Annotated in this window: 56 protein-coding genes and 1 pseudogene (2 of these 57 cut by a window edge); 22 read left to right on the forward strand and 35 right to left on the reverse strand. The window is 66.9% G+C overall.

Going from position 1 to position 57,196, the window contains the following annotated elements; genetic code table 11:
* The 4 genes from EXR94_08745 to EXR94_08760 all read right to left on the reverse strand — a co-directional run.
* Positions 1-266: the 5' portion of an RNA polymerase sigma factor RpoD/SigA gene (locus EXR94_08745; protein MSR02810.1), read on the reverse strand. It extends 628 nt beyond the left edge of the window; the window shows 266 of its 894 coding nt (coding positions 1-266); it begins with the start codon at positions 264-266; its stop codon lies beyond the left edge, outside the window.
* Positions 267-516: 250 nt separating this feature from the next.
* Entirely contained in the window at positions 517-1,629 is a 1,113-nt protein-coding gene (gene aroB, locus EXR94_08750; GenBank protein ID MSR02811.1) for a 3-dehydroquinate synthase, read from the reverse strand.
* Positions 1,623-2,168, reverse strand: coding sequence for a cob(I)yrinic acid a,c-diamide adenosyltransferase (locus EXR94_08755; GenBank protein ID MSR02812.1), 546 nt, complete (start codon positions 2,166-2,168; stop codon positions 1,623-1,625). Before EXR94_08755 ends, aroB begins: the two co-directional genes overlap by 7 nt.
* Positions 2,165-3,250 (reverse strand): hypothetical protein, encoded by a 1,086-nt coding sequence (locus EXR94_08760; GenBank protein MSR02813.1) that lies wholly within the window; start codon positions 3,248-3,250, stop codon positions 2,165-2,167. The genes EXR94_08755 and EXR94_08760 overlap by 4 nt, the downstream gene beginning before the upstream one ends.
* Positions 3,251-3,372: 122 nt before the next feature.
* On the opposite strand from EXR94_08760, the gene EXR94_08765 reads away from it, so the two are divergent.
* The 9 genes from EXR94_08765 to EXR94_08805 are packed head-to-tail and all read left to right on the forward strand — an operon-like array spanning position 3,373 to position 16,884.
* Complete coding sequence (locus EXR94_08765; GenBank protein MSR02814.1) at positions 3,373-5,538, forward strand: hypothetical protein; 2,166 nt, start codon at positions 3,373-3,375, stop codon at positions 5,536-5,538.
* Positions 5,539-9,993 (forward strand): translocation/assembly module TamB, encoded by a 4,455-nt coding sequence (locus EXR94_08770; protein ID MSR02815.1) that lies wholly within the window; start codon positions 5,539-5,541, stop codon positions 9,991-9,993.
* Position 9,994: 1 nt separating this feature from the next.
* A complete protein-coding gene (locus tag EXR94_08775; protein ID MSR02816.1) occupies positions 9,995-10,897 on the forward strand; it encodes a hypothetical protein in 903 nt (300 codons plus the stop codon).
* Positions 10,898-10,928: 31 nt separating this feature from the next.
* The gene (locus EXR94_08780) at positions 10,929-12,269 is read left to right on the forward strand and encodes a sigma-54-dependent Fis family transcriptional regulator (protein ID MSR02817.1); all 1,341 of its coding nucleotides are present in this window, start codon (positions 10,929-10,931) and stop codon (positions 12,267-12,269) included.
* Positions 12,266-13,174 carry an HAD family hydrolase gene (locus EXR94_08785; protein MSR02818.1) on the forward strand — a complete coding sequence of 303 codons (909 nt, stop codon included), beginning with the start codon at positions 12,266-12,268 and terminating at the stop codon, positions 13,172-13,174. The genes EXR94_08780 and EXR94_08785 overlap by 4 nt, the downstream gene beginning before the upstream one ends.
* Positions 13,175-13,768, forward strand: a complete 594-nt coding sequence (locus EXR94_08790; GenBank protein MSR02819.1) for a hypothetical protein — start codon at positions 13,175-13,177, stop codon at positions 13,766-13,768.
* Complete coding sequence (locus EXR94_08795; GenBank protein MSR02820.1) at positions 13,765-14,457, forward strand: hypothetical protein; 693 nt, start codon at positions 13,765-13,767, stop codon at positions 14,455-14,457. Before EXR94_08790 ends, EXR94_08795 begins: the two co-directional genes overlap by 4 nt.
* On the forward strand, positions 14,448-14,831 hold the full coding sequence (gene acpS / locus EXR94_08800; protein ID MSR02821.1) for a holo-[acyl-carrier-protein] synthase: 384 nt from the start codon (positions 14,448-14,450) through the stop codon (positions 14,829-14,831). Before EXR94_08795 ends, acpS begins: the two co-directional genes overlap by 10 nt.
* 40 nt (positions 14,832-14,871) lie before the next feature.
* Entirely contained in the window at positions 14,872-16,884 is a 2,013-nt protein-coding gene (locus tag EXR94_08805) for a c-type cytochrome (GenBank protein MSR02822.1), read from the forward strand.
* Here the strand turns inward: EXR94_08805 and EXR94_08810 are convergent.
* Genes EXR94_08810 through EXR94_08900 form a run of 19 tightly spaced genes read right to left on the reverse strand, consistent with a single transcriptional unit; the run spans position 16,802 to position 31,106 of the window.
* Positions 16,802-17,638 (reverse strand): prolipoprotein diacylglyceryl transferase, encoded by an 837-nt coding sequence (locus tag EXR94_08810; GenBank protein MSR02823.1) that lies wholly within the window; start codon positions 17,636-17,638, stop codon positions 16,802-16,804. The two genes, EXR94_08805 and EXR94_08810, sit on opposite strands and share 83 nt — an antisense overlap.
* Positions 17,635-18,672 carry a tRNA (adenosine(37)-N6)-threonylcarbamoyltransferase complex transferase subunit TsaD gene (gene tsaD / locus EXR94_08815; GenBank protein ID MSR02824.1) on the reverse strand — a complete coding sequence of 346 codons (1,038 nt, stop codon included), beginning with the start codon at positions 18,670-18,672 and terminating at the stop codon, positions 17,635-17,637. The genes EXR94_08810 and tsaD overlap by 4 nt, the downstream gene beginning before the upstream one ends.
* 4 nt (positions 18,673-18,676) lie before the next feature.
* Positions 18,677-19,252: a TlpA family protein disulfide reductase gene (locus tag EXR94_08820; protein ID MSR02825.1), complete on the reverse strand. Its 576-nt coding sequence runs from the start codon at positions 19,250-19,252 to the stop codon at positions 18,677-18,679.
* Positions 19,253-19,303: 51 nt separating this feature from the next.
* Complete coding sequence (gene rpe, locus EXR94_08825; GenBank protein ID MSR02826.1) at positions 19,304-19,978, reverse strand: ribulose-phosphate 3-epimerase; 675 nt, start codon at positions 19,976-19,978, stop codon at positions 19,304-19,306.
* Positions 19,978-20,742 (reverse strand): PASTA domain-containing protein, encoded by a 765-nt coding sequence (locus tag EXR94_08830; protein ID MSR02827.1) that lies wholly within the window; start codon positions 20,740-20,742, stop codon positions 19,978-19,980. The genes rpe and EXR94_08830 overlap by 1 nt, the downstream gene beginning before the upstream one ends.
* Positions 20,742-22,058: a hypothetical protein gene (locus EXR94_08835; GenBank protein MSR02828.1), complete on the reverse strand. Its 1,317-nt coding sequence runs from the start codon at positions 22,056-22,058 to the stop codon at positions 20,742-20,744. The genes EXR94_08830 and EXR94_08835 overlap by 1 nt, the downstream gene beginning before the upstream one ends.
* Positions 22,055-22,672, reverse strand: a complete 618-nt coding sequence (locus tag EXR94_08840; GenBank protein ID MSR02829.1) for a thiamine phosphate synthase — start codon at positions 22,670-22,672, stop codon at positions 22,055-22,057. Before EXR94_08840 ends, EXR94_08835 begins: the two co-directional genes overlap by 4 nt.
* On the reverse strand, positions 22,669-23,592 hold the full coding sequence (locus tag EXR94_08845; protein ID MSR02830.1) for a methionyl-tRNA formyltransferase: 924 nt from the start codon (positions 23,590-23,592) through the stop codon (positions 22,669-22,671). Before EXR94_08845 ends, EXR94_08840 begins: the two co-directional genes overlap by 4 nt.
* The gene (gene def / locus EXR94_08850) at positions 23,592-24,125 is read right to left on the reverse strand and encodes a peptide deformylase (GenBank protein MSR02831.1); all 534 of its coding nucleotides are present in this window, start codon (positions 24,123-24,125) and stop codon (positions 23,592-23,594) included. Before def ends, EXR94_08845 begins: the two co-directional genes overlap by 1 nt.
* 1 nt (position 24,126) lies before the next feature.
* Complete coding sequence (gene yajC, locus EXR94_08855; protein MSR02832.1) at positions 24,127-24,459, reverse strand: preprotein translocase subunit YajC; 333 nt, start codon at positions 24,457-24,459, stop codon at positions 24,127-24,129.
* Complete coding sequence (locus tag EXR94_08860; GenBank protein ID MSR02833.1) at positions 24,456-25,586, reverse strand: tRNA guanosine(34) transglycosylase Tgt; 1,131 nt, start codon at positions 25,584-25,586, stop codon at positions 24,456-24,458. The genes yajC and EXR94_08860 overlap by 4 nt, the downstream gene beginning before the upstream one ends.
* A gap of 2 nt (positions 25,587-25,588) precedes the next feature.
* Positions 25,589-26,623, reverse strand: a complete 1,035-nt coding sequence (queA, locus tag EXR94_08865; protein MSR02834.1) for a tRNA preQ1(34) S-adenosylmethionine ribosyltransferase-isomerase QueA — start codon at positions 26,621-26,623, stop codon at positions 25,589-25,591.
* Positions 26,616-27,638 (reverse strand): Holliday junction branch migration DNA helicase RuvB, encoded by a 1,023-nt coding sequence (ruvB, locus tag EXR94_08870; GenBank protein ID MSR02835.1) that lies wholly within the window; start codon positions 27,636-27,638, stop codon positions 26,616-26,618. The genes queA and ruvB overlap by 8 nt, the downstream gene beginning before the upstream one ends.
* 7 nt (positions 27,639-27,645) lie before the next feature.
* A complete protein-coding gene (locus EXR94_08875) occupies positions 27,646-27,834 on the reverse strand; it encodes a hypothetical protein (GenBank protein ID MSR02836.1) in 189 nt (62 codons plus the stop codon).
* A gap of 1 nt (position 27,835) precedes the next feature.
* Positions 27,836-28,567: a Holliday junction branch migration protein RuvA gene (gene ruvA, locus EXR94_08880; protein ID MSR02837.1), complete on the reverse strand. Its 732-nt coding sequence runs from the start codon at positions 28,565-28,567 to the stop codon at positions 27,836-27,838.
* Positions 28,435-28,929, reverse strand: coding sequence for a crossover junction endodeoxyribonuclease RuvC (ruvC, locus tag EXR94_08885; GenBank protein MSR02838.1), 495 nt, complete (start codon positions 28,927-28,929; stop codon positions 28,435-28,437). Before ruvC ends, ruvA begins: the two co-directional genes overlap by 133 nt.
* Positions 28,926-29,675: a YebC/PmpR family DNA-binding transcriptional regulator gene (locus EXR94_08890; protein MSR02839.1), complete on the reverse strand. Its 750-nt coding sequence runs from the start codon at positions 29,673-29,675 to the stop codon at positions 28,926-28,928. Before EXR94_08890 ends, ruvC begins: the two co-directional genes overlap by 4 nt.
* A gap of 60 nt (positions 29,676-29,735) precedes the next feature.
* A complete protein-coding gene (locus EXR94_08895; protein MSR02840.1) occupies positions 29,736-30,095 on the reverse strand; it encodes a hypothetical protein in 360 nt (119 codons plus the stop codon).
* Between the two features lie 3 nt (positions 30,096-30,098).
* Positions 30,099-31,106 carry a glycosyltransferase family 9 protein gene (locus EXR94_08900; protein MSR02841.1) on the reverse strand — a complete coding sequence of 336 codons (1,008 nt, stop codon included), beginning with the start codon at positions 31,104-31,106 and terminating at the stop codon, positions 30,099-30,101.
* 37 nt (positions 31,107-31,143) lie between these two features.
* Between EXR94_08900 and EXR94_08905 the strand changes: the two genes are divergently transcribed.
* Genes EXR94_08905 through EXR94_08930 form a run of 6 tightly spaced genes read left to right on the forward strand, consistent with a single transcriptional unit; the run spans position 31,144 to position 37,831 of the window.
* Complete coding sequence (locus EXR94_08905) at positions 31,144-32,961, forward strand: ABC transporter ATP-binding protein (protein MSR02842.1); 1,818 nt, start codon at positions 31,144-31,146, stop codon at positions 32,959-32,961.
* A complete protein-coding gene (locus tag EXR94_08910) occupies positions 32,958-33,968 on the forward strand; it encodes a hypothetical protein (protein ID MSR02843.1) in 1,011 nt (336 codons plus the stop codon). The genes EXR94_08905 and EXR94_08910 overlap by 4 nt, the downstream gene beginning before the upstream one ends.
* Positions 33,968-34,915 (forward strand): hypothetical protein, encoded by a 948-nt coding sequence (locus tag EXR94_08915; protein MSR02844.1) that lies wholly within the window; start codon positions 33,968-33,970, stop codon positions 34,913-34,915. Before EXR94_08910 ends, EXR94_08915 begins: the two co-directional genes overlap by 1 nt.
* On the forward strand, positions 34,912-35,772 hold the full coding sequence (locus EXR94_08920) for a hypothetical protein (protein MSR02845.1): 861 nt from the start codon (positions 34,912-34,914) through the stop codon (positions 35,770-35,772). The genes EXR94_08915 and EXR94_08920 overlap by 4 nt, the downstream gene beginning before the upstream one ends.
* Positions 35,769-36,659: a hypothetical protein gene (locus EXR94_08925; GenBank protein ID MSR02846.1), complete on the forward strand. Its 891-nt coding sequence runs from the start codon at positions 35,769-35,771 to the stop codon at positions 36,657-36,659. The genes EXR94_08920 and EXR94_08925 overlap by 4 nt, the downstream gene beginning before the upstream one ends.
* The gene (locus tag EXR94_08930; protein MSR02847.1) at positions 36,656-37,831 is read left to right on the forward strand and encodes a glycosyltransferase family 1 protein; all 1,176 of its coding nucleotides are present in this window, start codon (positions 36,656-36,658) and stop codon (positions 37,829-37,831) included. The genes EXR94_08925 and EXR94_08930 overlap by 4 nt, the downstream gene beginning before the upstream one ends.
* Here EXR94_08930 and EXR94_08935 read toward each other — a convergent pair.
* From EXR94_08935 to EXR94_08945, 3 genes are read right to left on the reverse strand one after another with little or no spacing between them, the layout of a single operon-like run.
* The gene (locus tag EXR94_08935) at positions 37,812-38,207 is read right to left on the reverse strand and encodes a ferredoxin (GenBank protein ID MSR02848.1); all 396 of its coding nucleotides are present in this window, start codon (positions 38,205-38,207) and stop codon (positions 37,812-37,814) included. The genes EXR94_08930 and EXR94_08935 overlap by 20 nt on opposite strands.
* A gap of 26 nt (positions 38,208-38,233) precedes the next feature.
* Positions 38,234-38,608: a hypothetical protein gene (locus EXR94_08940; protein ID MSR02849.1), complete on the reverse strand. Its 375-nt coding sequence runs from the start codon at positions 38,606-38,608 to the stop codon at positions 38,234-38,236.
* Positions 38,609-38,620: 12 nt separating this feature from the next.
* Positions 38,621-38,830, reverse strand: coding sequence for a hypothetical protein (locus EXR94_08945; protein MSR02850.1), 210 nt, complete (start codon positions 38,828-38,830; stop codon positions 38,621-38,623).
* 19 nt (positions 38,831-38,849) lie between these two features.
* Here EXR94_08945 and EXR94_08950 point away from each other — a divergent pair, with 19 nt between their 5' ends.
* The gene (locus EXR94_08950) at positions 38,850-40,019 is read left to right on the forward strand and encodes an aminotransferase class V-fold PLP-dependent enzyme (protein MSR02851.1); all 1,170 of its coding nucleotides are present in this window, start codon (positions 38,850-38,852) and stop codon (positions 40,017-40,019) included.
* A gap of 19 nt (positions 40,020-40,038) precedes the next feature.
* Positions 40,039-41,673, forward strand: a pseudogene (locus EXR94_08955) (DUF853 family protein).
* On the opposite strand, the gene EXR94_08960 reads toward EXR94_08955, so the two are convergent.
* A complete protein-coding gene (locus EXR94_08960) occupies positions 41,534-42,817 on the reverse strand; it encodes a tyrosine--tRNA ligase (GenBank protein MSR02852.1) in 1,284 nt (427 codons plus the stop codon). The pseudogene EXR94_08955 and the gene EXR94_08960 sit on opposite strands and share 140 nt — an antisense overlap.
* A 78-nt stretch (positions 42,818-42,895) precedes the next feature.
* On the opposite strand from EXR94_08960, the gene EXR94_08965 reads away from it, so the two are divergent.
* From EXR94_08965 to EXR94_08975, 3 genes are read left to right on the forward strand one after another with little or no spacing between them, the layout of a single operon-like run.
* A complete protein-coding gene (locus tag EXR94_08965; GenBank protein MSR02853.1) occupies positions 42,896-45,019 on the forward strand; it encodes a PBP1A family penicillin-binding protein in 2,124 nt (707 codons plus the stop codon).
* Complete coding sequence (locus EXR94_08970; GenBank protein MSR02854.1) at positions 44,872-46,299, forward strand: hypothetical protein; 1,428 nt, start codon at positions 44,872-44,874, stop codon at positions 46,297-46,299. Before EXR94_08965 ends, EXR94_08970 begins: the two co-directional genes overlap by 148 nt.
* Before the next feature lie 50 nt (positions 46,300-46,349).
* Positions 46,350-46,904, forward strand: coding sequence for an HNH endonuclease (locus EXR94_08975; protein ID MSR02855.1), 555 nt, complete (start codon positions 46,350-46,352; stop codon positions 46,902-46,904).
* A 24-nt stretch (positions 46,905-46,928) separates the two neighbouring features.
* Here EXR94_08975 and EXR94_08980 read toward each other — a convergent pair whose 3' ends face one another.
* From EXR94_08980 to EXR94_09000, 5 genes are all read right to left on the reverse strand, one after another.
* Positions 46,929-47,579 (reverse strand): hypothetical protein, encoded by a 651-nt coding sequence (locus tag EXR94_08980; protein MSR02856.1) that lies wholly within the window; start codon positions 47,577-47,579, stop codon positions 46,929-46,931.
* Positions 47,579-49,360 (reverse strand): hypothetical protein, encoded by a 1,782-nt coding sequence (locus EXR94_08985; protein ID MSR02857.1) that lies wholly within the window; start codon positions 49,358-49,360, stop codon positions 47,579-47,581. Before EXR94_08985 ends, EXR94_08980 begins: the two co-directional genes overlap by 1 nt.
* On the reverse strand, positions 49,357-50,736 hold the full coding sequence (locus EXR94_08990; GenBank protein MSR02858.1) for a sigma-54-dependent Fis family transcriptional regulator: 1,380 nt from the start codon (positions 50,734-50,736) through the stop codon (positions 49,357-49,359). Before EXR94_08990 ends, EXR94_08985 begins: the two co-directional genes overlap by 4 nt.
* Positions 50,733-51,995 (reverse strand): HAMP domain-containing histidine kinase, encoded by a 1,263-nt coding sequence (locus EXR94_08995; protein MSR02859.1) that lies wholly within the window; start codon positions 51,993-51,995, stop codon positions 50,733-50,735. Before EXR94_08995 ends, EXR94_08990 begins: the two co-directional genes overlap by 4 nt.
* Positions 51,996-52,123: 128 nt before the next feature.
* Positions 52,124-52,288: a PEP-CTERM sorting domain-containing protein gene (locus EXR94_09000; protein ID MSR02860.1), complete on the reverse strand. Its 165-nt coding sequence runs from the start codon at positions 52,286-52,288 to the stop codon at positions 52,124-52,126.
* A gap of 173 nt (positions 52,289-52,461) precedes the next feature.
* Here EXR94_09000 and EXR94_09005 point away from each other — a divergent pair, with 173 nt between their 5' ends.
* Positions 52,462-54,144, forward strand: a complete 1,683-nt coding sequence (locus tag EXR94_09005) for an NYN domain-containing protein (protein ID MSR02861.1) — start codon at positions 52,462-52,464, stop codon at positions 54,142-54,144.
* Positions 54,141-54,695: a DNA-3-methyladenine glycosylase gene (locus EXR94_09010; GenBank protein ID MSR02862.1), complete on the forward strand. Its 555-nt coding sequence runs from the start codon at positions 54,141-54,143 to the stop codon at positions 54,693-54,695. The genes EXR94_09005 and EXR94_09010 overlap by 4 nt, the downstream gene beginning before the upstream one ends.
* Before the next feature lie 60 nt (positions 54,696-54,755).
* On the opposite strand, the gene EXR94_09015 is transcribed toward EXR94_09010, so the two are convergent.
* The 3 genes from EXR94_09015 to EXR94_09025 form a co-directional block, all read right to left on the reverse strand.
* Entirely contained in the window at positions 54,756-55,418 is a 663-nt protein-coding gene (locus EXR94_09015; protein MSR02863.1) for a hypothetical protein, read from the reverse strand.
* Positions 55,419-55,712: 294 nt separating this feature from the next.
* Positions 55,713-56,912 (reverse strand): glycine C-acetyltransferase, encoded by a 1,200-nt coding sequence (locus EXR94_09020; protein ID MSR02864.1) that lies wholly within the window; start codon positions 56,910-56,912, stop codon positions 55,713-55,715.
* Positions 56,909-57,196, reverse strand: partial view of an L-threonine 3-dehydrogenase gene (locus EXR94_09025; protein ID MSR02865.1) — the end only. Its footprint extends 756 nt past the window's final position; 288 of the gene's 1,044 nt are visible here — the last part of the coding sequence; the start codon falls outside the window, past its right edge — the gene reads right to left on this strand; the stop codon is at positions 56,909-56,911. Before EXR94_09025 ends, EXR94_09020 begins: the two co-directional genes overlap by 4 nt.

The following is a 57,196-nucleotide window of genomic DNA, read 5'->3' on the forward strand; positions in this document are numbered from 1 at the left end:
TCGTTGCCGATGGCGACGAGTTCGCCGAGGTCGAGTCCGTGTCCCTGGAACCGCTTTACATAGGAAATGACGAACCGGAGATTGGCGGTGACCAGCCGATCCATCGCCTCGGGGTCGCCTTTTTGGGCCCGTTTGGCGATTCGAATTTCTTCTTTCGGATCGGTGATCATCGGCAACTTACGGATGTCCAAGAGGTACTGATCGAATGAACTGCCGGGAGCCGCCCGACCCGCTAGACGCGGGCGGCGTTCACGCTGGATACGCATTCTACCTCGACCTCGAGTGACGTTCTTCGTTTGTGTTCGTTGGGTGCTCGCGTCAGCGAGCGGAGGGTGTTGGTCATGACAACCAACGGCAACAATCTAGGAAACTGTTAGACTGGGAGTCAATAGCGTTAGGCCGTCAACATCGCGACTTCGTTAGGCGACAACGACTTGCAGCGTTTGTCTACGTCAAGTGGAAAACCGAGACAGCGCCAATGTGGACATGGCCGGTAACCGGAGCCCGGTCAACGAGTTACGGTGTTGGCGGTGTGGATGGCGTGTGGATATTGGCCGGCGCCATGGCGTCGCGATGACTGCCTAACGCTCGCCTAACGATGTCGTCGGAGACTTCAGTGGTCCACTCGGATTCCTGGGCCAGGACCCCCGGCGCCCGGGGAAGCGCCAGACGGAACGAGCCATGCCGGGCCTTCTTGTCCCGACGCATGGCGTCGAGCAACTGGTCGTCCTGCCCGGGGTCGGGGAGGCCGAGGGGCACCCCGGCCCGGGCCAGCCGGTCGGCCAGGTCGGGGGCCAGGGATTCCGGCGCCAGGCCGCACCAGGCGGCGATCCTCGCCTCGATGATCAAGCCCAATCCGACCGCGTCGCCGTGGGGCAGGCGATAGCCGGCGAGCCACTCGAGGGCATGCCCGACGGTGTGGCCGGCGTTCAGAATGGCCCGCCGGCCGTGCTCATGCTCGTCGGTGGCGACGATGGCGGCCTTGATCTCGACGCTCCGGCGGACCAGCTGTCCGATGACGGCGGGATCGCGGGCCAGCAGATCCGCGAGGTGGCGATCGATCCAGCCCCAATACTCGGCGTCCGCGACCAGCCCGTGCTTGATCGCCTCCACGACGCCGCCCCGGAGGTGGGTCGAGCGGAGGGTGCGGACCGCGACCGGATCGATCAAGACGCCGGCGGGCGGATGGAAGGCGCCGACCAGGTTCTTGCCGTGGTGGGTATTGAGGCCGGTCTTCCCTCCAACCGACGCGTCGACCATGGCGAGCAGTGAGGTCGGGACTTGGAGGTAGGGAATCCCGCGGTGGAAGGTGGCGGCCACGAACCCGGTCAGGTCACCCACCACCCCGCCACCCACGGCGACGAGGCCGGCATCGCGGCCGAAGCCCAAGTCCAGGAGTTGGTCGGTCAGGTCGCTCCACCGGCGCCGACTTTTCGACCCTTCGCCGGGCGGGACGACCAGGACCGGGGCCTTGAGGTCGTGGGCGATCACCCGCGCCACGTTGCGGTCCGTGATGATCGCAAGGTGTCGCCCCGGGAGGCGTTCGGCCGCGAAGGCCGCGAGGCGTCCCAAGCCGCCGGGTTCGATGACCACCGGGTAGCTCCCGGTGGCGTGGCGGATCGTCACCACGTGACGTCGCCACGCCCTTCCCGGTGGTTGGCCAGCCGGGCCAAGGTAAACAACAGGTCGCTGAGCCGGTTCAGATACATCACGAACAGCTCCGGCACCGCGACGGTGTCACTCAGCGCGACGAGGTGCCGCTCCGCCCGGCGGCAAACCGTCCGGGCCACATGGAGCGCGGCGGCCTTGGGGGTGCCGGCGGGGAGCACGAACGCGCGGAGCGGCGGCAGTTCCTGGTCGGCCTGGTCCATGATCGTTTCGAACTCGGTGACCCGGTCCGGTGACAACTGCGCCTTCTCCAACGCGGCCCGGACCTTTTCCGGGTCGGGGGTGGCGAGATGGCCCCCGATCGAAAAGAGGTCGCGTTGCACCGTGGCGAACAGCTCGTCAAAGAACGCCTCGGGTTGATGGGCTCGGACCACGCCGATGAATGAGTTGAGTTCATCGATATCGCCATAGGCCGCGACGCGGGGGTGGTGCTTCGGCACCCGGCCGCCGCCAAACAAGCCGGTCGTGCCTTCGTCGCCGGTACGGGTGTAGATCTTCATGGCCGCTTCGTGGTCGGGTTGCCCATAGTATAGACGACTCGTCGTCGGGAGGTGCAGCGACCGAGATCGCCAATGGCAACGACGACACTGTCGATCCCCCGGGTCATCGTTCGGCCGCCCAGGGTGTGGTGGTTGGCCTGGACGCTGAACGTCCGACAGGGATCCTGGCTGGGTCGCTCCCGTTCGAGGTACCCGGACAGCGAATTGACTGGTCCGATGCTCCCGGTTTTGGCGCGGACCCGGCCCTCGAGTGGGCCCTGGCGAAACCGATTGCGGAGCGTGCCGGTCATCCCGCTTTGGGGCAATCCGGCGGCGAAGGCCTCGAACTCCGGGTGGCGGCGCATGAAGGCAAGCAGCCGGGCAAAGACCAGCGGCGAGATCGCGTTCTTGGCGGAAAGTCCGGATCCGTCGTGGATCATGATCTGGGTCGAACCGAGACCCACCTCGTCGATCAAGAACCGGCGCTCGACGGCGATGCCCTCTTGCCAGGATCCGCCCAGTCCGAACTGGCGGCCCAGTTGCTTGTTCAACATCTCGGCGATCCAATTCTGACTGACATTGAGGATCGGGAAGACCCAATCGGCCACCGGCCGAGAGACGATCTCGGCGAGGTCGGGCGAACCGCGGAGTGATGTCGGCTGGCCGTCGGTGGTCGGTTCGAGGGTGACCGTCACCACATTCTCATTGAAGCCGAGTCCCGAGACCGGTGCGCCGTAGTCCCAGACGATGTCGTCGTTTTCCCAGGTTGGGTGCACCAGGATTGGCTCGAAGGCGCTTCCATCCCCGACGATGGCCCCGGCAATCCGATTGATGCCCCGGGACCTGAGCGCGGCCGCCACGGGCCGGAGCCTGGCGGTCACGACGAGCTTGGTGTTGCTGGCCGGCATGAACAGGCGGTCGGCGTTCCGCCCGAAGACCAGGCGGCCCGCCGGATCGAGCATCGCGATGCCCCAGTGGTGGCGGTCGAGGGGGGCCTGGTCGAGGGCCATCGTTAGGCGGGCTTTGGCGTTTTGCCCCCCCGCTGAGTCGGCCCACCACCCCGCCGCGGCCAGGAACGACCAAACGGCTCGGCGTAGTGTCATGGAGCTGGTCACCTCATAGGATGGGCCGATCACGGGTCCTTGACGAGCGGCAAAAATAGCTGCCGGGACCGACCTTGCCGAGTGGTGGTGGCGTAACGTCAACAGGCTACTACATTTAGACCGTGGAATCAACTCGACGAATAGGAGTGGCTACGGTCGGCTCGGCTCGGCATGTGTTGCGGAATTGGGCAGTGAGGCTCGGGGGACTTCGAGTCGGTTTGATCCTGCCCGCAATCTTGATCGCCGGCGGGATCGGCTCGGCGGCTGCCCAGGAATCCGGGCGGCTGATCCGCCGGCTCACGTTTGAGGGGAATCAATCGATCGCGACGCTCGCGCTCGAGGCCGCGATTTCCACCACGAAGTCGAGTTGGTTCGTGCGGTCGGGGGTGGTTCGCTGGCTTGGTCTGGGCGAAAAGCGGTATTTGAACGAGCGGGAGTTCCGGACCGATGCGGCCAGGATTCGGCTCTTCTACCAATTGAGCGGGTTTCTGGATGCCCGGGTCGACACCGTCGTCGTGCGGATCCCCGGCGAGGCCCATATCACGTTTCGGATTACCGAGGGGGAACCGGTTCGGGTCCGGAGCTTCGTGGTGGCCGGCCTGGATTCGCTTGAAGACCGCGGCCGGTTGGTCGAGGATTTGCCGCTCCGAGTCGGGGCCCCCTACAACCGGTACTTGGTCGTGGCGACGGCCGACACGATTCAGAACCGACTCTGGAATCGTGGGTATCCCACGGCGTCGGTGCTGGTCGGAAAGCGGGCCGTTGACCGGGCCGCGCGGACGGCCGATCTGGAGCTGTTTGCGGATCTGGGTCTGCCGGCGACGATTGGGTCGATTCGAATCCAAGGGACGGTCGCCGTCGACTCGTCGTTCGTGCGGTCGCTGCTGGCGACCCGGACCGGGCGCCCGTTTCGCTATCTCGATCTCTATCGAAGCCAGCTCAACCTGTATCAGTCGGGACTGTTCCGATATGCGACCGTCGGGAATGACACCACGCTCTTCACCCTCGGCGACCCGACCGTGCCACTGACGGTCCAGGTCCAGGAAGGCCTCCTCCACCGGGCCCGTTCCGGGCTGGGCGTCGGAAGCAACGACTGTGTCCGGGCCAATGCTGGGTGGACGGCGCGGAACGTCGGGGGCCGGGGCCGTCAGATCGACATCGCCGGCGAGGTGTCGAAGATCGGGGTGTCGGCCACGCCGTTTCGTTCGACGATTTGTCGCGGGCTCGAGGACGACACCCTCGGATCGCGGAAAATGAACTACGGACTGTCGGTCTCGTTGCGCCGGCCGGTCTTCCTCTCGCCCTCGAATGCCCTGACGGGCACCTTGTTCGCCGAGCGGCGGTCGGAAACCCTGGTGTATCGCCGGGAGGAGATCGGTACCAGCGTGACGTTTTCGCGGGACGCGGGTTTCGGATTTCCGGTCTCGCTGACCTACCGCCTCGGGTACGGAACGACGCAGGCCGGGGCGGTCAGCTTTTGCGCGTTTTTTCTGGCGTGCCGGTCGGACGACGTGAAGCAGCTCCGGGACCGGCGGTTCGCGGCCATGCTGACCGGCACGGCCAGCCGCCAACGGGTCAACAACGTGCTCGACCCGACCCGCGGGTCCGTGGTCAGCTTCGAAGCGACCTTCAGCTCGCCGCTGATCGGGTCAACCCGCTTCTCGGAGTTTACCAGATTGGTGGCCGAAGCGTCCTGGTACCGGCCGTTAGGCAGCTCCGTGGTGCTGGCCGCCAGGGTCAAGGGCGGGCTGATCTTCTCGCCGCAGCTCCGCTTGGCGGCGGGCGCGGCCAACTTCGTACCGCCGGAGCAGCGATTCTATGCCGGTGGCGCCAACGATGTCCGCGGGTATGACCGCAACGAGCTCGGACCGGTGGTGTACGTCACCCCCGTCGGCAACGTCGGGCCGGGCGGCGCCGTCACGACCGCGGACTCCGTCCAGGTCGCGCCCATCGGCGGCAACACGCTGGTGCTCGGGAACCTCGAGCTTCGGTTGCCCTCGCCGTTCTTGAACGGCCGGCTCCGCTGGGTTGCCTTCGTCGACGGGGGAGGGGTCTGGGAGCGGGGCAGCACCTTGGGGGCCGGCGTGCGGGTCACCCCGGGCGCGGGGGTTCGCTTCACCACCCCGCTCGGGCCGATGCGACTCGACGTGGCCTACAACGGATCGGCCCTCCCCGAGGGCGCGTTGTATTCGGTCCAGGATGAGGTTCTCACCCTGGTGCGAAGTGACTATCGCAAGGCCGCGGGCCGAAAGCTCAACTTCCAGGTGTCGGTTGGGCAGGCGTTCTAGATGAGACGCGTCGTGGCGCGTTCGGTCTACGTGGTGCTCTTGGCGCTGGTGGCGTCCGCGCTTGGCACGGTGACGGCCATGATGCGGACCCCACCGGGCCGGGACCTGTTGGCCCGGCTTCTGTCGGAGGAGTCCAACCGTCTGGTGCGAGGGTCGATCACGATTGGGCGGATCCGCGGCGACTTTGTCTCGACCCTCACGCTCGATTCGGTGGTAATTCGCGACACCACCGGCGCGCTGCTCGCCGACGTCGGCCAACTCGACCTCCGGTTTCGGCTCGCCAACCTGCTGAGCAAGCGGTTCTTGTTCGACGCGGTCCGGGCCGTGGCGCCACGGCTCGAGGTTACCAAGCATCGCGGCGGCCGGATGAACTACCAAGAAATTCTGAAGCTCGACGAGGGTCCGCCGGGCACCGGCCCCGGCACCCTGCTTCAGCTCGACCGGTTGGAGATCGTGGACGGACAGCTGACGATCCGGACCCCGTGGAATCCAGATGGCCGATTGACGACTGACACCCAGCGCGACTCGGCGTTGGCGGCGGAGCGGGCCCGTCCGGGACGGACCATCGAGGCGGGCGCGTTGCCGACCGACAGCTTGATGCTGGTCCGAGTGGTCAGTCGGCTTCACGGCCGGTTTCCATCGATGCGGATTTCCTCTCCGGACCGCCGCCCGTTTTCCACCACTATCGACTCGTTGGCGGCGGCGGTCAGCGATCCGGGCCTCACGATTCGTGACCTGAAGGGGGAGGTCACCCAGGGGGGAGACAGCCTGCTGTTCCGGTTGAACCGGGCGGCGTTGCCCGCCACGGTGGTCAGCGGGTCCGGCCGGCTCGATTGGCCGGCCGACACGGTGCTTTACCAATTTGCGCTCTCGGCAACCGCCGTTGACTTGGCCGATCTCCGCTGGGTTTCGCCGGAATTTCCGGCGCTTGCCGGGGTCGGGCAAGTCACGGCCAATTCGCTGGCCGGGAGCCGGACCGAGTACGATATCACCGGGCTCGACCTCCGGGGCGGCGGTAGTCGGGTCCGCGGTGATATGGTGGCCATCCTGGACAGCTATCGGGGGCTCGGGTTCCGGGGGCTCTCGCTCTTGTTGCAGAATTTCGATTTGGAAACCGTTCGGCCGTACCTCGACACCCTGCCGTTCGCCGGGCGGATCGCGGGTCCACTTAGGGCCGCCGGATTCTTCGACCGGATGTCGGTCGAGGCGGACTGGCAGTTCGCGGACGGCCGGGTCGAGGGGGGCGCGTCGAACCGGGTGGCGTTCGCGGGCGATCTGAGCTTCGGCGGGGCGGAGGGGATTTTTTTCCACAAGATGGCGCTCCGGCGGTCGGACTTTGATCTCCGGACGGTGCGGATGGTGACGCCCGCGGTTCGGCTGGACGGGCGATTGGTGCTCGACGGGTCGCTGGCGGGGCCGTGGCGGAATGTGGTATTCGACGGCCGGGTCGAGCACCAGGACGGCGATCGTCCGATGAGCGCCCTGACTGGTCGCACTCGGCTCGACACCCGCGGCGCCCTGCTCGGTGTCGACGCCGTCCTCACGGTCGACACGCTGGCCTTCGACGGGATTCGCCGAAGCTTTCCAACCACCCCGATGCGAGGCTCGGTTCGGGGCTCGGTGCGCTTGGCGGGATTCATGGATTCGGTGAGGATCGAGGCTGATGTGGCCGGCGCGATCGGGCACTACCGGGTGACCGGGGAGGCGGGCCTCCTCCCCCCCCGATGGGAAGCCCGGGGCCTCCGGATCGATTTCACGAATGCCGACGTGGCGATGGTGGGCGGCCGGGGACCGTCGACCCGGCTGACCGGCCGGCTTGATCTCTCGGGGCGGATCGACAGTCTGGTGGCGCCGGAGGCTGGCCTTGCACTCCGGCTTCAGGCGGGGCGGATCGCGGATCTTGCCATCGATTCGGGTTCGATGCGGCTCTCGATCCACGACAGCCTGCTGACCGTCGACACCGCGGCCGTGCATTGGTTGGGCGGCGGGTTTTTCAGCCGGGGCACCCTGGGCTGGTTCGAGCCCCATCGGGGGATCCTGTCGGTGGAGGCCGTGGCGTTGAGCCTGGCGCCGTTTGATTCGCTGCTGGCCTCCCTCGCCAGCCTCGCCCGGGGCCAGATCAGCGAGGAGGATCTGCTGAGCGGCCGGGGGCGATTCGGCGCCACGGTGACCGGATCGCTGGACCGTTTCGTGGTGAAGGGATCGGCACGGGTCGACTCGGTCGGGTGGTTCGACTCCCGGCTCCGGCTCGGGAGCGGCACCCTCACGGCAGAGGGCGGCCGGCTCGATTCGCTGCGCTTCAGGACCGCGTTCACGATCGACACGGTGGTCCGGGGCCGGTTGGTGTTCGACGACCTCGGCGTTTTGGCGGACGGGTCGCCGACGGACTTTCGCTGGACGGTCGGTGGCGGTGGCCGGGGCGGGAGCCGCCTGACGGCTTCGGGGGGATGGTCCGATCCGGTGAAGGGGCCCCGGGTCTTCAAGGTCGACTCCTTGGCCGTTGCGGTCGGGGGACGACGATGGGTGCTCGAACGCCCGACGGCGGTGGTGCTCGATTCGGTGGCCATTACCGATAGCGTCGTGCTCGCGACCGATGATGGGTCGGGATTGATCGAGTTGTCGGGGAGCCTGCCGGGCCGAGGCCAGGGCCGGGCCGAGATTCGGGCGCTGGGTGTGGCGTTAGGCGATCTGTATGCGCTGGCCCAGCGCGACACGACCGGCCTCCGGGGGCTGGTCGCGATCGATGCGAGGATTTCGGGCACCCAGAAGGCTCCGACATTCCGGGGGTCGGCGACGGTGACCGGACCGGTCGTCGGCGACGTGGTGGCCCCGTTGGTGCGGACCGTGTTCAACTACGAAGACCGGGTGCTGCAAGCCAACCTTACGTTCTGGCGGACCGGCCGGCCGGTTCTCGACGTCGACGCGGTGCTGCCCCTCGACTTGGCCCTCGCCGCGGTGTCCCGACGTCAGTTGGCAGGGCCGATCGCGATCCGCGGTCGGGCCGACAGCGTCGACCTTGGGGTGATCGAGGCCTTTACCCCGAATCTCCGGAAGGTGCTCGGAACGCTGGCGGTCGACGCGACCGTGGGCGGGACCTGGGATGCCCCCCGGCTCGGGGGGTATCTCCGGGTCCGTGATGGTGCCGCTTATGTGCCAGGACTCCGGGTCACCTACGGCCCGATCAATGGCCGGATCCGGATGTCGGGTGACTCGCTGATTGCCGACTCGATCGTAGTCCGGAGCGGCTTCGGATCGGCCACCATCGGCGGGGGTATGCGGCTCGAACGGTTGACCCATCCGGTGCTCGGTCTCACGCTGTCCGCCGCTGACTTCGACCTGATCGATGTGCCCGATTACCTGACCCTCCGAGCCACCGGCGATGTGGCCCTCGCCGGCCCGATCGAACGGCCGGTCATGACCGGGAGCGCCCGGGCGACGTCGACGGTGCTCTATTTTTCCGATCTCATCACCAAGGACATCGTCAACCTGGAAGATCCGGCCAATGCCGATCTGGTCGACACCACCGCCCTCCGGGCCCAGAATATCCGGGCTCAGTTTCAAAGCCGGTTTCTCGATTCCCTGGCGATCCGGGACCTTCGGTTCCGGATCGGTCAGGACGTCTGGCTTCGGTCGAACGAGGCCAACATCCAACTTGAAGGCCAGGTCACGGTTAACAAAGAGCGGCGCCAAAGCCGTCGGAGCGAGTATCGGATCAGCGGCCAGTTAACGACCCCAAGGGGGGCGTACACGCTCAAGCTCGGGCCGGTGTTCCGCACCTTCACCGTGGACCGGGGGACGGTCCAGTACTTCAACACCTCGGATTTGAACGCCCAACTCGATGTGTCAGCGCAGTACGTCGTGCGGACCGGGGCGGGAGGCGGGCAAGACGAATATCCGGTTATTGCCAGGATTACCGGCACGTTGCTGGTGCCCAGGCTCAATCTGGCGAGCGAACCCGGCCGGGCGCCGATGTCGGAGCGAGACCTCCTGTCGCTGCTGGTGACCGGAAGCAACTCGAGTGGCTTTCTGGCCCGGAGCGGGGAAGTGTTCAACCCCCAGTTGCTCGCCTCATTGGCCTCGTCCGCCTTTCTCTCGGAGATCGAGCGGGCGTTGATTTCGTCGCCGAATGCCGCCTTTGACCTGATCGAAATCCGTCCGGGCGTGGCCCAGGGTAACACGCTGTTCTCAAACGGCGGGAGCGTGACCCAGCTTTCGTTAGGTCGGCAGTTGGGGCGTCGGTTGTTTGCCACGCTCAACTTGGGCGGCTGCCTCCAGCGGTTCGAGTTCGCCCGTCAGTATTTTGGGGCGACCATCGAGTATCGCCTCCACCCCTCACTCAAGTTCCAGATCGCGGCAGAGCCGGTGCAATCATGCTTGGCTCAATCGGCGACGCCGCTGACCCGGTCCAACCGGTACCAGTTCGGTGCGGACCTCAAATGGGATCGGGATTACTGACATGGCGCGCGCCGTGCTGATCTCCAACCCGGTTGCCTCCCGGACCACGATGGAGCTTGCCGATACGGTGCGGCGGACCTTCCGGGCCGGGGGCTGGGGTGTCGACTGGCTCGTGACCCGCGGCCCCGTCGATGCGCGGCGGTTCGCCGAGGCGGCGGTCGAGTCGGGGGCGGACGCGGTGGCGGTGCTCGGTGGCGACGGGACCACCATGCAGGCGGCCGCCGGTTTGGTGGGGACCGGGGTCCCGTTAGGCTTGGTGCCTGGGGGGACCGGCAATGTGCTCGCCGGCAATCTTCGGATTCCGGCCGGCCCGATCCAGGCCACCGAACTGATTCTCCGGGGCCGACGCCGGCTGATCGATCTCGGTCGGATCGACCGGCCCGACGGGATCCACTACTTCGGTGTGGCGTGCGGGGCGGGTGCCGATGCCCGGATCATGGGCGGTACCCCGCCGGACATCAAACGGACGCTCGGCATCGGGGGCTACTTCAATACCGTCATGGAGCAACTTCCCGCGATTCGGTCGGTTCCGTTTCGGATCACGATCGACGGTGAAACAACCGAAAGCCGGGCGGCGGTGGTGCTGGTGCTCAATTGCGGCGAGATCATCCCCCCGTTCATCCGGGTCAGCCGGACGGCGGCGCCGGATGACGGTTGGTTCGACGTGCTCGCCTTCGAGATGGATTCGCCGTGGCAGGGGGTCCGCGGGTTGCTCCGCGTGCTCGCCAACGTGGCGCTCGACACCGGGGAGACTGGGTTTCTCAGCTACGGCCGGGGCCGCGAAGTGACGATCGATGCCGATGCGGCCGAGCCGGTACAGTTCGATGGCGACGTCGCCGGCGTGACGCCGGTTACCGCCATCATGCAGGCCAATGCGATTTACGTGATGACGCCCGAATCATGACCAGGTTACGCATTCCTACCCAGGTGAGACGATGACCGACTCGATTTTGCTGGTGCACGACGACCCCTCCGTCCTTCGCGCGATCGGGGCCCGGTTCGAAGAAACCGGCCACGAGGTCATTCGTGAGTTGTCGATCGAAGCCGGCGTCGCAACCCTGGCCCGGCTGACTCCCGATGCCGTGTTGCTCTCGATGAGTCTCGGGGCCGTTCCCGGCGCCATTGGATCGCTCGGGGCCGACGAGGCTCCCGTCGTCCTCTTTGGCGACGGCCCCGATCCCGCGGTGGCCGCCCAGCTGATCGAGGCCGGTGCGTGCCAGGTGGTCGACACCAGAGCCAACCCCGGCGTGCTGCTCAAGGTGGCGTCCGCCGTGGCGCGGACCACCCGAAATCGGCGGGTGACCCGAACGATGATGGAACGATCAGCCCCCGCCCACGGGCTCGATTCGCTGGGGACCTCGGCGGGGATGAAGCAGCTGGCCCATCAGATTTCCCTCCTGGCCCAAAGCGACCGGACCACGCTGATGCTCACCGGCGAGTCGGGCGTCGGGAAAGCGTGGGCCGCGCGGCTGATCCACGACCTGGGCTCCCGAGCCGGCAAGCCGTTTCTTGAAGTCCGGTGCAGCGGGGCGAATCCCGCGTACCTCGAGTCCCTGTTGTTCGGCCATGAGCGGGGCGCTTTCGTGGAGGCCACCGGACGCCGCCGCGGGTTGCTGGAGATTGCCGATGGGGGCACCCTTCTGCTCCGCGAGATTGGCGACCTCCCGGCGGAAATCCAGCCGAAACTCCTCCGGGTCCTCGAAACCAGAACCTTCCGGCGCCTGGGCGGCAACGACGACATCAGCGTCGATACCCGACTGATCGTGACGACCCGCCGGAATCTGTCCGCGGATGTCGAGGCCCACCGATTTCGGGAAGATCTCTTCTACCGCTTGAGTGTGATGCCGTTGGCGCTGCCGCCCGTCCGGGACCGGAGTCAGGAAGACCGGCTCGGCCTGGTGACGCTGATGCATGAGGATCTCAAGACCCTGATGCCCGATGGGCCCCAGGCGCTCGTGGTCGACGCCCACGAACGGTGTCTGGCTTACTCCTGGCCCGGCAACCTCCGCGAAATGCAGAACGTGCTCGAGCGGGCCATGCTGGTGGCCAAGGGGCAGGTGACCATCAACGTCGAGCACCTGCCGGGAGAGTTCCGGGCCCGAACCGGACTCGGCGACCGCCGTCACACGCCGATGACGCTGGAGGCCCTCGAGCACCAGCATATTGACCGGACCCTTCGGTATCACGGAGCCAACCGGACCCGCGCTGCGAAGGAGTTGGGAATTTCCCGGGCCACCTTGATCAACAAGATCAAGCTCTACCAAATCGTCGACTGAGGAGGCCGCATGCCGGGAGAGAAGAAGACCCCGACCGATTCGATGACCTGCCGGGCCTGCGGCCGGGACGAGCGGGCGTCGGAGGGATATCCCTGCGACGGCTGCGGCACGTTCATCTGCCTCATCTGCATGTTCCGCGGTGTCGTCCGGTGCACCGAGTGCCAGCAGGCCGAAGGCCAGGCCCCCGCGGAGCCCGCGTGACCCGCCGATTGGTGCTGTTCGATATCGACGGAACGTTGCTGTTGTCGGGCGGAGCCGGCCGCCGGGCGATCCTGGCCGCGGTTGCGGACGACGCCGGGATTGGGCCGGAACAAGTGGACCAAGTCCGGTTTGACGGCAAGACCGACCCCCAGATCGTCACCGAGCTGTTCGAGGCGGCCGGCCATCCGGAGCGGCCGGATCCCGCCCGGATCGGGCGGGTCCTCGACCGGTATCTCAGCTACCTCGAGCAGGACTTGGCCCAATTCGCGGGCCGGTCCACCGTCATGCCGGGGGTCGGACCCCTGCTCCAGTCGTTAGTTGATGACGATCGCATCGTCCTCGGGCTGCTGACCGGTAATGTGACCCGGGGCGCGATGCTCAAGCTCCAGGCGGTCAAGATCCAAACCGAGCAGTTCCAAGTCGGAGCCTACGGTTCTGACCACCATATCCGGGCCGAGCTCCCGGCCATTGCGGTCGACCGGGCCAGGGCGATCTTCGGGCGGCGTCCCAAGGGCGAGGAGATCGTCATCATCGGTGATACCCCGGCCGACGTGACGTGCGGCCGGGGCGTGGGTGCCCGATCGATCGGGGTGGCGACCGGGAGCTTTTCGACCGATCATCTCGCGGGGGCCGGGGCCGACCACGTCTTGGTCGACCTCTCCGATACCGCGGCCGTCCACGCGACCATTCTCGGGACCCGCTGAATGCTGGAGCGGGAACTGAAAGCCGTGGTCGCCGACCCGGAAGTGATCAAGGCCAGGCTCACCGCCGCCGGTGCGTTGGTCCAGTTCCGAGGACAGATGGCCGATCGCCGGTTCGACCGGGCCGATGAATTAGCCGCGCGAGATGAGGTGCTTCGAGTTCGCGAGTATCGAGGCACGGACGGGTCGATCGACATTCAAGTGGCCTGGAAGGGACCGACCACCGTCGAGGCCGGCTATAAAATCCGCGACGAGCACGAGTTCGGGGTCGTCGGCGCGGAGGGCCTGGCCAGGGTTATGGCGGCGCTCGGATATCGGCCGGTCCATGCGATCGACCGGTACGTCGAGTGCTACGGTGTGGCCGAGGCCGTCGTCCGGCTGGAGTGGTACCCCCGGATGGATGTGCTGATGGAGGTCGAAGGCCCCGCCGGGGCCATCGAGCAGGCCGTCGCGCTGTTGGGTGTGGCCCGGGAGGCGTATCACACCGATGCGTTGGCGGCGTTCGTCGGCCGCTATGAGATCCGGACCGGTCAGCGTGCGGCGGTGTCGCTCGCGGAACTCGGCCCCGACCGGCCGAGTTGGGAAGCGCTCCGGTGATCGCCGAGATACCCGAGATTGGCCCTTATCTTGGCCGGCTCGCGGATGCGGTCCGGCGATTCTCCGATCCCGGCGTCGGGCTTGACGCGGTTCGACTTCAGTTGGTGACCGATCTCTTCGAGCGAACCCAATCGGCCCGGGAGTTCTTGCTGACGGGCGATGAGGGGGGCGGGCGTGCCGCGCTCGACCGGGGTGCCTGGCTCGAACTGTGGCGGCGGGCGGCCCACCAAGCCGCTTCGAACACGAGTGCTCTCATTGCCGGGCGGATCTCGGCGGCGGGAAAACGATCTGGCTATCCCGCCCGCCGCCTAACGTCGTTGCTTCCGACGGAGGAAACCCGGCGGATCCTGGTGGCGAAGGTCGAAGCGGCGGGGATTCCGCTCGAGAGCCGGTTGGCTCGCGGGTTTCCCGCCGGCTCTGGCTGGTGGGATGCAGTTCGCCGGGCCGTCGTGGCGTTGGAGGATTCCTGGGAGGATCTCGAAATGGTGATCCAGGCCGAGCTGGCCGCCGCGGAACCGGTGGTGGAGCGAGTCGGGCAGTGGAAGCCGTCGCCGGCCCCGTGGTTCATTGCCCTTGCGGTTGGGCTGGTCGTCTCGGGGTGGTTCGGTCTGGTGCTTGGGGGGTACCTGCCCAGACCGGAGTGGCTTGACCCCGTGAACGATTGGTTCTGGAGCCTGCCATGGCCGTGATTGGGCTGGGTGTTGACGTCGTGGACATTGCCCGCGCGGAGGCGATGCTGGTCGCTCACCGGAAGCGGGTGATTGAGCGCTTGCTGACCGCCGATGAGATTGCATACGTCACCAGCATGCCTCATCCGCCCCGCCATCTGGCGGTGCGGCTGGCCGCCAAGGAGGCGGTGTATAAGGCCTTGCAGTCGCTGCCGAATTCGCGGGCGATCGGGTGGCGGGAGATCGAGGTGGTGCGGGGTGAATACGGTCGCCCAACCATTCGATTGCATGGCCTGGCGGCCCGGGTCGCGGGTGAACGGGTGGGTGCCAAGATCCATGTCTCACTGACCCACTCCGATCTTTCCGCCGTGGCGACGGCGATTCTCGAAGACTGACTCCTTCCAATTCCGAGCCCGGCGCTCTAGTTTAGGGCCGATGCAGCGGAACTACTTGAAACTCATTCTCATCCTAGCGGCCGCGGCCGGGACATTGATTCCCGATCCGGCCGCTTCGCAGGCTCCCCGACCGGATTCGGCCCAAGTTCTTCGAAGGGTGGCCACCACCGCCCGCCTCGCCGCCGAAGAGTATGGACTCGGTGTCCGCGGCGGCGTGGTTGTTCTGGCGCCCGAAGTTGATGAAGCCAAGTTGTTTCTCGCGGAAGCCCGCAAAGCCGCCGGATTACTCCCGGCAGGCCATTCGGTCCCGACCGTCGAGGCTCTGGCCAGGATCATTGCGCAAGTTGAGCAGACGGGATCGCCGGACTCGGTCCAGCGTGACGTGGAAGCGCTCGTGCAGGGGCTCGCTCGGGCGATGCAGGTGACGATTGACGAAGTGCCGGCCGCGGCGCCTTCGCTGGCCCGCGGCGAGTCGATCTACCGGCGGCAGTGCGCCGCTTGTCACGGTCTGACCGGCGGCGCCGACGGCCCATCGGCTCTTGGTCTGAGCCCGCCGCCAAGCCGGCTGGCCGATTCAGTGTTTTTCCACGAGGCCAGCCCGCTCGATTTCTACCGGCGGATCACGATCGGGGTGGCCGGAACGGCCATGGCCAGCTTCGAATCCTCGTTGTCGGTGGCGGACCGCTGGGCGGTGGCCCTGTACGCCAGCACCCTCCGATTGCCGCCGGCTCGGGGGTCGGTGCCGGCCGGTCTGGCCGGCTTTTCGAAAACCGCCGTCCTTGGCGATGCCGCCCTGCTCGACTCCCTCGGCAGCACCTCGCTGGCTCGCGTCGCGGCCATTCGAGCGGTCGCGGACGGATCCGCCGTGCGGGACGTCGGGTCGGTGTTCGCGACCGTCCGGGCCCGGATCGACTCAGTGTTCGAGTTGGCGACGTCCGGCCAGCCCGACGCGGCCCAAAGCGCCGCCATTGGGGCCTACATGGCCTTCGAGGCACTTGAGCGCGAGCTCCGAATCAAAGATCCTGCATTGGTGGCCCGGGCCGAGCGGGCGTTTGCCGCGCTCCGCGAGCCGGCGGATCGGGCCACCCAGGCGGCGGTGCGCGAGGAACTGATTCGGGTTCTCGACCGGTCGGAACGGACCCTCGGGACGTCGTTGACCCCGATCTCGCTCTTCATCCAGTCTTTCCTCATTCTGATCCGCGAGGGTCTCGAAGCCATCCTGGTCATTGGCGCCTTGATTGCCTTCTTGGGGAAGGTCGGCGCTAGTGACCGACGCCGGCATATCCACCTTGGTGTGGTGGCGGCCCTGGTGCTCAGCGTCGTCACGGCGGTGGTGATCGAGACCATCTTCCGGATCAAGCCGGCCCAGCAAGAGGCGCTCGAAGGCCTGACGATGGTCATCGCGACGGTCATGCTGTTCTCCGTGAGCTATTGGTTGCTGTCGAAAATGGAGGTGGCCAAGTGGAATCAGTTCGTGAGGAGCAAGCTGTCGGCGGCGCTGACGAAGCGCTCGATGTTTGCCCTGGCCTCGGTGGCCTTCTTGGCGGTGTACCGGGAGGGTTTCGAAACGGTGCTGTTCTATAAAGCCCTGGCGGTCTCCGGCGGGACCAGTGAGACGGCGGCTCCGATCGTGCTCGGCTTCCTGGTGGCGGCGGCGGTCCTCGGTGCGGTGTACGTCGCGATCAATCGGTTCGGGGTTCGGCTACCACTCCGGCCGTTCTTCGGCGTCACCAGCGGACTGTTGTACGTCATGGCTTTCATCTTTGCCGGCACCGCGGTGGCAGAGTTGCAAGAGGGCGGCTTCCTCAGCTTGACGCCAATCGACTGGATGTTCCGGGCCCCGACCTTCGGGATCTATCCGACCATCGAGTCGTTGGTAGCCCAAGGAGTCCTGGTAGTGTTGGCCGGGACGGCGTTGGTGTGGACGTTCATCATCGCGCCCCGCCGGGAGATTCCGGCGGGGCTGCCCGCTACGACGGCGCCTTCGTCAGATAGGCGCCCGGGGCGGGGTTCGCGGCGCGGGCGAGCCGGTTCACGACCACAAGCCCAGTAATCACGACCAAGAGGCTAGTGGCTTGGGCAATAGTGAACACCCCCAAGACCCGGTCGTCTTTGGCGCGCAGGACCTCCACCAAGAATCGTTCGGTCCCCGCAAACATCAGATAGGCCCCGAACAGCCACCCGAATGGCCGGGTGCCGAGCCGCCAGCGCCATAGCACCATGAACACGCCCAGCATGATCGCGACCTCGTACAACTGGGTCGGATGGACGGCCAGCACGGTGGATGGATCGGTACCGGTGGGCACGGGGATCCCGAACAAATTCGCCAGGTTCCCGGCGGTTGACGGGGGAAGTCCCTGGGGAAACTTGACCGCCCACGGGAGGTCGGTCGGCCGGCCGTAGTCATCGCCCACGACGAAGCAGCCGATCCGCCCGATGGCGTAGGCTCCCGCGAGCGCCGGGGCCGAGAGCTCCGCAGTGATCCGGATCGGGACCCCGCGCCGCCAGCCGTTCAATACCACGGCGGCCAGGCCTCCAAGGAAGCCCCCGTACCACACCAGGCCGCCGCGCGATAACAGGGCACCCATGTCCTGGGTCAGCGCCACGTACCAGAGCTTGGCCCCGAGGACGCCGCCGATGACCGCCGCCACGATCATGTCGGCGCCGTATTCCTCGTTCCACCGGCGCCGCCGAAGCTCCAGGGCAATCAGCCAGCCGCCGACCACGAACCCCAGCATCATCGCGATGCCGAAGCCGGTGATCTCGAAGCTGCCGATCCGAAAGACGAGTGGGTACACCGTAGTCATGAGGAGGTCTTTGCCAGGTGGAGGTCGGCCGGCCGGACCAGGCCCGGCATCGGTTGCCAATCGAAGGGTTCGAGGTCGGGCCCGCTCCGCTCGCCGCGGGCCAAGTGCCACGCCCCGGCGGCCGCGATCATCGCGGCGTTATCGGTGTTGAGTCGGGGCGAGGCGACCACGACCTCGGCGCGGGCGCCGAGCCGGTCCCGAAGCCGAGCGGCCAGGGTCCGGTTGCAGGCGACTCCGCCGACGAGCGTGGCTCGGCGCCTGCCGAGCGCTTCGGTGGCCCGGGCGGTTTTTTCGACCAGGACGTCGATCGCGGCGTCCTGGAATCCCCGCGCCAGGTCGGCTCGGTCATGGTCGAGGTCGGGGCTGGCGCGAACGGCGCGGAGGACGGCCGTCTTGAGTCCGCTGAACGAAAATGCCAATCCGTCCTTGAACAGGGGGCGGGGAAATCGGAACCGGGCCGGGTTGCCGGTGGCGGCCAGTTGTTCGAGGGCGGCGCCGGCGGGGTAGTCCAATCCGAGCAGGGTGCCGACCTTGTCAAACGCTTCGCCGGCGGCGTCGTCGAGCGTCTCGCCCAGCAAATGGTATTCGCCCCAGGCCGGCACATCGATCAGCATGGTATGTCCGCCGCTGACCAGCAGCGCGACAAACGGAGCCTCGAGGGTGGGATCTTCGAGCCAAGGCGCGAAGAGATGCCCTTCGTGGTGGTGGACGCCGATGAGTGGTTTGCCGAGCGACAATGCCAGGCCCTTAGCGTACATCACCCCCACCAGGAGCGCGCCGATCAAGCCGGGGCCGGCGGTCACCGCGATCGCCGTGATGTCCTCCGGGCTCACCCCCGCTTCAGCGAACGCCCGGGCCACCACGGGGTCGATGGTCCGGACGTGGGCCCGGCTGGCGAGTTCCGGGACGACGCCGCCGAACACCCGGTGCACATCCTGGGACAAGATGACCAGGCTGCGGAGCATTGGCCGCCCGCCGTCGATGGCAAGCAGGGCGGCCGAGGTCTCGTCGCAACTGGTCTCGATCCCGAGGATGAGGTCAGCCACCCGGGGCGGGTACCACGGCGGGGGCGGCTGGAGCGAGCGCGATCCCCAGCAATTGGGCAATGGTCTGGCGGCTCGCGTCAGAACTCCACGGATGCTCGCCGATGATCTTCTTGACGATGATGCCGTCTTGGTCGATCAGGAAGCTCTCGGGGAACATGATTGTCTGGAAGGCCTTCTGGACCGAGCCGTCGCCGTCGTGAAGAATGTCGAAGGTCAGCCCGAATTCCTCGGCAAAGGCCAGGACATCTTTGGTGTCGCCTTCGTCGACGCTGACCGCGGCGATCTTGAACCCTTTGGGCCCGAGCTCCTTATAGAGCTGTTCCATGGCCGGCATCTCTTTGCGGCAGGGGACGCACCACGTGGCCCAGAGGTTGACCAGGACGACTTTGCCCCGGTAGACGCCTTGCATCGAAACCGTATCGCCGGTTTTCAGGTTGACCGCCGAAAATCGAGGGGCACTTTGGCCGACCTCGACCGGACGGGGCCGGTTGCCGAATTTCACCAGGGCATAGGCGCCCGCGACGAGGCCCAGCACGATCGCGATGACGAAGGTCCATTGTTTGCGCATGGATCAAGAATACTAGGGAGAGGTGTCGTCCGGTCAGTGCCCCTGGCGATCCTAGGCGATGGTCCTGGGAACGCAGGCCGCCTTGAGCCCCGCTACCGCGGCCGCCGGGTCGGCCGCCCCGAAGACGGCGGTCCCGGCCACGAACATCTCAGAGCCTGCCTGATAGGCGGTGCCGATCGTCTGGGCGGTGATGCCACCGTCGATTTCGATGAGCGCGGAAGAACCGGCCTCATCGAGCATGGCCTTGAGCCGGCGGATCTTGTCAGTGGCGCCGGGCCAGTACCCCTGGCCCCCGAATCCGGGGTTGACCGACATGACCAACACCAAGTCGAGATCGGGAATCACTTCGGCGATCAGGGAGAGCGGGGTGCCGGGGTTGAGCACGAGCCCCGCCTTCATTCCGCGTTCCCGGGCCGCCGCGAGTTGCCGCTGCACGTGGCGAGTCGCCTCCGGGTGGAACGCGAACGTGTGGGCCCCGAGGTCGGCATACTCCGCCAGGTATTTTTCCGGTTCCGTCACCATCAGGTGGACGTCGAGCGGAAGGTCGGTGAGTTTTCGGAGGGCCTTGATGACCGGGCCACCGAACGTCAGGTTCGGGACGAAGTGGCCGTCCATGACGTCGATGTGAATCCAGTCGGCCCCACCGGCTTCGACTTGGCTGATCTGTTCCTTGAGCCGGCCGAGATCGGCGGCCAAGACGGAGGGGGCAATCCGGGCGGGCTTCATCAATTGGTCTCCGCGACGATCAGGTCGATTCGGGTTCGGTGGACGGCGCGGGACCCCGCCGCCGGCAGTTGCTCGAGGACGGAGCCCGGCGGTCCCCGGCGGCCGTCCCCCGTCCGGATCCGGCCCGCCGTAAACCCGGCGGCTTCCAAGCGGCGCTTGGCGTCGTCAGGCCGGAGGCCGACGACGTTAGGCACGTCGAGTTCCGCCGGCCCTTGGCTCACGATCAGGTCAATAGTGCTTCCTGGTTTCTTGGGCGCCCCGGCCGCGGGTCTGGTGTTGACGATGACGTCCGGGTCGGCTCCACCGGGCACGGTGTCGACGCCACCGACTTTGAGGCCGGCGGTGATCAGGACCCGAATGGCGGCCTCGAGCTCAAAATCGGTCAGGTCCGGCACCAGAATCGGCGACGGGCCGGCGCTCTTCGTCAGGGTGACCGTGGTGCCCTGCGGGACCACCAGGTCGGGCGGGGGATCCTGCCACAGCACCGTGCCAGCGGGCGCCTCCGGATCGGCCTCCTCACCCTCGACCTGGACCTTGAAGCCCTGGCCCGACAACGACTGCTCGGCGGCTGCGATCGGAAGCCCGATCAGGCGGGGCACGACATGGTCCTGTTGGAAGATCGGTCCCGGGTACGCGATGCAGGTCGTGAGATACCCGGCCAGTCCCGATCCGAGCAGGACCACCGCCGTCGTCAAGCGCCGCCGCCCCACGATCGTCTTCGGCAAGGGGATTCGAGGTCGTCGAGGCGGGTTCGGCGTCGTCATCACAGGATTCTGCGCAGTCGGGCGGCATAGGCGCCATCCGTTCCGTGCCGTTGGGGCAACACGACCAAATCGCCGTCAGCGTTCAGCAACTCGGCCGGGACATTGGTCGACGGTTCGCGGCGAAACCGGGGGTCGCCATCGAGGAATCGGGCGACCTGGGCTTCGTTCTCCTCGGGCTCCAGCGAACAGGTTGCGAATAATAGTAATCCCCCCGGGGCCACGACTTCGGCGGCCTGGATCAGAAATCGGCCGGCCTGATAGGCCAAGCTCTGTAGAGCCTCGGGCGCGACCCGCCACCGAGCGTCGGGATGACGGGCAAAAGTGCCGGTGCCGAGGCAAGGGACGTCGAGCAAAACCGCCCCAACGGGCCGAATCGGTGGTTTGGTCACGTCGGCCAACAACGCCAGCACGTTGGGTGGCGCCGCCCGCGTCAGATTTTCGGCCAGCCGGCGGACCCTGACTCTCGTCCGGTCGGCCGCGATGACCAGCGACCGTCCGGTTGCGAGCGCAATGGACTTGCCGCCGGGCGCGGCACAGGCGTCGTAGAGAATGGCGCCCGGGTCGGGGGCCAAGAATCGGGTCACCAGCCGCTGAGCCGGGTCCTGGACGACAAAGGCACCGTCAGCGTATCCGGGCATCTCCGCCGGCTTCTTGGCCGAGACGATGAGCCCCGCGTCGAACGGAGCCGGCCGGAACGTGATCCCGGCCGCGGTCAGGCCGGCTTCCACTTGGCTCCGCGACCACCGGGCGGGCTGGATCACCAACTTAGGCCGGGTGTTGTTCCAGGTCAGCAGGCCGGGGGTTTCCTCTGGCCCGAACCGGGCCAGCCATCGCGCCACCAGCCACTCGGGGTGGGAAAACTCGCGGGACAGCATCGCGGCGCCACCCTCGGTTCCCCCCAAGTCAACCCGATCGGCGTGGCCGTCCGCCATTCGGCGGAGCACCGCATTGACGAACCCCGCGACCTTGCGTCCTCCGAACCGCCGGGCCACCCCGACGGTGCTTTGCACGGCGGCATGGGGAGGCACCCGGTCCAAGTGCAGTAGTTGGAATGCGCCGAGGCGAAGGACGTCCAGGGTGTCGGCCTTGACGCTGTCGATGCCCCGTTCGATGCCCCCGGCCAGCGATGAATCGAGGTGGGTTCGGGCCCGGAACACGCCGGCGGCGAGTTCGTGGGCCAACCGGCGGTCGTCGGTGTCGAGGTCTTTGACCGCCCGGCGGAGGGCGACGTCGAAGGGCACGCCGTGCCGGACATCGTGGAGTACCCGCCAGGCGGCAAAGCGAGGTCCGAGTCCGGGCTCGTCGGCTCCGGTCATGCCGCCAACTCGCGGACGAGCTGATCGGCCGCCCGCGCCGGATCAGAGGCCGACCAGAGGGCCGTGGTGGCGGCGATGCCCCACGCGCCGGCCGCTCGGACCGAGCCGACCTGGTCCACGCCAATGCCGCCGCACGCCACCACCGGGATGCCGAGCGTGACGATGTGCCGGAGCCAGTCGAGGCCGAGCCCTCCCCGATCAGGATCGGCCGACGAGGGAAACACCGGGCCGGCGATCAGGAAGTCGGCGCCGCCGGCCACCGCGGCTTCGGCCTCGGTGACGGACCGGACCACGATGCCGATCCGTCCGGCCTGAAAGATCTTCCGGGCACCCGACGCCGCCGGGCCGTCGGCGTCCAACACGAGGCCGTGGGCCCCGGTCGCGGCGCCTAACGCCGGATCGCCGGACGCCAGGAAGGCCGCTTCCGGGGGCCGGACCAAGGCCCGGACCCGAAGCAACAGCGCCATCTGGTGGCTGGTTGGGGTACCAGGGGCCCGAACCACGATGCCGACGGTGGGTCCGGCGGAGGCGATGGCGGCCGCCTTGATCGCGAAATCCTCGGTGCCGACGACGTGATGGTCGGTCAGGGCGAGCAGGCGCGGCAGCGGCCTCATCCGAGCTGGTCGCCGATCGCGAGCGGTCGCCCCCGGAGCCAGTCGAGCGTGTTCATGCGAGGTTTGCCAGCCGGCTGGACGTGGCCGATGGCCACGGCTCCGGTTCCGGCGGCTACGACCAAGTCAGGGCTCAGCCAGAGGACCGTTCCGGGGCGGCCGTTCCCCTTGACGGGTCGTGGCGCGAAGCACTTGAGGTCCCGGCCGGCCAGCGTCGTCCAACTGCCCGGCACGGGGTCGAACGCCCGAATGCCGTTGGCCACGTCATCGGCCGGCTTGGTCCAGTCGATCCGGGCCACCTCGCGGCCGATCTTCGGGGCCAGGGTGACTCGGGTGGGGTCCTGCGGGTGGAAGACGGCGGTCCCCTGGCGGAACCGGTCAATCGCCTCCTGCAGGGCCGCCGCACCTAACGTTGCGAGTCGGGCGGTCAGCTCGCCGCCGGTATCGGTCGGGCCGATCGGGGTTTCCTTGGCCAGCAGGACCGGACCGCTGTCGAGGCCGGCTTCCATCCGCATGATGGTGACGCCGGTGGCCGGGTCGCCGTGGGCGATGGCCCATTGGATCGGGGCCGCCCCGCGCCACCGCGGGAGCAGGCTCGCGTGGACGTTGATCATCCCGAGCCTGGGGATCTCGAGCAACGCCGGCCGGAGCAGGTGCCCGTAGGCCACCACCACGCCGAGGTCGGCGTCGAAGGCGCGGCACTGGTCGAGAAACTCGGGCCCGGTGGGTCGCTCCGGCTGGAGGACCGGAATGCCCGCGGCCAGGGCCCGCACCTTGACCGGCGGCGGCTCAAGCGTCGATCGGGAGCGGCCGCGGGGCCGGTCGGGCTGAGTGACCACGCCCACGACCGTGACCCCAAGACCCAGCAACGTCTCGAGACTCGGGACGGCAAACTCGGGCGTCCCAAAGAACACGATCCGCATTACGCCGGGTCGTCGTCCTCCGGAACGACCTTACGGATCAGGCCGCTGCCCTTGTTGTCTTTTTTCCAGCGGCGGAGGAGGATCTCGCGTTTGAGAATGCTGAGGTGGTCGAAGAACAGGATGCCGTCGAGGTGGTCGATCTCGTGCTGGACCGCGCGGGCCACGTAGCCGTCGAGTTCGCGGCGGTATCCCTGCCCGTGCTCGTCGAGGGCTTCGAGGACGATCCGCTCGGGGCGGGTCACCTCACCGAACACGTCAGGCAGCGAGAGGCAGCCCTCTTCGGCCCGGACCCGGCCTTCGGCACTCACGATGACCGGATTGATCATCGCAAACCGATCGTCTTCGACGCTGACGACCGCCACCCGCTCCGTGATGCCGACCTGGTTGGCCGCGAGGCCAACCCCCTTGGCGGCGTCCATCGTTTCGAACAAATCCGCCACGAACTGCCGGGTCCGGTCGTCGACGGCGCCGAGTTCGGCGCTCCTGGCCCTGAGCGGCGGCGAGCCCAGCAGATGGATGTCCAGCAGCGCCATTTTACTGTGTGGCGGTCGGCGACACTTCGCTGCCGATCTGGACGATTCGCCCCCGTTCGACGATGACTTGGGCGGTGCCGGTTTCGATCGTGATCCGGTTGTCTTTGATGTCTTTGACTTTCCCGATCAGTCCGCCGGCGGTGACGACCTCGTCATTCTTCTTGAGCGACGCCAGGAGCTCGGCGTGCTTCTTCCGGGCTTGGCTCTGGGGCCGGATCAGCAGGAAATAGAAGATCACGAAGAGGAGGGCCAACTGGCCGACCAGGACGATCGTGCCCATGCTGCCGCTGTCCGTCGGGGCCATCAATGCGAAAAGGAACTGCGTCGAAGTCATGCGTCGTCACCTTGGGTGTAGCGCCCGACCCACTCGTGGCGCCATGGAGTAAAGCGGCCTTCCAGGATCGCCGCGCGAGCCAACTCGCCGATCCGGACCAGAAACCGCACATTATGCAGGGACAGCAATCGCAGTCCCAGGATTTCATCCGCCACGAACAGATGACGGAGATACGCCCGCGAGAACCGTTGGCAGGTTTCGCAGTCGCAGTCCGGATCCAACGGACCCGCGGCCATCCGGTTGGTCGCTTTGCGGATGTTGACCCGCCCACTCATGGTCCATGCACTGCCATGGCGGCCGTTCCGGGTGGCGGCAACGCAGTCGAACACATCAACGCCCCGAGCGATTCCCTCGACCAGATCTTCCGGAAATCCAACCCCCATAAGATAACGAGGGCGGTCCCGGGGCAGGCGGGGGCCCAGTTCCTCCAGTACCCGATGCATGACCGGCTTTGGCTCGCCGACCGACAGCCCGCCGATGGCGGTACCGGTCCAGGGCCCCTCCGCCAGGGTGCCCTCGAGCGACCGGAGCCGAAGATCGGCGTAGGTCCCTCCCTGAATGATCGGCCAAAACGTCTGGGCCTCCGAGCCTGCCGCTAACTCCGCGTGGCGGGCCCGGCACCGGGCCAACCACCGAAGCGATCGTTCCATGCCCTCTTCGGCATGGGCGTGGGTCGAGCCACCGGGGACGACGTGATCGAAGGCCATCGCGATGTCAGCGCCGAGGGCCCACTGGATCTCCATGGCTTTCTCAGGCGAGAGGAACCGCCGGCTTCCGTCCACGTGGCTGGTAAATTCGACTCCTTCTTCGGTGATCTTGCGAAGCGTCTCCAGGGAAAACACCTGAAATCCGCCCGAATCTGTCAGCATCGGCTTCCGCCACGTCGTGAACCGGTGGAGCCCGCCGAGCGCCTGGACCACGTCCTCGCCGGGCCGGAGGTGGAGGTGGTAGGTGTTCCCGAGAATGATCTGGGCCCCGGTCCGCTCGACCTCGGCGGGGTGGAGACCCCGGACGACCCCGAGGGTGCCGACCGGCATGAACGCCGGGGTCTGGACCTTGCCGTGGGGCAGGTGGAGGGTGCCGGCCCGGGCGTCGCCGTCGGTATGGGTCAGGTCAAAGTCGAACATGGTCACCGGACCACCATGGCGTCACCGTAGGAGTAGAAGCGATACCGCTGGTCGACCGCGTGCCGGTAGGCCGCCCGGATCTCGGGCCCGCCGCCGAATGCGCTCACCAGCATCAGCAGGGTGGAACGGGGCAGGTGAAAATTCGTGATCAATCGGTCTACCACCTGAAACCGAAACCCCGGGAGAATCAGCAGCGTGGTTTCTTGCGGTCCGACGGCCACGCCGGCTTCGGTGGCTGCCGACTCGAGGGCCCGCACTACCGTGGTGCCGACCGCCCAGATCGCTCCGCCGCTCGCCTGGGTGGCCCGAATCCGATCCGCTAACTCGGCGGAGATGGTAAACGACTCCCGGTGCATCGGGTGGGTGGCCGGGTCGTCGCCCCCCAGCGGGCGAAAGGTCCCCGGTCCGACCTCGAGGTCGAGTTTGCCGATCCCGACGCCATTGGTGGCCAGCTCTGCCAGGATTGCCGGGGTGAAGTGGAGGCCGGCCGTGGGCGCCGCGACGCTCCCGGGCCGTTCGGCATACACGGTTTGGTAGCGGTCATCGTCCGCCTGGGTCGGTTCGCGGGTGATGTAGGGCGGCAGCGGAAGCCGGCCGTACGCGGTCATGGCGGCCTCGGCGGTGATCCCGATGAACCGGACCAGCCGGTTGGGCCCGTCGAGGACTTCGACCGTTTCGATCGCGGCCGTTTCGCCTAACGCTATGCGTTTGCCGGGCTTCAGGGCACTGCCCGGTTTGCCCATGGCAATCCAGCAACCATCGGCCGCCGGGTGGATCAAGAGGACCTCGGCGGGCCGGCCGCTCGGCCGCCATCCGATCAGCCGCGCGTGACGAACTTTGGTCGAGTTGAGGATCAGGAGATCGCCGGCCGGCACCAAGCCGGGCAACTCGGCGAACATCCGGTCGGTGGGGGCGCCGGTGGCCCGGTCGAGGTCGAGGAGTCGGCTGGCCCCTCGGGTCTCGCTCGGGGTCTGGGCGATCAGGTCGGGCGGAAGGTGGTAGTCGAAGTCAGAGACCCTAAAGCCCGGCTCAGTCAAACAGCGGTCCCTGGCTGGCCGGCGGCGTGATGCCGAATCGTTTGTAAGCTTGGGCTGTTGCCACCCGGCCGCGGGAGGTCCGCTCCAGGAAGCCCTGCTGGAGCAGATACGGTTCGTACACTTCCTCCAGCGTTCCGCTGTCCTCGCCGACGGCCGCGCCTAACGTTTGCAGGCCGACCGGGCCCCCGCCGAACTTCTCGATGATGGTGGAAAGAATCCTGGCATCCATGTCGTCGAGGCCGAATTCATCGACGTTGAGCCGCTCCAGCGCGGCGGCGGCCACCGCCGGCGTAATGATGCCGTCGGCCCTGACCTCGGCGTAGTCCCGGACCCGGCGGAGGAGCCGGTTTGCGATCCGGGGCGTGCCCCGGCTTCGCTTGGCGATCTCGAGGGCCCCGGTGGCTTCGGCCGGAATGTTCAGAATCGCAGCGGAGCGGGTCACGATTTGAGCCAATTCGTCGGGACGGTAGAAGTTCAGCCGTTCCACGATGCCGAACCGGGCCCGCATCGGCGGGGTCAGTTGTCCGAACCGGGTGGTGGCGCCGACCAACGTGAACGGCTCGAGGGCCATCGGAATCGTCTGGGCGTTCGGCCCCTCGGCAATCCGGACGTCGACCCGGAAGTCCTCCATGGCGGGGTAGAGAAACTCTTCCAGCACCGGCCGGAGCCGATGGATCTCATCGATGAATAAGATGTCACCTTTAGAGAGACCGGTGAGCATGCCGACGAGGTCGCCGGGCTTTTCGAGGACCGGACCGGAGGTGGTCCGGATCTGGACGCCCATTTCGCGGGCCATCAGCATCGCCAGCGTGGTTTTGCCGAGGCCGGGCGGGCCGAAGAACAGGATGTGGTCGAGGGCGTCCTTCCGGGCCTTGGCCGCGTCGATCGCGATCTGGAGCGACGCCTTGACATGCTCCTGTCCCACGAACTCGTCGAGCCGGGACGGGCGGAGCGCCGCATCGGTGCCGCCCTCCTCGGGCAGCTCGTCCGGGGTAGTCACCTCGACCCGCGTCATCGGGGGACTACTTCGCCTCGGAGTTCCACCGGACCGGCCGGACCGCCGGCCAGATCGCATGCCGGGCGCGGCAGGTGACGCAGCGATCGTCCGCCACCGCGGTGTTCATCGGCACCAGCTTCCGATTGGTGGAGCCGCACTTGGTGCACAGCCACTCCGCCGTTTGCTGGGCTCGCTTCGGTAATGTGGCGATCATGCTATCGTCCTCCCGGCTTGGGTGTCGTCAACTGGTGTAAGGCCCGCTTGATCAACCCGGCGGCATCGCTGTCGGGTCCCTGGACCAGGGCCGCCCGGATCGCTTCGTCGGCCGCCACCGAGGCGTAGCCTAACGCCGCGAGCGCCCGGGTGGCTTCTTCGGCCGCCGACCCTTTCCGGGGGCCGGCATCCACGATGACCTCGGCGAACCGGTCGGACAATTCGAGGACCAGCCGTTCGGCCTTCTTCCGGCCGATGCCCGGGACGGTCGACAGCGCAACAAAGTCCTTGGCCTGGATCGCCCGGACCGTCCGGTCGGGGCCTAAACTCGAGAGCAGGGCCATGGCTAGTTTGGGTCCGAAGCCGCTCGCGCCGAGCAGGCGCTGAAAGATGCCCCGGTCGGCGGCCCGATCGAAGCCGAACAAGGTCCAGGCGTCCTCGCGAATGACCATTTCGATGAACAGCGAGCACCGCTGGCCGGGCGCCGGCAGGCGCTCCAGTACGCCCACCGGCACGGTCACAGCGTAACCCACGCCGCCGTCGGTCTGGATCACGATCGTTTCGCCCGCCCGATCGGAGAGGACGCCGGTGACGGTCGAGATCACCGGGCGGCCCGGGCCCCGCGGCCGGCCAGCAGATGGGTGAGGGCAACCGCGACCCCGTCGGCCGCGTCGGCCGGCGTCGGGGCGGTCTTCAGTCCGAGGAGTTTGGCGACCATGAATCCGACCTGTGATTTCTGCGCGGCACCGCGCCCGACGATGGCCTTCTTGATGCTGGCCGGGGGGTACTCGAACACCGGAATCCCAGCCAGGGCCCCCGCCAGCAGGATGACCCCGCGGGCGTGTCCGAGGACGGCGGTGGTCCGGACATTGGTGCCGTAGAAGATGTCTTCGACGGCAAGCGCCGTTGGTCGGTGGCGGGCGAACAGTTCGGTCAGACCCTCATGAATGGCCAGCAACCGCGCCGGCAGCGGCGTCCGGGCCGGGGTCCGAATCACGCCGCACTCGATCAGCCGCGCGAGCCGACCCGGCTGATCGGCTACCACCACGCCGTAGCCGACGACCGCGGTACCCGGATCGATCCCGAGAACGGTCACGCCCCCGCTTCGGCCAGGGTCCTGGCGTCGATGTCGAAGTTGGCGAACACCTTGGACACGTCGTCTTGGTCTTCGAGCATCTCGACCAACTTGAGCAACCTGACGGCGTCGTCGCCCTCGACCTTCACCGTGTTCCTCGGGACCATGGCGATTTCCGCGGACTCAACGGTATAGCCTCGGGCCTTGAGCGTGTCCTGAACCCCGTGGAGATCGTTCGGGGCCGTTGTGACCACGTATTGCTCGCCTTCGGTGGCGAAATCCTCGGCGCCGGCTTCGAGGGCGGCTTCCAGGGTGGCCTCCTCAGGAGATCGGGCCGCCGTGAGGAAGATCTGTCCCTTCCGATCGAACATCCACGCCACCGAGTTGGTCGCGCCCAGGTTGCCGCCGTTCTTGGCGAAGGCGTGGCGGACCTCGGCGACCGTCCGATTGGCATTGTCGGTCGTGCCTTCGAGGTAGATCGCCGCCCCGCCGGGTCCGTAACCCTCGTACGTCACGTCCTCGTACACCTGCCCCTCGAGTTCGCCGGTGCCCTTCTTGATGGCCCGCTCGATGTTCTCGTTGGGCATGTTGACGGCCCGGCCGGCATCGATGGCGGTTCGGAGCCGTGGGTTCCCGCCGGGGTCGCCCCCGCCGGCCTTGGCGGCCACGGTGATTTCCCGAATGCACTTGGTCCAAACCGATGCCCGCCGGCTGTCGGTCGCGGCCTTCTTATGCTTGATTTGCTTCCACTTGCTGTGGCCAGCCATAGATCGTTCCTCAGGGCATTCCGGGACGCAACTTAGGGGCTTTTCGGTCGCGGCGGGAGGCTACCGGAGGCTCCTGGCGGCCTTCTGGACCAAGTCGGCCGCATCGGTTCCGACGGCTTCTCGAACTGGGCCAACCAATCCGCTCAAGAGCGGCCCCGCCGGCCCGGCCGGCGCGTTCTTCAGCCCCTCGATCATCCGGGCCAGGCCTCGATTGAGGGCCAACGGGAGCGCCAGACTGGAAATTCGCTGCTCTAGCAGGGCCACCCGGCGCCGATAGGCCCGTTCCGCGGTGCCGGTGGCCAAGCCAAGATCTTCCGCCACGTGGACCGCCAGCCAGAGGGCAAACAGGCCGTCTCGACGGGGGCCTCGGGGCGCCGATCTCATCAGGTCGATCAGCCCCCGGGTGGCTGGGGTCAGCATCGATCAGCGGGGCAGGCGGCGGATGGCATCGAATACGTCGTCCGGGGTGATATCCAGCAGGCATCGGTGGTGGCCCAGAGGGCACCCAGGGCCGCCCATGGCGGAACACGGCCGGCAGGGGAGGTCCTGCTCGAGAACCGTGGCCCGCCCGCCGTAGGGGTAGAACCCGAATTGGCGCACCGTCGGGCCGAACAAGGCCACCACCGGAGTCTGGACCGCCGTCGCGAGGTGCATCAGCCCGGTATCGCCGCTGACGGCCCGGTGCGAGAGCTTGAGCAGGGCGGCACTCCCCGGAAAATCAAAGGCCCCCGCCGCATTCACCGCGGACTTGGCCCCCGCGGCCGCCACCTCCTCACCCAGGAGCCGGTCGGCCGGCCCGCCCAAGACCACCACGTCCGAGCCGGTGGTCGTCAGCCGGGTTACCAGGTGCTGCCAGTGCCGGAGCAACCACCGTTTGGTGGCGTGCTGGGCCCCGGGGCACACCGCAATCAACGGCCGATCGATGCCAAGCCCTCGTTGGTTCAGAAACTGTTGGGCAGCGTCCATCGCGTCGCGGCGAACGAAGAACTCGAGCGGATGGCCCACCGGCGAGACGTCGAGGCTCCGAGCTGCATCGAAGTACCGCTCGGCCACCGGACGGTGGTCCCGGTACTGATCCAGTTTGGTCCGAATCAGGAGCGTCCGGGCCAGCCGGTGTTTTGGATACCCTCCCCACGTTCCGCCGACCCACAGTCGAAGCCACCGGGTCCGGAGGCTTCCGTGGAGGTCGAGCAGGTGGCTGTAGCCGCCGCTCTTGATCCGGGTAGCGAGCGCCTTCAACGGCGTTTGGGCATCGTAGCCGATGACCTCCGCGACCCGAGGGTTGTCCGCGAGGAGCGAGGCGAAGACGGTCTTGGTGACGAAGGTGATGGTGGCGTCCGGATGGCGTTCCCGGACAGCCCGAATCAACGGCGTGGTCAAGAGCACGTCGCCCATCGAACTCAATCTGACCATCAAGATGCGGGGCGGCACGAGGGTTGAGAAGATAACGTCCTATTAGGTTTGCTTCATGGATGATCGCGTTGCGCGGCGGCTGTTTGGGGTGGCCCGACCCTACCGGGGACTCTTCGTTCTCGGCATTGTCGCCACCCTGGCCGCCTCGCTGCTCGATGGCTTGACGATCGTGATTCTGATTCCCCTGCTCAAGACGCTCTTCGGGACCGCCGGGGCACTGTTGCAGGCCCCGACCCAGCTCGAAGCCTGGACCGACCGATTCCTGATCCCCCTGACTGGCAGCGGCGATCGGACTTCTCGGGGCACCGGGCTGGTCCTGCTGCTCCTGGCGGGGCTCCTGTTCAAGAACGCCTGCACCTATGCGGCCGGACAGTTGTCCGTCGCCGTGCAGGAAGGGTTGGTCCGGGATCTTCGGGTTCTGCTGTACCGCCATCTGCTCACCCTCGACCTCGGGTTCTTTCAGCGGACCCGCCAAGGTCAGCTGGTGTCCGGTGTGATCGCGGATGCGGACCAATCGAAGCAAGCCGTGACCGCGGCTCTGGTCTCGTTCTTCCAAAACACGGTGATGATCGGGACGTCGTCGGTGATCCTCTCGTTCATCTCCTGGCAGCTCACCCTCCTGACCCTCGCGGCCGCCCCGGTCCTCGTCTTCGGGATCCAGCAGCTGCTTCGCCGGCTTCGGCGCTATGCGGGTGAGTGGGCCGAGGAACGGGGACAGCTGACGTCGACGGTGGCGGAGCGGCTGGGCGCGATCAAGTTGATTCGGGCGTACGGCGCCGAGGAATCCGAAGTCCAGCAATTTGCAACCCAGGCCGACCGGTATCGGAAGCGGCTGATCCGGACCCAGCGCTACTCGACCTTGACGCACCCCGTCACCGAGGTGTTCGGGGGATTGGTCATCGTCCTGATCATTTGGGCCGGGGCCAATCCCGAGGTGGTCGGCGCCACCTTGAGCCCAGAGGTCACGATCGGGTTCTTGGTCGTGGCCCTCAAAATGATGGCGCCGATCAAATCCCTCGCGCAGTTTCCGACCGGCATGGCCATCGCGCTCGCGAGCGCGGAGCGGGTGTTCGGGTGGCTCGACCGGGCCTCGGCCGAAGCGGACCCGCCCGATGCCCGGCCGGCGCGGTTCGAGCGCGAGTTGGCGTTCGACCGAGTCTCCTTCCGGTACGAGCATGAACCGGTCCTTGAGTCGGTCTCGTTCGTCGTCCCGAAGGGCCGGATCGTGGCTATCGTCGGTCCGTCGGGGGCCGGCAAGACGACGCTCCTTGAACTGGTGGCCCGGTTTCACGATCCCGTCGCCGGAGTCGTTTCGCTCGACGGGGTACCGCTCGGCCGGCTCTCCCTTCGCTCGCTCCGAGGGATGATCGGACTCGTCAGTCAGGAAACAGTAGTCCTGAACGATACCGTCCACGCGAATATTGCCTACGGTAAGCCGGCGGCCACCCGCGAGGAGGTCCGCCACGCGGCCCAAGCCGCGAACGCCCTGGAGTTCGTGGACCGGCTACCCCAGGGGTTCGAGACCCTGCTGGGCGAGCGGGGCACCCGGCTGTCGGGCGGGCAACGGCAGCGGATCGCGATTGCCCGAGCCCTGCTCCGGGATCCCCCGATCCTGATTCTCGACGAGGCCACCAGCGCCCTCGACACCGAGTCGGAACGGCTGGTTCAGGAGGCCATTGACCGATTAATGGCCGACCGGACCGTTTTGGTCGTGGCTCACCGCTTGGCAACAATACAGCACGCTGATGAGATTCTAGTCCTGGACGGCGGCCGCATCGTGGAACGCGGCAGCCATGGGGCGCTCCTCGCCCAAGGCGGCTTGTACCGGCGCCTCTATGATCTCCAGTTCCGCCCTGTAGAGGAAATGGCGTGAGCGTTCCGTCTGTCCTCCTGATCGCACCCTTCGACGATGGCGAGAACGCCCATTCGTCGCAACGGGCCCGCGGCTTCGAGCGACTCGGCTGTGATGTGACCACCTTCGATCTTCGTCGCCGGTCGGGGCTCCTTGGCCTCCTGGGCGGGAGCGACCTCCGATCGCGCCTCCTCAAGAGTATCGAGGTAGCCGAAGCCACTTTGGTCTTGGTGGTCGGGGGATACGACATCGACGAAGGGTTGGTCGACTCGATCCGGTCTCAAACCGGGGTCCGGTTGGTCAATTGGTTTCCGGACGATGTGGGCAGGATCTCCGAGATTCTGGCCGTCGCCCGCTCCTATGACCCCATCTTTGTGGCGGGTACCGACGTGGCGGCCGCGTGCGAACGCTCGTTGGGCCGGACCATCGAGGTCCTGCCGCTCGCCGCCGATCCATCGGTGTACCGGCCGCTCCGAACCAAAGACCAGTATCGGGCCAATGTGGTCTTTGCCGGCGGAGCTACGCCGGACCGGGAGAGGTATCTGGCCGAGTTGGTCGAGTTTGGGCTGGCCCTCTGGGGCCCTGGCTGGCGGAATACTGCGCTCCGAGACTATTGCCGGGGCGAACTCCGAACCACCGCGGAATACGTCCGGGCCTACGGCGGCGCATCGGTGGCGGTCAACCTTCACCATGGGTTGGGCTCGAACGGGCTGTCCTACGCGTACTGCAACCAGCGGGTGTTCGAGCTGGCCTCTATGGGCGTCCCTCAAGTCGTCGACGCCCGGGCCGACCTCCCGAAGTATTTCGAGATCGGCAAGGAAATCGTCACGTTCTCCGACGCCGGCGAGCTCAAGTCGAAGGTCGAGGAGCTGCTCCAATCCCCCCCGCAAGCCGAGGAGATCGGGCTCGCGGCCCGGCGCCGGGTGCTGGACCAGCACACCCACATGCATCGAGCCCAGGGGTTGTTGGAATCGATCGGCATGTTGTCGGCCCAGAAGCCGGTCGGTCAGGAGTCGGTCGCCGACTGATGTACACCGGCCTCCGGGTCGTCTTGGTCGCGAAGTTCAACGAGCGCTATCACCGGGCCGGCCCCGCCATTGCCGCGGCCCTGGAATCGTTGGGATGCGACGTCCTGCGGTGCGAGGAACGGACCCGGGGTCTCGATCGTTGGTTGCTCCGCCCGGTGGGTGGTCGTTTGCTCCACGCGGTTCGGGGCCACCGTCCGGACCTGGTGCTGGTCTTCAAAGGGGCCACGGTCGATCCCGAGATCATCGCCGCGATCCGGCCGGCGGCGCCGGTGGCGCGATGGGCCAACTGGTTTCCCGATAGCCCGCACTTGCTCGATCTCTCCCTCCGGATCGGCGCCGGATACGACCATTGCTTCGTCTTCGATACCTCGATGGTGGATCGCCACCGGGCCCTGGGGCGGGCGGCCAGCTATTTGGCCGAAGGGTGTGACCCGGCCTCTCATCGCCCGTTGCCGGATGCCGGCTGGCCCCGGTCGCCGATTGCCTTTGTCGGGACCCACGAACCCGATCGGGCCAAGGCCATCGAGAATTTGCGCGATCTTGGCTTGACCACCTGGGGGCCCGGCTGGCCCAAGGGTCCGCTGTACGGCAATGATTTCATCCGGGCCTTCTCGAACGCCGACGTGGCCCTGAATGTCCACCAGTTTTTTGGAGAGCCCCCCGAGCGGGGCCGCTACGGAACCGGCGCCAACCGGCGGGTCTTCGAATTGGCGGCCATCGGCACGGTGCAGCTCTGCGACGCCAAGGGCGATTTGGCCCGGAACTTCGAGGCCGGTAGCGAGGTGGTCACCTTTCGCGATCCGCGGGAACTGCGGGCCGCCACCGAAGGTCTTCTGGCCGATCCGGTCCGGCGCCAGAGCATCGGGGCCCGGGCCCGGGCTCGGGCGCTCGGGGAACATACCTGGCGGCACCGCCTCGAGGCCTTGTTGGCCACGATGATGCCATGACGATTTCCGGTTTCACGATCGTCCGGAACGCCATCGAATTGGATTTTCCGGTGGTTGAGAGCATTCGGTCGATCCTTCCGCTCTGCGACGAAATGGTCGTCAACGTCGGCCACTCGACCGACGAAACCCTCGCGTTGATCCGTTCGATCGCCGATCCCAAGATCCGGATCCTCGAGACCGAGTGGAACCTGGCCGACGGAAGCTCGGTACTTCGGGACGAAACCCTCCGGGCCATGCGGGCCTGTCGGAACCCGTGGGGCCTCTACGTCCAAGCGGACGAGGTCCTCCACGAGCGGGGTGCCGGGGTGCTTCGGGACGCGATCGTCACGGCGGGACCCACCGTCGAAGGCATCGTGGTGAAGTACCGCCACCTGTTCGGGAACCCGGCCACCGAGGCGGTGAATCGCCGCTGGTATCCCCGCGAGGTCCGGGCCGTCCGTCTCGACCCCGCGTATCAGGTCCACCCGTATCGGGATGCCCAGGGATTCCGGGTCGGCCCGGCCGATCGCCGGGTCCGGGCCCGGCTCGCCGACGCCGAGATGTTTCACTACGGCTATACCCGGAGCGCGGCGGCGCTCCGGGGGCGTCGGACCATCGACCGGTCGCTCTATCCGGAGCGGCCGGACTACGATTTCGACCGAGCGGTGTTGCGATGGTTCCCGGGTATCCGGCCGTTCGTCGGCACCCACCCCGCCGTCGCTCGCGACTGGGTTGAACGGCATACGGTCGATCCTGAACGGCGGATTACCGAGCCGAACTTTCGGTGGGACCACGTTCGGTTCCATATCTCGGACGCAGTCGAACGACTCACCGGCGTCCGGATGTTCGAGTTCCGCAACTATCAGTTGATCAAATGAGGTCGGTCCGGTGGTTCGCACCGAACCGGTACTGCGGTTTGGTGGTTCCGGCGCTCCGCGAGGCCGGGTGGTCGATTGCCACTGAAGGAGAAGACTCGGCCGATCTGGTCGTGGCCATGGACGGGCAGTCCGCCGTCTTGGGTTTCGAGTTTGCCCGTCGCCACCGGTGCCGGTTGCTGCTGGATCTCTGGGACCTGCCGCCCTGGCGCCTCGGCGGGGGCCGCCCCGACGTCGTGTTCGAATGGCGGGGCCGGATCCGCCGGGTGCCCCGAGTTCTCGGCGGGTTTCGCGAGCGGGCCGGGCACTACAGCCGGATCGCCTTCGCGGCCCGGCGGGCCGACGGGGTCTGGGCTCCCTCGATCGCGACGGTGACGGATCTGGCGGGTCGGTTTGGCGTCGAGGCCCGGTCGGTGGCGTACTGCTATGACTCGGCTCGGTTTCGTCCGGTCGATCGGCAGTCCGAGACCCCGCAACGGCGCCTCTCGATCTCCCGCTTGGTGCCTCACAAGAACCACGACGCGGTCATTCGCGCGGCCTCCCGGATGGAGCCCAGGCCGGTCGTGCACCTGATCGGTCAGGGTCCCGAGGCGCCGGCCCTCGTTCGGTTGGCGGCCGAACTCGGCGTCCGGCTCGAAGGTTTTGGCCTGACCCCGATCGAAGGTGTGGCGACCGGCGTGCCGACCGTCGCGTCCGACATTCCACCTCGTCGTGAGCACCTGGGCAACACCGTCCACTATTCCAACCTCGAAGACGAGTTCTCGCTCGTCTCGGCGATTCGGATCGCCATTGAGGTTGGCTCGGTCGATCCGGCGGGCGTGGCGCACCTGACGATTGAGCGGGCCGCGGCCCGGTTCCCGACCCACTTGGCCGAGCTGGTCGGAACGTGACGGACCTCCTCCTGGCCTATGACTTCCCGCCGATCGGTGGCGGAATTGCCCGCTGGATGGCCGAGATTGCCCGCCGGTATCCCACCGGCGGCCTGGTGGTGTCCACCGGCTCGCTGCCCGACGCGGCCGACCGCCAGTTTCCGAACCCGGTTGACCGGATCGCCATCCCATCGGGGCGCCTCCGCACGGTGCCGGGTCTCTGGGCGTGGCGCCGCCGGGTTCGAAGCCTGGTAGCGACCCATGCGGTCGAATTCGTGTGGTGCGGCAATCTCCGGCCCGCCGGCTACGTGGCGGCCCGGACTCGGCAGCGAGACGGCATTCCGTACGGCGTCTTGCTGCACGGGGGCGACCTGCTCCAGCTCCGGGCCAAGTTCGCCCGGTCCGCACTCAAGCGGCATTCCGCCAGGGCCTTGCTCGCCAACGCTTCGGTGCTGGTGGCCAACAGCGGCTGGACCGCCGAACTCGTCGGCGAGGTCATGACGACGCTTGCCCTCGATCCGACCGACCGGGTCAGGGTGGTGCCGTTGGGGAGCGATCCGGCGGTGTTCCGTCCCGGACTCGATTCCGAGACGGCCAGGGCCCGACACCAGATCGAGCCCGGCCGGGTCCGGCTGCTCACGGTAGCCCGGCTCGTTCCCCACAAAGGCATCGATGTCGGCATCGCGGCCGTGGCTGCGCTCCGTGACCGGATTCCCGGACTCACCTATCTCGTGGTTGGGCGGGGCCCGGACCGGTCCCGCCTGGAAGCGCTTGCCCGGTCGTTAGGCGTCGGCCCGATGGTGCAGTTTGCCGCTGGGGTGTCCGATGCCGATCTACCGGCCGTCTACGGAACGGCCGATCTCTATCTGGGCTTGTCTCGGGCCGACGGGCTCGAGGTAGAAGGCTTCGGCATTGCCCTGGCGGATGCCGCGGCGTCCGGCCTGGCCGTCGTGGCGGGGCGGAGCGGTGGAACGGGCGCCGCGGTCCTCGATGGGGAGACTGGGATCCTGGTTGATGCCCGCGATCCCGGTGCGGTGGCCGGCGCGGTGGCCGCGATCCTGGGCGATTCAACCCGCCGTCACCAGCTGGGCGAGGCCGGCCGGCGGTGGGTCGAGCGGGATCGCAACTGGGACCGCGTGGTCCGGGATCTTCAGGCCATCAGTCGATCGGTGGTCACAGCTGGACCGCGGTGATCGCTCCGGTCGGACAGGCCCGGACCACCCGGTCACCCAGTGCCGACCACGATTGGCGGGGCGACGTGACCACCGCCAAGCCATCGGCGCCTCGCCCGAACACGGCGGGCTCGCGGGAATAGCAGATCCCGCAGCCGATGCACGCCTTGGGTTCGATGGCCAGGACCACCTCGCGCTGGGGGTGGACACCGGGCGGCAGTGCTGCCAGGGCGCCCGGCAGCCGATCGAGCGCGGAATTGAGCGCCCGGAACCCTTCGGCAATCAAGTAGGGTGTTCGGTTGAAGGAGAACATCGAAATCCGTTCGACGCGCGGCCGGACCAGCAGGATCGGCGGGTTCTGCCAGTCGCGTAGCAATTCCTCGGTCAGCGTGCTCATCACGATCTCGAGCCCGCGGGCATAGGTCAGGGCAAACCCCTGCCGCCGACGTCCACCGCGATGATCGGGACCGAGCCCGCCGCCAAGGCGGTCCGGATCGGAAGATTCTCGGCGACGGCACCGTCGACGCACACTCGGCCGTCGATCGGCCGCGGGGCCAGAATGCCGGGCAGGGCGCAGGACGCAAAGACCGCGTCGGCTACCCGGACTTTGGTCAGGCCCGGCAGGCCCCACGGAATCTGGACCCCGGAGTTGAGGTCAACGGTGTTGACGACCAAGCGGCGGGGCAGATCCTCGAAGGTTCGATCGCCGACGATCGAATGGATCAAGTGCTCGAGCGGCTCCCGCCGGTAGACGGCCGGTGACAACATCCGCTTGAGCGCCATGTCGAGATGGGCCACCCGGAAGACGTCCTACCGCTTGATGGCCAGGGCCCGATCTTCCATCTCCCGGACCGACATGCCGGACGCCCAAGCCGCCGCGATCAGCGACCCGATGCTGCAGCCGACCACCACTTCTGGGGCGAGGCCCCGTTCCTCGAGGGCTCGGAAGACGCCAACATGGGCAAGCCCCTTCAGGCCGCCGCCGCCCAGAACCAGATTGAATTGAGAACCAGTCGCCATAGTAGGATATTATCGACGAATGACGATCTCCGCGAAACCCAGTCGGTACGACGTTCAGGCGCTCCGGCGGGAAGAGTTCCCCTGGGCCGACGAAACCCTGTACCTGAACCATGCAGGAATCGGTCCGCTCCCCGAGCGGGTCCGGCAAACGCTGGAATCCTACCAGCGTGACCGGGCCGCCGCCTACCGCCTCACCGAGGGCCACCTGTTCCGGGTTCTCGACCGGGCCCGGGAGGTCGCCGCGCGGCTGATCAATGCCACGCCCGCCGAGATCGCGCTCTCGACCAACACCAGCTACGGCATCAACGTGGCCGCGTTGTCGCTCCCGCTCCACCAGGGCGATATCGTGCTGGCGAGCGACGGTGAGTTCCCGGCCAATGTCTTCCCCTGGCGCCAACTCGCCAAGCGGGGGGTGACGCTGGAACTGGTCCCGGTGACGGCCGATGGCTGGCCCGACGAGGCCAGGATCGCCGAGCGGATGCCCGACCCACGGGTCAAGGTCCTGGCGCTCTCGCAGGTCCAATTTCACACCGGATACCACGCCAATCTCCGGACCCTGTCTTCGGTGGCGCGAGCAACCGGAACGTATTTGGTCATCGATGCCATTCAGGCCTTGGGCCAGATTCCGTTTGACGTCCAGGAGACCCCGGTCGACATCCTGGCCTGCGGGGCCCAGAAGTGGCTCCTCTCGCCGTGGGGGTCGGGGTTTACCTACATTCGGAGGGAACTCGTCGAGCAACTCGAGCCCCCGATGGCGGGGTGGACGGCCTTCGACGGCACCGATGACCTCGGCACGCTGACCCACTACCAGGGCGACTGGCGCTCGGACGCCCGCCGGTTCGAGTTGGTCACCCTGCCGTTTCAGGACTTCGTCGGGATGATCGGCTCGGTGGAGTTGCTGCTCGAACTCGGTGTCGATCGGATTCAGAACCACCTGGCCGAGATCAACCGGCCGGTGCTCGAATGGGCCGCCGCCCGCGGGGTTCGGGTCTCGTCGCCCGCGGCCGGTGCCTCGGCGAGCGGCATGGTGTGTCTGGTTCCCCCGGACCCTGCGGCCACGTTCGCCAAGCTGACCGGGGCCGGAGTTGTGGCCTCCCATCGGGAGGGCGCTCTCCGGTTCAGTCCGCATTGCTACAATACGATCGAGGAAATGGCCCGGCTCGCCGAGTTGCTCGATCGGTCCATCTGAACGCTGGAGAATATTCGTCATGGCGACCTTCGACGACATGCTCAAAGAGGGCTACGGGTTTGCCCTCCCCGTCCTCACGTTAGGCGCGGCCATGGAAGGCTCCGCCGTCGTCGCCGAACCCAAGGTGTCGTTCCCGCTATCGATGATGACCCGTCATGGCCTGATCGCCGGGGCGACCGGAACTGGCAAGACCAAGACCCTCCAATTGATGGCCGAGTAGTTATCGGCGCAGGGCGTGCCGGTCTTCGTGGCCGACATCAAGGGCGACCTCGCCGGTATTGCGAGAGAAGGAGTCCCCTCGGCCCGGATCGACGAACGTTTGGCCTCGATCGACGCGGCCTGGGCCCCGCAGGCGATGCCGACCGAATTCGTCAGCTTGACGGGGGTCAACGGCGTTCAACTCCGAGTGACCGTGAGCTCGTTCGGGCCGTTGCTGCTCAGCAAGGTGCTCGACCTGAACGAAACCCAGGCCAGTGTCCTGAGCCTGGTGTTCGAGGCCTGTGACGATCAAGGGCTGCCCCTTCTCGACTTCGCCGACCTCCGCTCCGTCCTCAAGGAGTACGGCGGGATGTCGAACGCCACGGTCGGCGTCCTGCTTCGGAAAATGGTCGAACTCGAGCAACAGGGCGCCGAGAAGTTCTTCGGCGAGCCGGAGTTCGATGTCCGCGACTTGCTCTACGTCACCCCGGCCGGCCGGGGCGGCGTCACCTGCCTCGAATTGTCCGATTGCCATGACAAGCCGGCGTTGTTTTCGACCTTCATGATTTGGTTGATAGCGGAGCTGCACCAGAACCTGCCCGAGGTCGGCGACCTGCCCAAGCCGAAGCTGGTGTTCTTCTTCGATGAAGCCCATCTGCTGTTCCGGGGAGCATCGAAGTAATTCCTCGAGCAGGTCGAGCAGGTCGTCAGGCTGATTCGTTCCAAGGGTGTCGGGATCTTCTTCGTAACGCAGACACCCAAAGACGTCCCGGAAGCGGTCTTGGCCCAACTCTCCAATCGCGTCCAACACGCACTCCGGGCCCACACCCCGGACGACGAGGCGGCCCTCAAGGCCACCATCCGGACCTTTCCGAAAACCAGCTACTACGACCTTCAGGAAACCATTACCTCACTCGGCATCGGCGAGGCGATCGTCACCGGTCTCTCGCCGAAGGGCGTTCCGACGCCCGTAGTGGCGACCCGGATGGTGCCGCCAACGTCGCGGATGGGCCCGCTCTTGCCGGAAGAATTCCGGGCCGAGGAGGCCGAGTCGGATTTGATGCGGGAGTATGGAACCCCGATTGACCGGGAAAGCGCTCACGAAATCCTGGCCCGCCGGCTCGAACTCCCGGAGCCCGTTTCGCGAACCGGAGCAGCCCAGAGCCCCGGCCCGCGCCGGCAAGAGTTGGGCGCAGGCAGCCGGCGGCGCGCTCTTGGGCGCCCTGACCGGCACCATCGGCCGGGAACTCGTCCGCGGCGTGTTCGGTATGCTCGGTGCCAAACGCCCCCGCCGCGCCCGCTGGTAGCCTCCGCGTTCAGCCGAGCGCCGAGCCCCCAGTGCCGAGTGCCAAAAACGCATAACTTCGTTTCCCCTTTTGCAGGGCGACGAAGCGACCGGCCAGTAAGTGTTCGGTCCCGATCAGGACCTCGGGGCCGGAGATCTTCTGACCGTTGATCGAGAACCCCTGGCCCTGGATGCCGCGCCGGGCCTCGCCCTTCGAAGCGGCCAGGCCGGTTTCAACCAAGGCGTCGATCACCGGAATGCCGGCGGCCAGGCGGGCAGGCTCGATGCCGATCGTCGTGACCTCACCGGCGACAATGGCCAACGTCTCGGCGTCGGCATCGGCAAGGGTCCTCCCGCCGAAGAGCAGCTCGCTCGCGGCCATGACCCGGTCGGTCGTGACGGTGCCGTGAACCCGGACCGTGACGTCGCGGGCCAGGAATCGTTGGGCCACCCGCCGGCTTGGGTTAATGGCCTGTTCGGCCATGACCGCGGCAATCTCTTCCAGCGGCACGGTAGTGAAGGTCTTCAGCAACCGCTCGGCGTCGGCATCCTCGGTGTTGAGCCAGAACTGGTAGAACTGATACGGTGAAGTTCGCGCCGGGTCGAGCCAGATGTTGCCGCTCTCGCTCTTGCCGAACTTGGCGCCGCTCGCCGTCGTCAGGAGCGGCAGCACGGCGCCGTGCGCTTGGCCCCCCTGGCGAGAGATCAGCTCGATGCCGGCCGTGATGTTGCCCCATTGATCACTGCCGCCCATTTGCAACTCGCACCCAGCGGTTCGATGCAGATGGTGGAAGTCGTGGGCCTGAACCAGCATGTAGGCGAACTCAGTAAACGAGATCCCGCTGTCCATCCGGCTCTTGACCGAGTCTTTCTGGAGCATGTAGTTGATCGTGAAGTGCTTCCCGGTGTCCCGGAGAAACTCGAGCAAACTCAATCCGACCAGCCAGTCGGCGTTATTCCGGAGGGTGGCGGCGTTGGTGCCGCTGAAATCGAGGAACCGGCCGAGCTGGCCCTGGATGGCCGTCGCATTGGCCGCCACCGTGTCGGCCGAGAGCATCGGGCGCTCGTTGCGCTTGCCGCTCGGATCTCCGACCATGCCGGTGCCGCTGCCGATCAGCGCAATCGGGGTTCCGCCCAGTCGCTGCAGCCAAACCAGGGCCATCACCGGCACCAGGTTCCCAACGTGGAGTGAGTCGGCCGTCGGGTCGAAGCCGACATAGCCGGTGATCGGCCCCTCGGCCAACCGGTTGGCCAGGCCAGGGGTGGCGTCGTGCAGCAGCCCGCGGGCGGCAAGGGTGGTCAGGAGCGTCGTCATTAGGAGGGAAAAACTACTACCTCCGATGCCGTCTGTCTGCCCTTCCGCCGGTCTGGCCTTCGGTCTTACCTTGCCTCCATGGCCCCTCGTCCGTTCAAGAGTCTCTCGCGATGGTGGCACTCCCCGACGATTCGGTACCGGATTCTGCTCGCGATCGGAGCCGGCGTCATGTTTGGCGGCTCGCTCGGGCTCGGCGCCTGGTCCAATGTCTGCGCCCCGGTCGGCTCGTGCCCCTCCATTGCCGGTCTCGAATCGTACGACCCCGAGCAAGCCTCCAAGGTCTATGCCGCCGATGGGCGTCTGGTGACTGATTTTGGACAGACCCGGCGGACGGTCGTTTCCCTCAAACAAATTTCGCCGGCCGTCATCGCAGCCGTGCTGGCCACCGAAGACCGGCGGTTCTATCAACACGGCGGCATCGACTGGTATCGGGTCCTGGGCTCGTTCAAAGCCTTGTTCGCCGGGAAGCGGCTCCAGGGGTTCTCGACGATCACCATGCAGCTCGCGCGGAACCTCTGGCCCGACGAACTCCCGGCCGACATGCGCTCCGGGTTTCTCGGTGTGACCCGGAAGCTCCGCGAGGCGCGGATGGCCCTGGAGATCGAGCGGAACTATCGGAAGGACAAGATCCTCGAGCTCTATCTGAATCAGATTAACCTTGGGAACGGGGCGTACGGGGTCGAAACCGCCGCCTCCCGGTATTTCGGCAAGCCGGCCAAGCAGCTCAACGTGGCCGAAGGCGCCATGCTGGCCGCCATTCCTCGGGCCCCGACCCGCTACAACCCCCGTCGGAACCCGGACTTCGCCGTTCAGCGGCGGAACCTGGTCATCAATCTGTTGCGCGATCAAGGCAAACTGTCGCGGGAGTCGGCCGAAGCCTGGAAAGCCTATCCCCTGGCCCTGTCCTCCCGTTCCGACTTCAACGGCGTCGGCGACTACTTCGTCGAATACGTGAGGCAGTTGCTCCAGGCCCGCTTCGGATCGGAACTCTATCGCTCGGGACTTCGGGTCTACACCACGCTGGATCTGGACATGCAGCAGGCGGCGGAGCGGGCGCTCGAGGCCCAGTTGATCAAGATCGAGGAGGATCCGAAAGCCTACGGCAAGTTTCCGCATCAGACCTTTCGGCAGTATCTCGACCAGCGAGATCCGAACGCCACGGAAGATGATCAAGGGCCGTTCTCACCGTACCTCCAAGGCGCCATCACCACCGTCGAGGTCAAGACCGGCTACCTCCGGGCGTTGGTCGGCGGTCGCGATTTCGCCGACTCGAAATACAACCGTGCCACCCAGGCCGAGCGCCAGGCCGGTTCGACGTTCAAGCCGTTCGTGTATTCGGCAGCGCTCAAGGCTGGATACCGGCTCAGCGATCTATATGAAGATGGGCCGGTCGAGGTTCCGTTGGACAATCAGCCGCCCTGGTCGCCGAAGAACTACGACAACAAATACCGGGGCCGGATGAGTATGCGGGAAGGGCTCTACGATTCCCGCAATACCGTGGCGGTGCGGGTGGGCCTCGATGTCGGCGTGGACGCCGTGGTCAAAGAAGCCGCCGCCGCCGGGATCGCGAGCCGGATTCCGAGAGTGCCCTCGATCTTCATCGGGGCGGCCGAGGTTACTCCGCTGGAAATCACCTCGGCGTACGGAACCTTTGCCAACTTGGGCGTGCGGGTTGCGCCGGTTGCGATTCTCCGGGTCGAAGACCGGAGCGGCAACATCATCTGGCAACCCGAGAGCAAGCAGACCCGGACCATGGACCTCGAGCACGCCTGGCTGATCCTCGACGGTCTCCGCGACGTGCTTCGAAAGGGGACCGCCGCCAGTGTCATGCCTCGGGCCGGAATCAATCTGCCCGCCGGCGGCAAGACCGGCACGACCAACGACGGAATGGATGTCTGGTTCATCGGCTTTACCCCGGATCTGGTGACTGGCGTCTGGATGGGCTTCGACCGCAAGCAGGTCATCATGCGGGACGCCCAAGGCGGCCGGCTCGCGGCCCCGGCCTGGGGCGCCATGATGAAAGACGTGTACGAGCGCCGCAAGGTGCCTCCCGCATGGCCGATGCCCGAGGGCCTCATCTCGCTCGAGGTCGACCACTCGACCGGATATCTCGCCACCGGCGCCTGCCCCAAGGACAAGGTCGGGCCCGAGTTCTACTTTCCGGGAACCGAACCGACCGAACGCTGCCCGATCCACCGGTGAGCCTCGCGCCGTCCGGGAGAATCCGCCTAACGGCCGATTGGGTGGTCCCGGTCTCGTCGCCCCCGATCGAGCAGGGGGCCGTGTTGGTTGGCTCGGACGGCCGGATCGAAGCGGTCGGGGCCGCGGGTCGGGTGCCCGAGCCGCCTGGGGTCGTCACCCAGTCGTTTTCCGGGGCCGCGCTGATGCCGGGGCTCGTCAACGCCCATACCCATTTGGAACTCACCGGGTTGGCCGGCCAGGTCGAGGAATCCGATTTCTCGGCGTGGATTCGAGGCGTCCGGGGGGTCAAGGCCGGTCTCAGCGCGGAGTGGTTCGCCGCCGCCGCCCGCCAGGGCGTGCGAGACGGGTTCGCGGCCGGGATCACCACAGTACTCGACACCGGGGACTCAGGGGTCGTTCTCCAGGCCTTAGTCGACCTCGGGGGTGCTGGGGTGGCTTACCAGGAGGTGTTTGGTCCCGATCCGGTCCAATGCGACGAGAGCATGCGGGGTCTTCGAGACCGGGTGCTGGAGCTTCGGCCTCACGCCCGGGGCCGGGTCCGACTCGGCGTTTCGCCGCATGCCCCGTACACGGTCAGCGGGCCCCTCTACCGGGCCGTCGCGGAGTTCGCGAGGGCGGAAGGCCTGCCCCTCGCGGTCCACTTGGCCGAATCTCCCGCCGAAACGATGCTGGTCGCCGGCCACGTCGGTCCCTTTGCCGAAGCATGGAATGCCAGGGGCATTCCCCCCGTCGCCCGGCATGGAGACCCCAGCGCGGCCGCCCAGCGGTCACCGGTCAGCTGGCTCGATGCCCACGGCGTGCTCGGTGCGGACACGCTCTGCATCCACACCGTGCAGCTCGACCAGGCGGACCTGGATATCCTGGTGGCCCGCCGGGCCCCGGTGGCTCATTGCCCCTGCTCCAACACCCGCCACGGGCATGGAAACGCCCCATTGGGGCGATTGCTGGCGGCCGGGGTTCGAGTCGGGCTCGGCACCGACTCCGTGATCAGCGTCGGGCTACTGGATCTTTGGGCCGAAATGCGGGCAGCGGCCGCCTTGGCCGGGCTGACCCCGGGCCAGGCGCTGGCCCTGGCCACCGTGGGCGGCACCCGGTTGATCGGGACCGAGCTCGAGGTCGGTTGGCTCGGGGTCGGCGCCTTTGCCGATGTGATTGCCGTGGCGCTGGCTCCGGAAACCGAGGGGCTGCCGGTGGAGGCCCGCCTGTTGGCTGGGGGCCCCGGTAACGTTCTAGCCACATTTGCCTCCGGCCGGCCGGTCTTCCGCCGGGGGGGCGCTTGATCTTCCTACCCCCTTGTTCCTACAATGCTAGTGTCCCACGACGCGGAGAACTGGCGGTGCGATGTCTCGCGCTCAACGCATCATTTGAACCCCTGACGATGGTCCCGCTCCGGCGGGCCCTCCGCTTGGTGATCGACGGCAAGGCCGAGATCGTCGAGGCGGAGGGAGGGGAACAGATGCGGAGCGCGAGGCTCGCGCTCCCTAAACCGGCCATTATCCGGCTGGTCAAGTTCGTCCACGTGCCCCGGAAGTTCCGCCGGCAGGTGACGAACACCTTCCTGTTCGCCCGGGATGCCTACACCTGCCAGTATTGCGACCGGCACCAGAACGAACTCCGCCCCCGAGAGTGTCTGACTCGTGATCACCTGCTTCCGATTTCCCGGGGCGGTGGCAACGATTGGCGGAACGTGGTCACGGCCTGCAGCACCTGCAACACGAAGAAAGGCAACCGGCTGCCCGAGGAATGCGGGATGCACCCGTCCACCTCGCCGATGGAGCCGCACTTCGTTCACCTGTCGTGGGCGGTCCGGCGGCTGACCCACACCCAGGCCAAGTACATCCGACTCTTCTACGGCCCCGAAGCCCTCCGCGCCATCGGCGGCTAGGGGCCGCAAGGCGCGCCGAGCCGGCTACTCCTCGGGCTTCACCACGAATTGCTCTGACCGCGTTCCAAGCACCTGGCTCGGTAATCCGGCGATTCGGAGCAGAAACCGCCGGATGCCCCGTCCAACAACGGTGCCGGGCTCCGGGGTTTCGATCGTGGGGTCACCCGCCAGAAACTGTTCCAGTTGGTCCAAGTCCTGATCGGACAACGCGGTGATCCGCACGGCCAGGGTGTAGTAGAACCGCCCCGCGCGCGTCGGCGTCCATTCGATTCGCTGGGGCTTGTCCACTTCCCGGACCGCCGAATCCCGGATCGCAAACCGGAGCGGGCGGCCGGGCCGGCCGCTCACGATCCGGGTAATCGAATACTCCTCCTGGAGCGGCTCTTTAATCACGATCGCTTGCCATTCGACCGACCCGAGGAACTCGTCGATCCACCCCTCCCGGGATCGCCACGACTCGAGCGAATACGACACGACCAGGGGCAGGGAATTGTCGAGTGCTTCGTCCCACCGCGGGTCGGCCAGGAGGTTCTTGAGGGAGACGATCGCCCGCCGGGCTCCGGTCCGATGCACCGTCGTGTCAAGGCTCATCGAGACGGCGACCGAGCGCGATTGGGCCTCTGCCCTCGAGCCGAGTGCCACCAGGCCCGCCACCAGCCACGACGATCGGCGCATCAGAATCGTCGCTGGAGTCGGAGGGAGAAACGGAACGAGCGGTTGACCGCCACCGATTTGGCCAGGTAGACACCGATCCCCCCGGCGTCGATGCCGACGCCGACATCGGCATCCCACTCGCCGAATGCCGGGATCCGATTGTTCGGCACCCGCCCGGGGCCCCCGCCCGTGAGCCAGGCCTTGCCCGCGTCCGCCAGGAGCACCAACTCCGCCCGCTCAATGCCCAAGATCTGCTGCAGTGCCGCCAGTTCTGCGTTCCGGATCCGGAACGGCAGGTCAATCGGCAGGTTGGTCCGGATCTCGAGTTGAGCGGCCAGGATGCGATCGCAGAGCGAGGCTTGGCTCTGGTCCGAGAACCCCTGCGGGCCGCAATTGAGGTCGCGAAAACCGAACCCGGGCAGGATGTCCGGGCCGCCTAACGAAACGCGGCGTTGCACCGGTAACGGGTCGCCCCCGACCCATCCCGCGCCCAGGATTCGAAGGTTGATCCGGGTGTTGGGGTTGAGTCGGGCGTACCGGGCCACGTCGAACCGGAGTTTCGAGAATGCGTAACGCCCCGGCTCGATCGGCGGCCGGACCGCGGCCGGGAGGGCCACCGGTGAGGCGTCGTCGCTCCGGCTGCTCTCGAAATCCGCATGGATTTTCCACCCGGTCGAGGGCCGCGCCTGGTCGTTCCGGGTATCGTAGTCGAGCGACACCTTGCTGGTTCGGTAGAATCCGTCGTCGATCAGCGGATTCGGACGCCAGGTATCCTGGTTGCGGAGCAGGGAGACCGGATCGCTCGACGGTACCGAGCGTTCCTGGTCGCCCCGAAACGACAAGCCGAGCCGGAGGGTGGGCAGCGGAGCGACGCTCGCGTAGCCCTCGAGGCCCCGGGCCTCGTAATGGTCGCGGTAGTCCCGTTGGAACAGAAAGGCCGACCACCCCGCCTCGCCTTTGGTCAACGGTTGGTCTTCGATCGACTGGATTTGCCGGTAGCCGCGGGCCCCGAAGCTGAGCCACCGGCGGGCCGATCCGGCGCGGAATTCAGTCGACACCACAAAGCCGATGTCGTCGCGGAGTTTGGTGCGATCGCTGGTCGGCCTGAAAATGCCCCGGAGATCGAGCCTCGCATCCGCTCGGTCGGAGCCCTGGGTCGTGAAGGAGGGCCCGAACACGATCGGCAGCCCTTCGACTCGGTTGTAGGTTCGGCCGGTCTCCAGACTCAACTCAGTGCTGATCCGGCCGGTCTGGAACGACGTCCGGGCCGAGGCAATTTCGCCGAGCGGTTTCCGGTGCTCCCGCGCTTCGAGCAGGCCGTTCGGTTTCCGGAACACCGGCGCCAGCGCGTCGTACGCGGTCCGCTCGCCGTCGAGCCGTCCGCCCGGGCGGACCTCGATCCGCCCGCCGGTGACCAGCACCGGTCCGAGCACGGTGCCCCCCGGCCCGATGATCAGGTCGCCATTGATGACGAGGATCGCCCCCGCAATGGTCCCATTGACCCGGAGGGTCCCCCGGTACACCGCCACCCTACCTTCGAGTCGAGCCCCCGCCGGCAGCGAAAAGCTGCCCCCGAATCGGGTCGTCGCGCTGTCGTTATAGACCGCGACCACCTGTCCCACCACCCCGCTCGGCAAACTCCGCACGACCGCGGTATCGACCTCCGGCAACGGCCGAATAATCACCAAACTATCCTGAGCCCAAACCCGCTCCCCCTCTCCCCCCGAGAACAGGAGCGCGAGCACCCAAACCGAGCACCGAACGCCGAGTGCCGAGTGCCGAGCGCCGAGTGCCGAGTTCACGACAACCCCAACCGCTTCATCCGCCGGTACAAGTTGGCCCGGTCGGTCTGCAGCGCCCGCGCCGCCTCCGCGACATTGCCCTGGGCCCGCGCCAGTCCTTCCCGGACCAGGGCGCGCTCGTAGTCATCGAGCAAGTTGGAAAGGGAACGTCCCTGGAGATCCAGGCTCCCGGGCTGGGCCACGGCGTCGGTCACCGGTCCGGGTTCGGTTCGTCCCCGGGACCGCGGCAGCACCTGTCGCACCAAGGCGGCGTCGATTTCCGGACCCCCGATGATCGAGAGCCGTTCGATCACGTTGGCCAACTCCCGGACATTGCCGGGCCAATCGTACGACGCCATCGACGCCAGGGCCTCGGCCGTAAAGTCGGGAGCTTGATGGCCCCGAAGCCGTTCCGCGAGATGGGTGATCAACGCCGGGAGGTCCTCGAGCCGATGCCGAAGCGGCGGCAGTTCGATCGGAAAGACCGCCAGCCGGAAGTACAGGTCTTCCCGGAACGTGCCGGCGGCCACCGCCTGATCGAGTCGCTGGTTCGTGGCCGAGATGACGCGGACATCAACCCGCTGGACCCGCTCGGCGCCGAGCCGCTGGATCTCGCCGGTTTCGAGGACCCGAAGCAATTTGGCCTGCGCCTCGAGGTTCAAGTCGCCGACCTCGTCGAGGAACAACGTGCCTCTATCCGCCAGTTCGAACCGCCCCATCCGCCGTTCGGTTGCTCCGGTGAACGCGCCGCGCTCGTGGCCGAACATCTCACTCTCAACCAAGTCGCGCGGAATCGCGGCGCAGTTCACCGACACGATCGGCTTCCCGGCTCGGCGGCCGGCCTGATGGATCGCGTTGGCGACCAGTTCCTTGCCGGTGCCCGATTCTCCGTAGACCAACACCCGGGCCTCGGTCGGTGACACCTGGGAGATCGCTTCGGCCACCTTCTGCATACCCTTGGTCGTCCCCACCATCTCGATTCGGGGCCGCTTGAGCTGCGATTTGAGGGCCCGGTTTTCGGCCTGGGTCCGGGTCAGCTCCAGCGCGGACCGGAGGGTAATCAAGACCGCTTCGGGTGTCAGGGGCTTTTCCAGGAACTGGAAGGCTCCGTGCTTGATGGCCCGGACCGCATCGGTCAGTTGGGCCTTGCCGCTCATCATGATGACCGGGACGCTCGCGTCCCGCTCCCGGATCTTCTCCAAGGTCGCGATTCCGTCGGGCCCCGGCGGCATCATCAAGTCGAGCAGAATGGCGTCCGGGTGGTCGCCGTCGATGGCCAGCAGGGCCGCGTTGCCGTTGGGGGACTCGGTCACGTCGAAGCCCTCAGACTTGAGCAGGGCCCCGAGCATCCGCCGGATGTTCGCTTCATCGTCTACGATCAAGACGCGTATGGTCATCGTTGGTTTGTCCGCCGGTCCGCGACTCGGCGCTCCACATAAGGTCGATCGGTTGGTCGAGTCTTGGCGCTTTCGGGCAAGAGCGGGAGCCAGATCACGAACGTCGCCCCCCCGCCCGGCGTCTCGGCCACTTCGATGATGCCCTGATGCAAGTCGACCGATTGCTTGACGATGGCGAGACCGAGACCGGTGCCATCGCTCTTCTCCGTGAAATACGGCTCGAACACCCGACTTCGTTTCGCCAGGGGGATTCCCGGGCCTTGGTCTGCGATCGACACCCGAACCCCGCCTTGCCACGGACGGATCGTCGCCTCGATCCGGCCAACACCCAGCATGGCTTCGGCGGCGTTTCGAATCACGTTCGCAAAGGCCCGTCGGAGGGCGTCGTAGTGCCCAACCACGTGGGGAGTGTCGGGGGTGACTTGGAGGTTTCCCTCGATCTCGACCGGAAGCGAGGTCCGGAGCAACTCGCCCAGCAACTCGCCCAAATCGACCTCGGCCGGCGGTCCTTCGGGGAGCCGGCCCAGATTGGCGAAGTCCCGCGCCAATTGCTCCAGCCGACTCGACTCGGTTCGGAGCACGTCCAACGCCTCTTCCTGCTCGGGATTGGCGTTCCGGCTGAGCGACGTAACGGCAAATCGGATCGGAGTCAGCGGGTTCTTCATTTCATGGGCCACCCGGCGGGCCACTTCCCGGAACGCCCGGAGTCGCTCGGATTCGAGCTCCGACCTCCGGGCTTGGGCCAGGCCGGCGGCCATGTCCCGAAGGGCGGTTCGAAGGGACGCGAATTCCGGGGCGCCGGACCGGGGAGGGTCGGGGGGCAGCGGTTCGTTGCGCCGAATGTGGCCGGTCCACCCCACCAACTCATCGATCGGCCAACTCAGCTGCGCGGCGAGGTTCCGGCCCAGAAAGATCGCGGCGTAGAACAGCACCGTGCCGAGCACGGCCAGCAAGATGGCCCGGCCGTAGGTCTCGAGGCGCTTGTAGGTATAGGCCTGCTGGGAAACGCGGAGGGCTTCGTTGAGACGGACTTTGTAGTGGCTGAGCGCCTGGATTTCCGGCGGTGAGAGCCGGGTGGTATCGAGGGTATTGAGCAGCCGAATCCCCGATTCACGGAGGGGGCGGACGACGGCTTGGGCGGCCTTGGCGGGGTTGTAACGGATCGTCGAATAGGCCCACCCAAACATCGCCATGGCCGAGGGCAGGGCGATCAGGAACAGGGTGAGGGAGATCCGCCCGCGAAAGGACAGTCCGCGCATGGCGGAAGGTAATCGCAATCAGCGGTCATGGATCGGGCCGGCTCGCACGATCCGCCTCCGGACATAAAAAGGGCGCCGGCATTTGCCGGCGCCCTTCCAGCCTCCGTGGATCGAGGAGGGTCGGCGGACTATGCCTGCTGCTGCCGCCGCCGAACCCAGCCCATCCCGGGCATGGCGACCAAGCCAATGGCCATCAGGCCCATGGTGGCTGGTTCGGGAACTGGGGCCAGGCCGCCGTCGATATCTACTTGGGATGGGTTCGCGTCCGACCCCGGGAGCCCTACCGGTAACACAGCCGACCGCCTAGACTTGAACGGCTTGGTTTCGGCACGACGCCGAAACCCGCTCTCAACAATAGGCCGCTACCGGGACGGCGGTTCCTGACTGAATCCCCGCGACTGCCACCCGGCAGTGCGGTGAGCGGCGGGAGCCGATGTTCCGGGGGGCCATGGAGTAGAAAAGTAAAGTGACTGGTCCGACTTCGCGGGCAGGCCGACAGGCCTCGCTCGCCGCCCCATCATCCCCCGCCGCGCCCGCCTCCCACGCCGCACTCCTGATCGACTTCGACAACGTCACGATGGGCATTCGCTCCGATTTGACCAAGGAGCTCAAGGCCCTGTTGTCGAGCGACATCATCCGTGGCAAAGTGACCGTGCAACGGGCCTACGCCGATTGGCGCCGCTATCCGCAGTACGTCATGCCGCTCACCGAGCGGTCGATCGACATGATCTGGGCCACGGCCGTTGGTTCGACGAAGAAGAACGCCACCGACATCCGGCTGGCCATCGACGCCATCGAGTTGGTCTTTACCCGACCGGACATCGGCACGTTCATCGTGCTGTCGGGCGACAGTGATTTCTCGTCGCTCGTCATGAAACTCAAGGAGTACGGGAAGTACGTCATCGGGATCGGGATCCGGGACTCGGCCAGCGATCTCTTGATCCAAAATTGCGACGAGTATTTCTCCTATACGGAATTGGCCGGGCTGCATCGCGAAGTCGACGCCCCGGCGGCCCGTCGTGACCCGTGGGAGTTGGTGGTCGAAGCCGTCGAGCGGATGGTCAAGCAGGGCGATGTCATGCGGTCGGATCGGCTGAAGCAGGTGATGCAGCAGATCGATTCGAGCTTCGACGAACGGAACGCCGGCATCAACCGGTTCAGCAAGTTCGTGACCGAGGCCGCGACCCGGGGTCTCCTCAAGGTCGCGAAGCTCGACAACGGCCAGTACGAGGTAGCGCCGGCTCCTGGCCGGGCGGCGTCGGCCACTACCGTGGTTCCGGCACCGGCCCCCGAGCGGGATGGCGAACGCCGTGGGGGTCGGGGCCGGGGTCGAGGCCGCGATCGTCGCGACCAGCCGACGAGTGGCCGGACCGAGGCCGCACCGGCCCCGGCAGCCGAACCGTCTCGCCGGGCACCCCAGGCCGCGCAGCCGGTTGGCCCTCCGGGAGATTACCTGACCCTCGGGGCGGCGTTCTCGTTGCTGACCCGGGCCCTTGGCGAACTGCAGAACCCCGTGACCCATGACACGCTTCGGGCCCGGATGGCAGCGCTCCACGGCCGTGAAGATCCGCTGTTCGAGCCAACGCGCTTCCCCCGGCTCCTCCGGCAGGCCAACGATGCCGAGGTGGCCGACGTCAAGAAGACCGGCGAGGATCAATATGAGGTGGCGCTGACGCGTTCGGGTCGGGCGTCGCTGGGTGCCAATGGCGGCTCGAGCATCAATGGATCGCCGGATGGGGCCAAGTCGATCCCGGCCGGCAGTTCGAACGGGTCGACCAAGAGGGACTCCGGCTCGGTATCGGCGCCGGTTCCTGAGGCCGATCCGCTGGCCTCCCGGGTGGCGGGCATTGGGTTCCGACGAGGGTCACGAGGCCCGTCGCGACCGCCGGCAGTGCCGATGATCGGGCTCGTTGATTTCGGCAAGAAGACCCCGGCCCCCGTTAAGGCCGTCGCGGTCGCTGTGGCCGAAGTCGAGACCAAACCCGACCCCAAGGCCAAGACCAAGACCAAAGGCCCGGTCCGATCCCGCGGGACGAAGAAGGCCAGCACGGCGGTACCGAAGCCGGCCGAGGTGCCTCCCGTGCCGGCGAAATCAGGCGGCGTTCGTCGGGGCAGCCCGCGGTCCCGGGGTCCGAGGAAGCCGCGCTGAGCCGAGTCCTACCAGACCGCTTTTTTGCCCGCTCGGCCGAGGCCATTGCTCGGGATCTGATTGGGGCGATGGTCGTCTCTGAAGCCGGGGGCGAGCGGGTCCGGGGTATGGTCGTTGAAACCGAGGCATATCTCGGACGGGACGACCCGGCGTCCCACGCGTACCGGGGCCGGCGCCACGCCGGCAACGTCGGCATCTACTCCCCGCCAGGCCACTGGTACATTTACCGGTCGCACGGGCTCCACTGGTGCGCCAATCTCGTGACCGGTCCCGCCGGAATCGGCGCGGCGGTGTTGCTCCGGGCGGTTCGGATTACCGAGGGCCAGGAGGTGGCGGTGCGCCGTCGCGGGGGTGTGGCGCCCCGAATCTTGAGCAACGGGCCGGGTAAGCTCTGTCAGGCACTCGGGATCGACCGCTCCCTCGAAGGTTGCCTGATGCGGCGATCGGCCGTCTCGATCAGCCCGGGGCCCTCCGTCGGTGCACTCCGAGTCACTGCGAGGATCGGGATTACCAAGGCCGCCGATTGGCCGCTCCGCTTCCTGATGCCCTAACGACAAACGGGGTGGCATCGCGCCGCCCCGTTGTCGTCATCCCGAGTTGAGCCGCGAAACTCAGTACCCGCCCCCGTGGATGCCTTCCTTTGCCCCGCCGAGCGAAACCCGAAGCCCGCCGACTAATCCGTGCGACGCGCTTCGGACTAACTGGTCGGCCGCGGGGGCCGACGTAATCTGGTATTGGCCGAAGACCACCATCCGGTCGAGCCGAAATTGGACGCCGGTCACGAAGCCGATGAAACCGTTGGTGGATTGCTGCGCTGCCAGTCGCTTGGCCAAGCCGGCCTGGGCCTGCGAGGTGAAGACGCCGCCCGGCTGGGGATCAATGACCTGGAGCAGGCCGAAGCCCAACCCGAAGTAGGGCTGGGTTGCGCCCTTCACCGGAAAGGCCGTGATCACGGCCGAGTACTTCCGGAGGTGACTGAAGCTCACCGGCCGGATCCCTCCCGGCGTGGTGGCGTCGGTGTAGCTGCTGCCCTCCGAACCGCCAAAGGCCTCGTCGACCGAGAGGATCAGTCCGGTGCGTTTGGCCATGACCAGAATGTGGCCGCCAGCGGTCGGAACGAAGCCTCGGGTCTGCGACGGGGTTTCGAAGCCGAGCATGCCGGCTTGGGCACCCAGGTACCACTTGAAGGAATCTTCGGTGCGCTGGGCAAATGCCGGCGTTGCCAACATCACCAGGCCACCGAAGGCCACCACTGCTGCTCGAACAGGACGCATTGAACGGCCTCCCGCCAATGATCGAAGGACCAACGGACGCTGACCGTCATGGCAAACCCCGTGCTCAAGACAGTTCCTGCAGCATTCCGGATGATATTCTCGGAGAACGGGTTGGCGTTTGCCAAAAACTTACATTTTAAGTCGTTCTACAGAAACGAGATAGCGTGGAGCGACCCGGAGATTCTTAGGTGTATGAAAACCGTACTGTCCTCGCACCGCTCCGACCGGAACCCCTCCGGCCGGGCAGATTGTCGGCAGGTTTCGGAGGAACGCGAGAATTGCGGCACCCGGCGGCTAGATGAGGCCGAGGCGCCGCCCGACCTTGGCAAAGGCCCGGAGGGCCTCATCGAGGTCATCGATGGTATGGGCACCCGAAATCTGGCATCGAACCCGGGCGGTTCCCTGGGGCACCACCGGGTACCCGAAGCCAGTGACGAAAACGCCCTCGTCGAGGAGCAGTTCGCTCATCCGGATGGCGTCGGCGGTTTCGCCGATGATGACCGGAATGATGGGGGTTTCGCCGTCGAGGGGCTTGAAGCCGAGGTCCTTGAGGCCGGCCCTGAAGTAGCGGGCGTTGTCCTGGAGTTTCCGGACCCGCTCGGGGTGAGCCTCGATGAACCGGATCGCCGCCAGGCCAGCGGCTGCGACCGCCGCCGGCAGGGCGTTGGTAAAGAGTTGGGGACGGGCCCGCTGAATCAGGTAGTCGGTGACATCGGACGACCCCGCGACGAACCCGCCGGCGCCCCCTGAAAGCGCTTTCCCGAGGGTCGTCGTAATGATGTCGACATCCCCCACCATGCCGAAGTGCTCGGCGGTTCCCCGGCCGGTAGCGCCGAGGACGCCCGTGGAGTGGCTGTCGTCGACGACCAGCACGGCCCCGTGTTTCCGGCAGACGGTGAGCAGGTCCGGCAGATTGACGATCGACCCTTCCATCGAAAAGACGCCGTCGGTGACGACCATCTTCACCTTGCGATCGGTGGCGGCGGCCAGCTTCGCATCGAGGTCCTTCATGTCATTGTGCTGATAGACACCGGTTTGGCACTTGGCGATGACCTTGGCCAGCCGGATGCCGTCGATGATCGAGGCATGGTTCAGTTGGTCGCTCAGGACGAGATCGTCCTCGTTGAGCAGGGTAACCGGAAACGCCTCGTTGGCATTCCAGCAGCTCATGAACGACAGGGACGATGGCGTGCCGACAAACTTGGCCAAAGCCGCCTCGAGGTCCCGGTGGATCGTCAGGGTGCCGCAGATGAACCGCACCGATGCCGACCCAGCTCCGAACTTGTCCAATGCCGCCTTGCCGGCGGCGATGACGTCGGGCTCGTTGCACAGTCCGAGGTAGTTGTTGGAGGAGAGGATGATGACCTCGCCCCGGCCTTCCATGTGAGCCCGGGCGCCTTGCGGGCCCTCGAGGAAGTTGAGTCGCTTGTAGATCCCGTCGCGGCGGAAACCGGCCAGGGCTTCCGACAATCGGGTATCGAGCGGGCTCGTCATTGGGCGATCTCCAGGATGACCTTGCCGGCTGTGCCGTTCTTGATGACCCCGATGGCTTCGGCGATCTGTTCAAGGGGGAAGCGGTGGGTAATGACGGGTCGGGGATCGAGTTGGCCCCCGCGAATCAGGCGGCCCATCGTGTTCCAGGTTGAATACATCTTCCGCCCGGTGACGCCGTAGAGCGTGAGACCCTTGAAGATGACTTCGTGGGCAAAGTCGACCTCGGTGCTCCGGCTCGGAGTGCCCAGCAGGTTGACTCGGCCGCCAAGCCGGGCGGCTTTGAA

The sequence above is a fragment of the Gemmatimonadota bacterium genome, from assembly GCA_009692115.1.
Classification (GTDB): Bacteria; Gemmatimonadota; Gemmatimonadetes; order Gemmatimonadales; family GWC2-71-9; genus SHZU01.

Bases quoted from the DNA above. Each gene is read 5' to 3' on its own strand.
- EXR94_08945 (MSR02850.1), bottom strand. From the start codon at position 38,830: ATGGCGACTGGTTCTCAATTCAATCTGGTTCTGGGCGGCGGCGGCCTG.
- def (MSR02831.1), bottom strand. From the start codon at position 24,125: ATGGCGCTGCTGGACATCCATCTGCTGGGCTCGCCGCCGCTCAGGGCC.
- EXR94_09015 (MSR02863.1), bottom strand. From the start codon at position 55,418: ATGCGTCCTGTTCGAGCAGCAGTGGTGGCCTTCGGTGGCCTGGTGATG.
- EXR94_08925 (MSR02846.1), top strand. From the start codon at position 35,769: ATGAGGTCGGTCCGGTGGTTCGCACCGAACCGGTACTGCGGTTTGGTG.
- EXR94_08820 (MSR02825.1), bottom strand. From the start codon at position 19,252: ATGCGCAAACAATGGACCTTCGTCATCGCGATCGTGCTGGGCCTCGTC.
- EXR94_08810 (MSR02823.1), bottom strand. From the start codon at position 17,638: ATGACTACGGTGTACCCACTCGTCTTTCGGATCGGCAGCTTCGAGATC.
- EXR94_08860 (MSR02833.1), bottom strand. From the start codon at position 25,586: ATGTTCGACTTTGACCTGACCCATACCGACGGCGACGCCCGGGCCGGC.
- EXR94_08965 (MSR02853.1), top strand. From the start codon at position 42,896: ATGGCCCCTCGTCCGTTCAAGAGTCTCTCGCGATGGTGGCACTCCCCG.
- EXR94_08890 (MSR02839.1), bottom strand. From the start codon at position 29,675: ATGGCTGGCCACAGCAAGTGGAAGCAAATCAAGCATAAGAAGGCCGCG.
- rpe (MSR02826.1), bottom strand. From the start codon at position 19,978: ATGAAGCCCGCCCGGATTGCCCCCTCCGTCTTGGCCGCCGATCTCGGC.
- EXR94_08875 (MSR02836.1), bottom strand. From the start codon at position 27,834: ATGATCGCCACATTACCGAAGCGAGCCCAGCAAACGGCGGAGTGGCTG.
- EXR94_08950 (MSR02851.1), top strand. From the start codon at position 38,850: ATGACGATCTCCGCGAAACCCAGTCGGTACGACGTTCAGGCGCTCCGG.
- EXR94_08960 (MSR02852.1), bottom strand. From the start codon at position 42,817: ATGACGACGCTCCTGACCACCCTTGCCGCCCGCGGGCTGCTGCACGAC.
- EXR94_08895 (MSR02840.1), bottom strand. From the start codon at position 30,095: ATGCTGACCCCAGCCACCCGGGGGCTGATCGACCTGATGAGATCGGCG.
- EXR94_08990 (MSR02858.1), bottom strand. From the start codon at position 50,736: ATGACCATACGCGTCTTGATCGTAGACGATGAAGCGAACATCCGGCGG.
- EXR94_08770 (MSR02815.1), top strand. From the start codon at position 5,539: ATGAGACGCGTCGTGGCGCGTTCGGTCTACGTGGTGCTCTTGGCGCTG.
- EXR94_08830 (MSR02827.1), bottom strand. From the start codon at position 20,742: ATGACGACGCCGAACCCGCCTCGACGACCTCGAATCCCCTTGCCGAAG.
- EXR94_08935 (MSR02848.1), bottom strand. From the start codon at position 38,207: ATGAGCACGCTGACCGAGGAATTGCTACGCGACTGGCAGAACCCGCCG.
- EXR94_08835 (MSR02828.1), bottom strand. From the start codon at position 22,058: ATGACCGGAGCCGACGAGCCCGGACTCGGACCTCGCTTTGCCGCCTGG.
- EXR94_08905 (MSR02842.1), top strand. From the start codon at position 31,144: ATGGATGATCGCGTTGCGCGGCGGCTGTTTGGGGTGGCCCGACCCTAC.
- EXR94_08845 (MSR02830.1), bottom strand. From the start codon at position 23,592: ATGCGGATCGTGTTCTTTGGGACGCCCGAGTTTGCCGTCCCGAGTCTC.
- EXR94_08970 (MSR02854.1), top strand. From the start codon at position 44,872: ATGGCCGATGCCCGAGGGCCTCATCTCGCTCGAGGTCGACCACTCGAC.
- EXR94_08790 (MSR02819.1), top strand. From the start codon at position 13,175: ATGCTGGAGCGGGAACTGAAAGCCGTGGTCGCCGACCCGGAAGTGATC.
- EXR94_08780 (MSR02817.1), top strand. From the start codon at position 10,929: ATGACCGACTCGATTTTGCTGGTGCACGACGACCCCTCCGTCCTTCGC.
- EXR94_08755 (MSR02812.1), bottom strand. From the start codon at position 2,168: ATGAAGATCTACACCCGTACCGGCGACGAAGGCACGACCGGCTTGTTT.
- EXR94_08775 (MSR02816.1), top strand. From the start codon at position 9,995: ATGGCGCGCGCCGTGCTGATCTCCAACCCGGTTGCCTCCCGGACCACG.
- EXR94_08980 (MSR02856.1), bottom strand. From the start codon at position 47,579: ATGCGCCGATCGTCGTGGCTGGTGGCGGGCCTGGTGGCACTCGGCTCG.
- EXR94_08920 (MSR02845.1), top strand. From the start codon at position 34,912: ATGACGATTTCCGGTTTCACGATCGTCCGGAACGCCATCGAATTGGAT.
- EXR94_08760 (MSR02813.1), bottom strand. From the start codon at position 3,250: ATGACACTACGCCGAGCCGTTTGGTCGTTCCTGGCCGCGGCGGGGTGG.
- EXR94_08805 (MSR02822.1), top strand. From the start codon at position 14,872: ATGCAGCGGAACTACTTGAAACTCATTCTCATCCTAGCGGCCGCGGCC.
- EXR94_09020 (MSR02864.1), bottom strand. From the start codon at position 56,912: ATGACGAGCCCGCTCGATACCCGATTGTCGGAAGCCCTGGCCGGTTTC.
- acpS (MSR02821.1), top strand. From the start codon at position 14,448: ATGGCCGTGATTGGGCTGGGTGTTGACGTCGTGGACATTGCCCGCGCG.
- EXR94_08840 (MSR02829.1), bottom strand. From the start codon at position 22,672: ATGAGGCCGCTGCCGCGCCTGCTCGCCCTGACCGACCATCACGTCGTC.
- EXR94_08915 (MSR02844.1), top strand. From the start codon at position 33,968: ATGTACACCGGCCTCCGGGTCGTCTTGGTCGCGAAGTTCAACGAGCGC.
- yajC (MSR02832.1), bottom strand. From the start codon at position 24,459: ATGACTTCGACGCAGTTCCTTTTCGCATTGATGGCCCCGACGGACAGC.
- ruvB (MSR02835.1), bottom strand. From the start codon at position 27,638: ATGACGCGGGTCGAGGTGACTACCCCGGACGAGCTGCCCGAGGAGGGC.
- EXR94_08995 (MSR02859.1), bottom strand. From the start codon at position 51,995: ATGCGCGGACTGTCCTTTCGCGGGCGGATCTCCCTCACCCTGTTCCTG.